Raw genomic sequence first — 56006 nt, forward strand, 5'->3', positions numbered from 1 at the left:
TTCGGGCGTGTCCTCAAACGCCGGACGGGCTGGATTCGGCCGCACCATCCAGCCCCTCCGGCGTTTGAGGAGCGGGGTCTGGGGCAGCGCCCCAGGTCGGGAAGGGGCGGGGTGGGGGAAAGGCCCGCCGCAGGCGCCTGCCACGCGCCACGCGCGGCCTACGCGGTGAAGCGCCCCGTGCGCCGGATCTCCGGGTAGTCCGTAGTCGCACCGTCCAGCTCCAGCGCCCGCACCAGCCGCAGATGATCCTGCGTGTTCACCACCCACCCAATGACCCGCAGCTCCGCCGCGTGCGCCCGTTCCACCGTCTCCAGGGTCAGCCTGCGGATGTTCAGCGCCAGGGTCGGCGCACCCACCGCCCTGGCGCGGTCCACCACGTCGTTGCCGTAACGGCTGGCGATCAGCACCGTCCGTACGCCGGGCACGAGCGACGCGATCTCGGCGATCGCCTCGTCGTGGAACGACGACACCTCCACACGGCCCGTCAGATCACGCCGGTGCATCACGGCGGCCAGCGCCCGCGCCGCCGCCGCGTCCTTGATCTCCGCCTGGAGCGGCGACTTCACCGCGTCCAGGACCTCCTCGAAGAGCGGGACGCGCTCGCCCTGCCCCGCGTCCAGTCCCCGCAGTTCCGCGAGGGTCAGGTCGGCGATCGCGCCCCGGCCGTCGGTCGTACGGTCCACCTCGGCGTCGTGCATGACCACGAGCGCGCCGTCCTTGCTCAGATGCAGGTCGAGCTCGATGGCGTCCATGCCGGCCTGCTCGGCACGGACGAAGGAACGGAGGGTGTTCTCCGGCTCGACACCCATGACCCCGCGGTGACCAATGGTGAGGAAACTCAAGGCAATCTCGCTTCCGTCGACGGCGGCTCCCGGGCAGCCTAACGGCCCGCTTCGCTGAGGGAACCCGTCTCGCGCAGGGAAGCGGAGTGCTCCGCTCGGGCTCCGGCGATCCCGAGGATCAGACCCGTGATCAGGGCGGCGACAAGGACTGCACGGGTACTCACGCGGTATGGCTCCCGGAGGATCGCAGAGAAGGGGATCGAGGCGGCTCCCCTCCGTCCTACCGCCGCGGGGCGGCTGCCCGCGACCTGCGTCACTCGTGCGTGGGCGCGCCCGGCGAGTGTTGACGCGGCGCCGCACTCAGCCCGTCCAGATCCGCCAGCATCGCCTCGGCCAGCTCCAGCTCCGCCAGATGCTGCCGCTCGCTCCAGCGCAGCGCCACCTGGGGGTGCCCCCACTCCGCGACTCCTTCGGTGCGGGCCAGGGCGTCCCGTACCTCCTTCAGTTCGCCGTTCGTACGGGCGATATGGTCCGCCACGCGCGCGCGGAGGCGTTCCGGGTCCGCCAGGTGCCCCAGCCACACGCGCAGCACCAGAGGGTGCTTGAGAACGGGCGGGCCCGCGTCCCGGGAGCCGTCCGCCCACGCGGCGAGCGCCGCTCGGCCCGTTCCCGTGATCGCGTATCGGCGCTTCGCGCGCGGCTCCTCGGGGCCCGAGCGCCGGGAGGCCGCGTAACCGAGGGCTTCGAGCCGGCGCAGCTCCGCGTAGATCTGGCTGATCGCGGGCGCCCAGTAGAAGAAGCGCAGTGACGCGTCGGCCCATTTCTTCAGCTCGTACCCGGTTCGCTCGCCCGGGAAGGAGAGCAGGCCGAGCACCGCCCATGCGGTCGGCGGCAGTTCGGACTCTTGCTTCTTTTCAGCCTGACGACTAGTCATATGGCTAATTGAAGTAAGCGCAGCCCCAAGGACGCAACCCCCTGGAGGCACCGTGAAGTTCTCCGTCATCTTCGAGGCACAGCTGGCCGACCCCACCGTCGAACGCGAGCATCAGGTCATCCGCGACAGCGTCGAACAGGCGGTGCTCGCCGAGCGGATGGGATTCGACCGGATCTGGGCCGTCGAGCACCACTCCCTGAAGTGGTACGCGCACATGTCCGCCCCGGAGATCTTCCTGACGTGGGTCGCCGCGAAGACCACGACCATCCGGATCGGTCACGGTGTCGTCTGCATGCCGTTCAACTTCAACCACCCGGCCCGCGTCGCCGAGCGCGCCGCGATGCTCGATCTGCTCTGCGGCGGGCGGCTCGACCTGGGGGCCGGGCGCGGCGGCACGGAGCAGGAGACCTCGCTGTGCGGCGTCGACAGGGACCGTACGACGCAGGAGGTGGAGGAAGCGCTGCGGATCATCGGCAAGGCCTGGCAGGAGGACGAGCTGGAGTACCACGGCGAGCTGATCGACATCGCTCCACACCCGATCCTGCCCCGCCCCCAGCAGACCCCGCACCCTCCGCTCTTCCTCGCCTGCAGCCGCACTGAGACCCTCGCCCAGGCCGCCGAACTCGGCGTCGGGGCACTGGTGATGGGCTTCGCCGGGCCGGAGTCCATCGCACAGATGCGGACGGCGTACGACGCCGCGCTCGCCGCCCGTACACCGGACCGCTTCGTCTCAACCGCCGTCAACGACCACTTCTCCGTGCTCTGCCCGACGATCGTGCTCGACGACCGCGAGCAGGCCCGGCGCGTCGGGACCCGTGGCCAGCGCTTCTTCGCGCAGTCCATCGGGCACTGGTACGGCGGCGCCGGCATCCCCGACGAGGCGGTCGTCGAGGGCGCCGACGAGGCGGCGGAGATGCGCAGGGCCGCCGAGCAGGTCGTCGCGCGGCTCCACGAGCACAGCATCCCGGTACGCCCCGCCGCCACGGCCACCTTCAACGCCGACCACGCCTACGGCACGGCCGACGACGCCATCGCCTACGTCGAACGCCTCCATGACGCCGGCGCCGACGAGATCATGTGCCTGATCCAGATGGGCACTGTGCCGCAGGACGCGTGTCTGGAAACGATCCGGCAGTGGGGCGAGAAGGTCATTCCGCACTTCAGGGGGAGCTCCCGATGACCGTCGAGCCCGACCGCCTCACCCCCGAGGCCAGGACCCTGGTCGACCTCATGGCGTCCGTCTTCCCGGATCTGGGCGGGTCCGTGACCGACGCCGTCGAAGCCCGGCGCATCATCGACGCGCTCCCGAGGCCGTCCGTGCAGCCGCCGGCGGTGGGCTCGGTGGAGGACCGTACTGTCCCCGGCCCCTCCGGGTCCCCCGGCATACCGGTGCGGGTCTACCGGCCGGACGCGGCGCCCGGCCCCCGCCCCACCGTCGTCTACTTCCACGGCGGCGGCTGGGTCATCGGCGGCCTGGACAGCCACGACAGCTCCGTACGCGAGCTCTGCCGCGCGTCGGGCGCCGTGCTGGTTTCCGTCGGCTACCGGCTCGCGCCGGAGGCGCCCTTCCCCGCCGCCGTCGAGGACGCGTACGCCGCCCTCCTGTGGGCCGCGGACCATGCCGGGGAGCTGGGCGGCGACCCGGCGGCCCTGGTCGTGGCGGGCGACAGCGCGGGCGGCACCCTCTCGGCTGTCGTCGCGATCGTCGCCAGGGAGCGGGGCGGCCCCGCCCCGGCCCTCCAGGCGCTCGTCTACCCGGCGACCGATGCCGCGCAGGACACCGGCTCCTACCGCGCGAACGCCACCGGCTACTTCATGGAGGCCGCCGCGCTGCGCTGGTTCTGGGAGCAGTATCTGGGCCCGGACGGCGACGGCGGCCACCGGTACGCCTCCCCGCTGCGGACCGGCGACCTGTCCGGGCTGCCGCCCGCGTACATCGTCACGGCGGGCTGCGACCCGCTGTGCGACGAGGGGCGGGCGTACGCGCAGCGGCTGCGGACGGCCGGAGTGCCGGTCGCCGAAGCGCACTATCCCGGGATGTTCCATGGTTTCTTCGCCTTCCCGGCGCTCCTCGCCGACGCCCGGGACGCGCTCGCCGGAGTGGCAGAAGCCATCGCCCGTACGGCAAAAGACAGGAAGAACGGCGGCGATCACGGGGGCCCGGCAGGATAATTTACTGAGGGTGGGCTTGAATGGGAGAGCTGAACACCTATACGGTGCCTTAACGCGAGTTTCTCCCGTGGAGGAAGTGACATGACGGAAATTCTTGTGCAGGACACAGTCTCCGACGGCATACCTGGTGCCCGGCGCGTGGTCGAGCACCCGGCCTGGCCCGAGCTCAAGAATGCCGTGGAGGCGGTCCGGCCCTGGCAGTCGGCGGACGGATCCATTGCTTTCGACGCCGAGGGCGCCCCTACCCGCGCCACCGCCGAGGCCGCGGTCGACCGAATGATCAACGCGGTCGAGGAGCTCGCACCCCTGCTGCCGCACGACGCGGCGTACCACCGCGCGCTCGTCGCCGACCTGCGCCAGTGGGTCGCCAGTGGCTTTGTCGTTCCCGACTTCCTGGACTCGCTGCTCGCCTTCCAGCCCGCCCAGCAGCGCGCCGACGGCCGGCAGCACCTGGTCGTCTTCCCGATGTACACCCAGAACGGCAACCCGGACCGCAATTTCGAAGCGGTCGTGCTGCGCATGGTGTGGCCCGAGTGGCTGTCGGAGCTGGAGCGCACCCGCTACGACAACCCGCTCTTCCTCGGCATCACCTTCGAGGACTTCACCGCCGGGTACGACACCCACTCCGCGGTGCTCTTCCCCGAGACGATCGCCGTGCGCCAAGCCCCCGAGCGCTTCAGCTGGGGCGGCATCTTCTGTGACCGCGAGGCTGCCCGCTTCCGCCGCGTCACCGAGGCCTCCGTCGACATCCTCGGCCTCGAGCTGCCGGACGACATCCGCGCGATGGTCTCCGACCAGAAGCGCTGCCAGGACGCGTTCGTCCTGTGGGACATGGTCCACGACCGCACCCACAGCCACGGCGACCTGCCGTTCGACCCCTTCATGATCAAGCAGCGTCAGCCGTTCTGGATGTACGGCCTGGAGGAGCTGCGCTGCGACCTCACCGCCTTCAAGGAGGCCGTGAAGCTGGAGTCCGAGGGCAACACGCACGGCCGTGACGTCCAGTACGCCGTGCTGTTCGACCGGATGTTCCGCTTCCCGGTCAGCGGCGACCGTGTCCGCAACTACGACGGTCTCGGCGGCCAGCTGCTCTTCGCGTACCTGCACAAGCACGACGTGGTGCGCTGGACCGACAACACGCTGAAGATCGACTGGGAGCGGGCCCCGCAGGTCACCAACCAGCTCTGCGCCGAGATCGAGGACCTCTACCGGGCCGGCATCGACCGCCCGAAGCTGGTCCACTGGTTCGCCGCGTACGACCTGGTGTCGACGTACCTCGCTCCGCACCCGGGCTCGCGCTGGGCCAAGGGCCCCGACGCCCTCGACCTGTCGCTGCCGCCGCGCAAACTCGTGGACGATGTGCTTCCGGACGAGTTTCCGTTGAGCATGTTCTATGAGGCCCTTGCCAAGAAGCTGAAGAACGTGATCGCCTCCACCAAGGGGATCACCGCGGCGAGCGCCGAGCGGGTGTCCGCGTGAGCCCTCGCGCCCAGGAGGAGACGACCATGACAAGCAGCATCGGCAACGGCAACGGCGGACCGCTGGAAGGCGCCGTGGTCGCGGTGGCCGGAGCGGGCGGACCCGCGGGCCGGGCCGCCCTGCTCAGGCTGGCCGAGGCGGGCGCCATCGTGGTCGGTTCGGACGCGAATCCCGCGCGCCTCGCCGAGGCCGTCGACGCCGCGAGGTACGCCCACGGGGGCGCCACCGTCACCGGTGACACCGTGGACCTTCTCGACCTCGCCGCGACCCGCGAGTGGGCCGACAAGACCGAGAAGGAATTCGGCCGGATCGACGGCATGGTTCACCTGGTCGGCGGCTGGCGCGGCAGCGCGACCTTCGCCGAGACCGACCTCGCGGACTGGGATCTGCTGGAGAAGCTGCTGATCCGCACGGTCCAGCACACCTCCCTCGCCTTCCAGGGCCCGCTCCAGCGCAGTGACCGCGGCCGCTACCTGCTGATCAGCGCGGCAGGTGCCTCGCAGCCCACCGCCGGCAACGCCGCGTACGCCGCCTCCAAGGCCGCCGCCGAGGCGTGGACCCTGGCTCTCGCGGACGCGTTCCGCAAGGCGGGGGGCGAGGAGGGCCCGCGTACGGCGGCTGCGATCCTGATCGTCAAGGCACTGGTGCACGACGCGATGCGCGCCGAGCGCCCGAACGCGAAGTTCGCGGGCTTCACGGACGTCAAGGAACTGGCCGAGGCCATCGCCGGAGTCTGGGACAAGCCCGCCAGGGAAGTGAATGGACAGCGTCTGTGGCTGACTCCCAAGCCGTGAATCCGGATCCGACGAACGCGGGCAAGACCGACGCACGCCGGCACCACGACCCGCGGGTCCGCGGTTTCGCGAGCGACAACTACGCGGGCGCCCACCCGGAGGTGCTCGCCGCCCTCGCCCTCGCCAACGGCGGCCACCAGGTCGCCTACGGCGAGGACGACTACACCGACCACCTGCAGCGGATCATTCACAGCCACTTCGGCCCGTTCGCCGAGGCGTTCCCCGTCTTCAACGGGACCGGTGCCAACGTGGTCGCCCTGCAGGCGCTCACCGACCGCTGGGGCGCGGTCATCGCCGCCGAGTCGGCGCACATCAACGTCGACGAGTGCGGCGCCCCGGAGCGCGTCGGCGGCCTGAAGCTGCTGACCGTACCGACGCCGGACGGCAAGCTCACCCCCGAGCTCATCGACCGGCAGGCGTACGGCTGGGAGGACGAGCACCGCGCCATGCCGCAGGTCGTTTCGATCACGCAGAACACCGAGCTGGGCACGGTCTACACGCCGGACGAGGTCCGGGCGATCTGCGACCACGCGCACCAGCACGGGATGAAGGTGCACCTCGACGGCGCCCGGATATCCAACGCCGCGGCCTCGCTCGACGTACCGCTGCGGACCTTCACGAACACCGTGGGCGTCGACATCCTGACGTTCGGCGGGACGAAGAACGGCATGCTCTTCGGTGAGGCCGTCGTCGTACTCAACCCGGACGCCGTGCGCGCCATGAAGCATCTGCGCAAGATGTCGATGCAGCTCGCTTCCAAGATGCGTTTCGTCTCGGTGCAGCTGGAGGCGATGCTCGCGCGCGACCTGTGGCTGCGCAACGCCCGCCACGCCAACGCCATGGCCCAGCGGCTCGCCGACGGCGTCCGCCAGGTGGACGGCGTCGAGATCCTCTACGCGGTGCAGGCCAACGCCGTCTTCGCGCGCCTGCCGCACGACGTGAGCGAGCGTCTGCAGAAGCGCTATCGCTTCTACTTCTGGAACGAAGCGGTCGGTGACGTGCGCTGGATGTGCTCCTTCGACACCACCGAGGACGACGTGGACGGCTTCGTGCAGGCACTCAAGGAAGAGATGGCCAGGTAGCCAGGTAGCTCGTCGAGCCGCCGCGCGACGCATAAATATGCGACCGACTGGAAAGTCATTGACTTCCGGTCGGTCGCATCTTTACGCTCTGCTGCCATGGAACTGATTCAGGAAAGCCCTGACCTGGCAGCCTATTTGGCCGCTGACGACGTCATCGACCATGAGCATCCGCTGGTCCGGGAGGCTGCGGGTCGACTGCGTGCGGAAGGGGCTGATGCATACACATACGCCAAAGCGGCCTACGAATTCGTACGCGACACCATCCCGCACTCCCACGACGTGGACGACATGCGCGTCACCTGGCGTGCCTCCGACGTGATCGCGCAGCGCACCGGAATCTGCCATGCCAAGGCCCACGCCCTTGCCGCGCTGCTACGGGCGGAGGGCATCCCGACGGCCCTGTGCTACCAGCGCCTCGCGGACGACGACGGCTCGAACGCCGTGATCCACGGACTCGTCGCGGTCAAGCTGCCCGGCAGCGACGGCTGGGCGCGCCAGGATCCGCGCGGCAACAAACCCGGCGTTGACGCGCGGTTCTCCCTGGAGCGTGAGCGGCTGGCCTTCGCCGTACGCCCGGAGGCCGGTGAGGTGGACTATCCGATGCTGTACGCCTCACCGCACCCGGTGGTCATGCGCGTTCTGCGAGCCGCTCCCGACCGCCCGTACCTCTGGCGGACACTCCCGGCCGCACTCTGAGAGCCGACGGCCGGCCGACGCCTAACCGGCCTCGCGCACCTGCGCCGGAGTCGGCGCCGTACCGCCGAGGTGCGCCGGGATCCACCAGGTGTCCTCGGCGTTCTTCGGACGTACGGGATACGCGCGCTGGGCGGCTTCGAGCAGCTCCTGCACGCGGCCGCGCAGCCTGCGCGTGATCGCACCCGCGTACTCGTCCGTGGGCGCGTCCATCGGCTCGCCGACTCGTATCGTCACGGGGATGTGATTGCGGCCGAAGTTGCGCGGCCTGCCCTTGGTCCAGACGCGCTGGGTGCCCCACAGCGCCATCGGAATCAGTGGAACGCCGGCTTCCTGAGCCATCCGCGCCGCACCCGACTTGAAGCTCTTGAGCGTGAACGACTCGGAGATCGTCGCCTCGGGGAAGACCCCGATGATCTCTCCGGAGCGCAGGGAGTCGAGGGCGTGCGCGTACGCCGTCTCACCGCGCTCGCGGTCCACGGGGATGTGCTTCATGCCGCGCATCAGCGGTCCGGAGATCTTGTGGCGGAAGACCGAGTCCTTCGCCATGAAGCGCACCAGGCGCTTCTGCGGCAGTGCGCCGAGTCCCGAGAAGATGAAGTCCAGGTAGCTGATGTGATTGCTCACCAGCACGGCGCCACCGGTGCGGGGGATGTTCTCAGAACCCTGCGTGTCGATCTTCAGGTCCAGCGCCTTGAACAGGGTGAGTGCGGCACCGATGACCGGTCGATAGACGAGTTCTGCCATGTCAGGGGTGACCCTTCTGTGCCCGGGGAGGGCTCTCCCGGCGGAGGTTACGCAGCCGTAGGTTTAGCGGCATTGGGCAGATCGTGCCCCATGAGCGGCCGAGTAGCCAGCCCTGAGGACCTTCATGCGCGAGATTCTCGTCACGTCCGGAAACATGAGGAATCGTCTCTCTGTGGTGAACGCTGAGACTGAAGCCGGGAAGAGGCAGAGATCAAGGGGAGGCCGAAGGTGGCAGGGCACGACGGCGGTACGCGGCTGAGTGCGGCCGAACTGGGCGCTGAGCCGGGGCGGCGGGCGACGCTCGTGCAGTTCTCCAGCGCCTTCTGTCAGCCCTGCCGCGCGACCCGCAGGACCCTCGTCGAAGTGGCTGACATGGTCGAAGGCGTCGCCCATGTGGAGATCGACGCGGAGGCGCGACTCGATCTCGTACGTGAACTCGGCATCCTCGCCACGCCCACCGTGCTCGTGCTCGACGCGGATGGCCGAATCGTGCGCCGGGCCTCCGGGCAGCCGCGCCGGGCCGATGTCATCGCCGCCCTCGGCCACGCCGTATGACAGCGCGTACGGGCGCCGTGACGCACGTCCCATCTCCCGGATTCGGCTTGACTGCACCGGCCACGAATCGCCAGTCTGACCGCGTGCCGTCAGAACTCCTTCTCTACGGGCGGGCCCATGTCGACCTGGCCCGCAACGCGAGCGCGCGCTGTCCCGGTGCCTGAGCACCCACGGGCACGTACGCATCCGCCGCAGAAGGACACCAAGGACACCTCCATGACGGCTTCACCCGACCTCGCCGCTCCGCTCCGGATTCCGGCGCAGCCCCTCGAAGGCTCGCCCGAGCTGTTGCGCTCGGTCTTCCGGCGGCACGCCGCCGGCGTCGCGGTGATCACCGCCCAGGGTTCTGGCCCCGTCGGTTTCACCGCCACCTCGCTCAACTCGGTCGCCGCCGACCCGCCGATGATCTCCTTCGGTGTGGGTACCGGTTCGTCCAGCTGGCCGGTGCTGGCGGAGGCCGAGCACATCGGCGTCCACATACTCGCCGAGGACCAGCAGGAGCTGGCGGCCACGTTCGCCCGCAGTGGCGCCGACCGTTTCGCGCCGCCCACCCGGTGGCGTACGGGACCCGAGGGAGTGCCCGTGCTCGACGGCGTACTGGCGTGGCTGGTGTGCCGTGTGGTGGCGCGCGTGCCCGCGGGGGATCATCGGATCGTGCTCGGCCAGGTCGTCGCGGGAGACCCCGCGGGCCACGGCCGGCCGCTGCTCTATCACCAGGGACGCTTCAACGCGCTGAGGGACTGAGAGTTCCCCGTGCCGGCCGAATACGCCGATTACGCAGGGTTGGCAAGGTCACAGTTCAAAGCGCTTGCTTACTGGGAATGCACTGGGTGTACTGACGAGTAATATTCCAGTCGGAGTGGGGGTCCGCCCCGACCGGGATCCGCCCTTTCAGGCGCCTATGCTGCCTGCAACGAGGCAGTCAAGAAATAGACGATGCAGTAGGAGAGCCGGCGTGAGCTTGAGGATCGTTGTCTGTGTGAAGTACGTGCCCGACGCCACCGGCGACCGGCACTTCGCCGATGACCTGACCGTCGACCGCGACGACGTCGACGGCCTGCTGTCGGAGCTCGACGAGTACGCCGTCGAGCAGGCGCTGCAGATCGCCGACGAGGCCGACGACGCGGAGATCACCGTGCTGACCGTCGGCCCCGAGGACGCCAAGGACGCCCTGCGCAAGGCGCTGTCCATGGGCGCCGACAAGGCCGTCCACGTCGAGGACGACGACCTGCACGGCAGTGACGTCATGGCCACCTCGCTGGTGCTCGCCAAGGCCATCGAGAAGACCGGTTACGACCTGGTCATCTGCGGCATGGCGTCGACCGACGGCACCATGGGTGTCCTCCCGGCGATCCTGGCCGAGCGCCTGGGCGTACCGCAGGTCACGCTGCTCTCCGAGATCTCCGTCGAGGACGGTGTCGTGAAGGGCCGTCGTGACGGCGACAGCGCGAGCGAGCAGCTCGAGGCTTCGCTGCCGGCCGTCGCGTCTGTGACGGACCAGTCGGGCGAGGCCCGCTACCCGTCCTTCAAGGGCATCATGGCTGCCAAGAAGAAGCCGGTGGAGTCCCTGGAGCTGGACGACCTGGAGATCGACGCCGACGAGGTCGGCCTCGAGGGTTCCTGGACCAAGGTCGAATCCGCCACCGAGCGCCCGGCGCGTACCGCGGGCACGATCGTCAAGGACGAGGGCGAGGGCGGCAAGCAGCTGGCCGAGTTCCTTGCGGGTCAGAAGTTCATCTAGGACTCGTACGTCCCCTCAACGCCCCCAGATTCTTCGCACTCGCCACTCGCAGGAGAGCATTCCCATGGCTGAAGTTCTCGTCTATGTCGACCACGTGGACGGCGCCGTTCGCAAGCCCACCCTTGAGCTGCTGACGCTCGCCCGCCGCATCGGCGAGCCCGTCGCCGTCGCGCTCGGCAACGGCGCCGAGGCCACCGCCGCGGTGCTCGCCGAGCACGGCGCCGTCAAGGTCCTCGCCGCCGACGCCGCCGAGTTCGCCGACTACCTCGTCGTACCGAAGGTGGACGCGCTCCAGGCCGCGTACGACGCAGTGTCCGCCGGGGGCTCCCCGGTCGCCGTACTCGTCCCGTCCTCCGCCGAGGGCAAGGAGATCGCGGCCCGCCTCGCGGTCCGCATCGGCTCCGGCATCATCACGGACGCCGTCGACATCGAGGCCGGCGACGAGGGTCCGGTGGCCACGCAGGCCGTGTTCGCCGCCTCGTACACCACCAAGTCCCGTGTCTCCAAGGGCACCCCGGTCATCACCGTGAAGCCGAACGCGGCGCCGGTCGAGGCCGCCCCGGCCGCCGGCACCGTCGAGACGCTCGCCGTCTCCTTCGGTGAGAAGTCGACCGGCACCAAGGTCGTCTCGCGCACCCCGCGCGAGTCCACCGGCCGCCCCGAGCTGACCGAGGCCGCGATCGTGGTCTCCGGCGGCCGCGGCGTCAACGGCGCCGAGAACTTCCACGTCATCGAGGAGCTCGCCGACTCGCTCGGCGCCGCTGTCGGCGCCTCGCGCGCCGCCGTGGACGCCGGCTGGTACCCGCACTCCAACCAGGTCGGCCAGACCGGCAAGTCGGTCTCCCCGCAGCTCTACATCGCCTCCGGCATCTCCGGCGCGATCCAGCACCGGGCCGGCATGCAGACCTCGAAGACGATCGTCGCCATCAACAAGGACGCCGAGGCCCCGATCTTCGACCTCGTCGACTACGGCGTGGTCGGCGACCTCTTCGCGGTCGTCCCGCAGCTGACCGAAGAGGTCAAGGCCCGCAAGGGCTGACCTGCGCGGCAGCGACAAGCCGTAAAGCTCCGGGGTCGTGTGGTGAGGGTTCACCGCGCGGCCCTGGCTGCTTTCCGGAGACCATTGACGCAGGTCACGACCGGCCGTTAACTTCGCTATGCGGATTATTGATTCCGTGAAGCGGAAAACTGGAGGGTTGGTAATGGGTCAGCAGGAGAAGGTGGCGACGAGCCTCGCGGGCGCGGTCAGCGAGGGCATCAGCGCCTCCCTCGTACCGGTCGACGAGGAGCTCACCCGCCGTTACCCGGGAGACCCAGGCACCCGCCAGCCCGTACACACGGTCTACGTACCCGGTGACGTCTTCGCCGCCGACACCGTGCGCTCGTGGGGCGACCAGGCCCTCGCCGCGCTCGACGAGCACGCCCCGGACGCCGCGTCCTTCGCCGCCGTACTCGGCCTCTCCGACGACCTCGCCGGGCCGGTGTACGACCGCGTACGGGCCAAGCTGGAGCGCGAGCCCATCGAGGACCTGCGCGTCGACTTCGAGGACGGGTACAGCGGCAAGGACGAGGATGCCGACGCCGCCCGCGCCGCCCGGCTGATCAGCGAGGCGTACGCCAACGGCACGGCGGCCCCGTACATGGGCATCCGCATGAAGTGCATGGAGGCGGCGGTACGCGACCGCGGCATCCGCACCCTCGACATCTTCCTCACCGGCCTGATGGAGGCCGGCGGCCTGCCCGACGGGCTCGTCCTCACCCTCCCCAAGGTCACCTACCCCGAGCAGGTCACCGCGATGGTGCGCCTCCTCGAGGAGTTCGAGAAGGCGCGCGGCCTGGACGCCGGCCGGATCGGCTTCGAGATCCAGATCGAGACCAGCCAGTCCATCCTCGCCGCCGACGGCACCGCCGCCGTGGCCCGGATGATCGACGCCGCCGAGGGCCGCGCCACCGGACTGCACTACGGCACGTTCGACTACAGCGCCTGCCTCGGCGTCAGCGCCGCCTACCAGGCCAGCGACCACCCGGCCGCCGACCACGCGAAGGCGATCATGCAGGTCGCGGCGGCGGGCACCGGCGTACGCGTCTCGGACGGCTCCACCAACGTCCTGCCGGTCGGCAGCACCGAGCACGTCCACGAGGCCTGGCGGCTGCACTACGGCCTCACCCGCCGCGCCCTGGCCCGCGCGTACTACCAGGGCTGGGACATGCACCCCGCCCACATCCCGACTCGTTACGCCGCCGTGTTCGCGTTCTACCGCGAGGGGTACGAGCAGGCCGCCGCGCGTCTCGCCGCGTACGTCAACCACGCGGGCGGCGACGTGATGGACGAGCCCGCCACCGCCAAGGCGCTCAGCGGCTACCTGCTGCGCGGCATCGACTGCGGCGCCCTCGACACCGCCGAGGTCGCCCGCCTCACCGGCCTGACCCGCGCGGACCTCGACGGCTTCTCGTCGCCCCGCCGGGGAGACCTCACGGCGACGGCCCAGTAGGGTCCGGCGCTGTCACCGCTGCCCCGTACTCTGTACCCGATCTCAGTCGGAACACAGGAACGGGGCAGCGGTGGCTACGGGGGAGAACGAGCGGTTGGCCGGCCGCTACCGGGTGGTCGAACAGCTCGGCAGGGGCGGCATGGGCGTCGTCTGGCGCGCCGTCGACGAGGTGCTCGGCCGCGAGGTCGCGGTCAAGGAACTGCGTACGTACAACGACTCGTCGGGGCCCGAACTGGACGGCCTGCGGATCCGGATGCAGCGCGAGGCGCGGGCCGCCGCGCGCGTACGGCACCCCGGAGTCATCGCCGTCCACGACGTCACCGAGCACAACGGCCGCCCGGTCATCGTCATGGAACTCGTCGACGGGCCCTCGCTGGACGACGTACTGAGCGAACGGGGACTTCTGGACCCGCGCGAAGCCGCGTCCATCGGCGCCAGGGTGCTCGAGGCGCTGGGCGCCGCGCACGCTGTCGGTGTGCTGCACCGCGACGTCAAGCCGGGCAATGTGCTGCTCGACCGCACCAGCGGGCGGGTGGTTCTGACCGACTTCGGGATCGCCGCGATGGACGACCCGGGCGACGGCTCCACGACCCACCTCACGCGCAGCGGCGAACTGGTCGGCTCCCTCGACTACTTGGCGCCCGAGCGCGCCCAGGGCCAGGAACCGGGGCCCGCGTCGGACGTCTGGGCGCTCGGCGCGACGCTGTACGCGGCGGTGGAGGGCGGTTCGCCGTTCCGCCGTACGTCAACGTGGTCCACGCTGACCGCGATCGTCCAGGATCCGCTGCCGGAGCCGCGCCGGGCGGGGCCGCTCGGGCCCGTACTCCAGCAGCTGATGAGCAAGGACCCGGCTCAGCGTCCCGACGCCCAGGAGGCGGCCCGGCTGCTCGCCGCGGTCGCTGCCGGGGAGGACACGGCGGCGCTCGGCGGCGTCTCGCAGCAGAACGGCCCTTATGGCGGTGCGCACCGCGAGCCCACTGTGCGCAACGTGCTGCGGCACCAGCCGGAGGGATTCGGCCCCGCCGTGAGCCCGCAGCCCGCGCGGTCGGCGCCCGCCGGCCCCGCTGCCGCGCCCGCGCCCGTGCCCGCTCGGGAGCCGAGGCCCGGGCGCGGCAGGACGGCTCTGGTGGCGGCGGGCGTGGCGGCGGTCCTGCTGGCGGGTGGCGGCGTGACGTACGTACTGACGGACCGTACGGAGCAGGCATCCGGCGGCTCGGCTAAGGGGGCGGAGGAAGAAGCCGGGTCGCCCAGCAGCCTCGACCGGATGCCTTCGGGCAGCGAGCCCGCCACGACGAAGAAGCCGGCCGCGTCCAAGTCCACTGAGCAGGCCTCCGGGAAGACCTCGCGACCGGACGCCAAGCCGCCCGTCGGCGGCGAGGACTCCGGCGGCAAGGACTCCGCAGGCTCGGGCGCCGGCGCTTCCGGTACGTCGGGTTCCACGGGCGGCGCGGACACGTCCGGCGGGGCCGGTGATTCCGGCGGCGCGGCGACGGGCGGCTCCGGCTCCGGCAGCGGCGGCTCGACGACCACGACCAGCGGCGGCGGGAGCGGTCCCGGCGAACCCGCTCCGGAGCCCGTCTGCCACAGCATCGGCGCTGGCAAGTACAACTGCACGGTCTGGAAGACGGCTGCGTCCTACACGGCGTCCGGCGCCGAGGTCGGCGTCCTGAACGCGGGCACCAACTACTTCTACTGTCAGCAGAACCTCGGCCGCAGGGAGACCTCCGGCGAGTGGACGAACGTCTGGTGGGCCAAGACCGACGACGACCGCGGCAACACCGACGTCTACGTCAGCGACGTCTACATCAAGGGCGGCAACAACGACGAGCCGGTACCCGGCCTGCCCGTCTGCTGACGCAACGGTGCTCGGCCCGGTGGCCCCGTTCGCGGCGGCGTTCGCCCTGCAACGCCGTGGCGGCTGTCGGCGACCCGCCGCAGCGGCGGCCACCGGCGCGGCACAGGCCTCAGGGGTGCAAGGTGCCGACGGTTCGCGGCGCGGTGGTGTCTTTCGCGGTGGGGTTCGCTCTTCTGCACGTACCTGGTGCGGCCGGGGGCCGCCTGCCGCAGCGGCGGCCGCCGGCGCCGCATGGCCCTCAGGGGGTCCACGGGGGGATCTCGCCCGATCCCCGCGCGATGAGGCGTGTCGGCAGTTCCACCCGCGCGGGAGCGTCGTTCACGCCGTCCAGGCGGCGGAAGAGGCGGTCGGCCGCGGCGCGGCCCAGCATCGCGGCGTCCTGCGCGACGACCGTGAGGCCCGGCTGGAGCAGGTCGGCGAGTTCGATGTCGTCGAACCCGACCAGGGCGACGGGACGCTCCCGCTCGGCCAGGACCCGTACCGCCGTCACCGTCACGCGGTTGTTGCCCGCGAAGATGGCGGTGACGGGGTCGGCGGTGTCCAGCATCGCGGTGACGGCGCCCCGTACGCGCTCGGGAGCCGTGCTGCCGAGTGAGACCCACGCGTCGTCGGCCGGCAGCCCGGCTTCCTCCATCGCGGCGTAGTAGCCGCGGAGCCGCTCGCCCGCGGTGTGAATGCGCGGCTGGTCGCCGATGAAGCCGATACGGCGATGGCCGTGCCCGATCAGATGGGCCACGCCCTCGCGCGCGCCGCCGAAGCTGTCGGAGAGCACCACATCCGCGTCGATCTTCCCCGCGGGGCGGTCCACGAAGACGGTGGCGACGCCCGCCGCGATCTCCGGCTCCAGATAGCGGTGGTCGTCCCCGGCCGGGATCACGATCAGACCGTCGACGCGCCGGGCGCAGAGCGCCAGTACCAACTCCTGTTCCCGGGCCGGGTCTTCGGCGCTCGACCCGTTGATGAGCAGGGCGCCGTGGGCGCGGGCCACTTCCTCGACCGCGCGGTTCAGCGGCCCGTAGAACGGGTCCGCGAGGTCTTCGAGGACGAGGCCGATGCTGGCGGTGCGGCCCTTGCGCAGCACCCGCGCGCTGTCGTTGCGGCGAAAGCCCAGCGCCTCGATCGCTTCCTGGACGCGCTGTTCGGTGTCGGGCGTGACGCCCGGTTCGCCGTTCACGACGCGCGAGACCGTCTTGAGGCCGACTCCGGCGCGGGCGGCGACGTCCTTCATGGTCGGCCGGTTGCCGTAGCGGAGCTCGGGGCGGCTTTCGGTCTCGGCCACAGTGCGATGTCCTGTCGTAGTCGGGTGAGGTCGGCGTTCGAACGGTGTGGCGTCGAGCATAGGGCCTGGACAACGTTGTCAACTGAATAGAGACTGGCTCTGACCTGCCACACGCCTGCCTCGCCTGGAGATCCAACCCCCCATGCACACCGACACCGACCTCGTCGCGGCTCTCGACATCGGCGGCACCAAGATCGCCGGCGCGCTGGTGGACGGCGACGGTCGGATTCTCCTGCGCGCGCAGCGCCCGACGCCCGCGCGTGAGGACGCCGAGAGTGTGATGGGCGCCGTTGGCGTGGTGTTCGCGCAGCTGACCGCATCGCCCTTGTGGGAGCGCGCCACTGCCGTCGGCATCGGCAGCGCGGGCCCGGTGGACGCCTCCGCCGGCACGGTCAGCCCGGTCAACGTCCCGGCCTGGCGTGACTTCCCACTGGTCGAGCGGGTACGCCGGGCAGCGGCCGGCCGACCGGTCACGCTCGTCGGCGACGGCGTGGCCATGACGGCCGCCGAGCACTGGCAGGGCGCGGCCCGCGGGTACGACAACGCGCTGTGCCTGGTGGTCTCCACGGGCGTCGGTGGCGGCCTGGTCCTGGGCGGGCGGCTGCACCCCGGCCCGACAGGCAACGCGGGCCACATCGGTCACATCAGCGTCGACCTGGACGGCGACCCGTGCCCGTGCGGCTCCCGAGGCTGTGTCGAGCGGATCGCCAGCGGCCCCAACATCGCACGCAGGGCGCTCGATCAGGGCTGGCGGCCGGGACCCGACGGTGACGCCACCGCCGCCGCCGTGGCGGCCGCCGCCCGCGCCGGAGACCCGGTCGCCGTCGCGTCGTACCGGCGGGCCGCCCAGGCCCTGGCCGCGGGCATCGCCGCGACCGCGACGCTCGTCGAGATCGAGATCGCGGTCATCGGCGGGGGAGTGGCGGGCGCGGGCGACGTGCTCTTCGCACCCCTGCGCCGCGCACTCGGCGAGTACGCCACGCTCTCCTTCGTACGGCGCCTCAAGGTCGCCCCGGCCCTGACCGGAACCGACGCGGGCCTGGTGGGCGCGGCAGCCGCGGCCTCGCTCGGGCTCGGCGGGAAGCCGGGCGAGGCGGCGACGTACGTCGGATAACACTTTGCCCGGTGCCTCCCGCCGTGCGAGCGTGGGCGCGTGAATGGGGATCAAGAGCGGGACACGGCCCTGGCGGAGGCGGTACGGCTGCGCGCGGACGGCCGGGCCGCCGAGGCCCGCGTCCAGTTGGTGGCGCTGGCCGAGCGGTACCCGCAGGACGCCGAGATCGCCTACCAGACCGCGTGGGCGCACGACGTGCTCGGCCTGGAGAGCGAGGCCGTGCCCTTCTACGAACGCGCCCTGAGCGTCCCCGGACTGCCCGCCGAGGACCGCCACGGCGTCTTCCTCGGCCTGGGCAGCACTTACCGCGTGCTGGGCCGCTACGAACCGGCTCTGCGAACCCTGCGCCGCGGCCTGGCGGAGTTCCCGCACGACCCGGCCCTGGAGTCCTTCCTGGCCATGGCCCTGTACAACACCGGCAAAGGCCGCGAAGCCGTACGGACGCTGCTGAGGGCCCTGGCGGCCACCAGCAACGACCCAAGGGTGCGCAGCTACCGCCGCGCGATCGAGTAATACGCCGACGACCTCGACAACCTCGACGCCACGGAGCAGCCGTAACCGCCTAGCCGCGCCCCTGCGAGCCCGCTTCCGCTGCCCGCTGTACCACGACCACCAGGAACGCGTCCGCCTCCAGGTCCATCACGACCTCCGCCGGGCACCCCTCCGCGCGCCGTGCCAGGGCGAATTCCTCAGCCGGCCAGCTGCCCCGTGGGCCTCCGGCCGGGAACTGTTCCAACACCATGCGACTCATGCCGCACCCCGCTCCCATGCCTGCTGAACTCTTGCTCCGGTTGCCCCAACGAGACTTCGCGCACGTGTGTCACGGTTCCCGCGTCCCACCAGGGCATCCACTCATACGGTTCGACGCCACCTGTGCCCCGCACCGTTGCCCCTGGCATGCAACAGCATCGGCACGGTTGTGTGCCCAAACGGTCGCGGGCACCATGCGGTGACCCCCGGTTTCCGTGGCAGTGTGTTGCGGGCAAGCCACTGGGGGCTACGGAAGAGGGGGAACCGTGATCGTCTGGATCAACGGTGCGTTCAGTGCGGGCAAGACCAGCGCCGCGCGCGAACTGATCGATCTGATCCCGAACAGCACCTTCTACGACCCCGAACTGATTGGCGGGGAACTGCGGAACCTGCTGCCGCAGAAGCGGCTCGCGGAGGTCACCGACTACCAGGACCTCCCCATCTGGCGCCGCCTGGTCGTGGACACCGCGGCCGCGCTGCTCGCGGAAGTGGGCGGCATGCTGGTGGTGCCCATGACGCTCCTGCGCCAGGAGTACCGCGACGAGATATTCGGCGGGCTCGCCGCGCGTCGCATCCCGGTGTGCCATGTGCTGCTGTCGGCCGACGAAACGATCCTTCGCGGGCGGATCGCCGCCCGCGAGGAGCTGGTGGACGACCCCGAAGGCAGCGAGCGCGTACGGCAATGGGCGTACGAGCACATCGAGCCCTATCGCGCCGCGCTGTCGTGGCTCTCCCACGACGCCCACGTCATCGACACCAGTGCGCTGACCCCGGCCCAGACCGCTGTACAGATCGCCGACGCGGTACGGACAGGGGCGGCCGGCAGCTGCGAGATCGTGCAGACGCCCGAGCCGACGGCCGAGACCGTGGCCGCGGGCGTGCTGCTCTTCGACGAGGAGGGCAGGGTGCTCCTCGTCGATCCCACCTACAAGCCGGGCTGGGAATTCCCCGGCGGTGTCGTGGAACCGGGGGAGGCGCCCGCGCGCGCCGGGATACGTGAGGTCGAGGAGGAGATAGGGCTGGAACTCGTCGACGTACCAAGGCTGCTGGTCGTCGACTGGGAGCCGCCGCGGCCACCCGCCTTCGGCGGTCTGCGCCTGATCTTCGACGGCGGCACGCTCGACAGCGCGGCGGCCGGACAGCTGGTGCTGCCCGGCTCCGAACTGCGCGGCTGGCGCTTCGTCACCGAGGAGGAGGCCGCCGGGCTGCTGCCCCCCAACCGCTACGAGCGGCTGCGCTGGGCGCTGCGGGCCCGCGAGAGGTCAACCGTGCTCAATCTGGAGGCCGGAGTCCCGGTCGGCTGATGCCCGGTCGGCTGCTGCCCGCAGGATGTACGCCGCGTCGTCCGTCAGCGGGTCGCCGTGGCCGAAGCAGGCGGTGGAGGGGGCGAGCGCCGCCAGGCGGCGCAGCGACTCCAGGGCCCGCTCCCGGTCGGTGTTGAACACGCCGAGCATGATCTGACCGACCCCGGCGACGCAGTCGCCCGTGAACAGCACACCGTGGTGCGGGAGATGGACGGCGATGCTGCCGTCCGTATGGCCGGGGGAGTGGACGACCCGCGCGCCGTCGCCGAAGCCCAGCAGGTCGCCGTCCTCGGCCTCCCGGTCCACCCGGGTGGCCGGGGCCGGCGGCACGGTCAGCCCGTGGGCGTACAGCGGACGCTCCCAGTCCAGCAGCACCGGCTCCGGCACCGGTTGCTCGCCGCGGATCACGGGGGCGTCGAGCCGGTGCGCCACGATCTCGGCGCCGTACCGCTCGGCGAGTTCCTGGGCGGCGCCGACGTGGTCGCGGTGGCAGTGGGTGAGGACGATCCGGCGGATGTTCTCCGGGCGCAGGCCCAGGCTCCGTATCGCCTCTTCGATGTCCGGGGCGGCGTCCTTGTTGCCCGCGTCGATCAGCGTCAGCTCATCGCCGTCGCGCCAGAGGTACGCCTGGCCGATGGGGAAGCGGAACATGTGCAGGCGGTCGGGGACTACGTCGAGCACGTCGAGATCCATGCGGCGAACGTACGGCGGACCGGCCGCCCGCCGCACGGACCTACGCTGTCGGCGATCTCCGCTCAGCGCGTAACCCTCGCTTCTAACCCTGCTTGGAGCGGGCGTAGTTGACCAGGAACAGTGCCTCCGCGACGGACAGCCGCTCCAGCTCCTCGGGCGAGACACTCTCGTTCACCGCGTGGATCTGCGCCTCGGGCTCGCTCAGCCCGATGAGCAGGATCTCGGCCTTCGGGTAGAGGGCGGCGAGCGTGTTGCACAGCGGGATCGAGCCGCCCATGCCGGACGTCTGCATCTCCTCGCCCGGGTACGCCACGCGCATGGCCTCCGCCATCGAGGTGTACGCCGGGCTGCTCACGTCCGCCTTGAACGGCTGGCCCTGGCCCACCTGTTCCACCGAAACCCGCGCGCCCCACGGAGTGTGCGCTTCGAGGTGCGTGGTCAGCAGCTTCGTCGCCTCGGTGGCGTCCTGGCCCGGCGGCACCCGCAGGCTGATCTGCGCCCGCGCACTCGCCTGGAGGGACGGCGTCGCGCCGACCACCGGCGGGCAGTCGATGCCGATGACGGTGACGGCGGGGCGGGCCCAGATGCGGTCGGCGACCGTGCCGTGGCCGATCAGGCCGACACCGTCGAGTACCCGCGCGTCCTTGCGGAACTCGGCCTCCGGGTACTCCAGGCCGTCCCACGAGGCGTCCGTGGTCAGCCCGTCCACGGTCGTCGAACCGTCTTCGGCGCGCAGCGAGGCCAGCAGCTGGATGAGCGCGGCCAGCGCGTCCGGGGCGGCGCCGCCGAACTGGCCCGAGTGCAGGTTGCCTTCGAGGGTGTCGACGCGTACGCGCAGCATGGTCATGCCGCGCAGCGTCGCGGTGACCGTCGGCAGGCCGACACGGAAGTTGCCGGTGTCGCCGATGACGATCGTGTCGGCGGCGAGGAGGTCCGGGTGCGCCTCGGCGTACGCCTCCAGGCCGCCGGTGCCCTGCTCCTCCGAGCCCTCCGCGATCACCTTCACCGAGACCGGGACACCGCCGTTGGCCTTCAGGGCGCGCAGCGCGAGCAGGTGCATGATGAAGCCGCCCTTGCAGTCGGCGGCGCCGCGCCCGTACCAGCGGCCGTTGTGCTCGGTCAGCTCGAACGGCGGGGAGACCCAGGCCGACTCGTCCAGCGGCGGCTGAACGTCGTAGTGCGCGTACAGCAGAACGGTCGGAGCACCCGCCGGGCCCGGGAGGAACCCGTACACGGACTGTGTGCCGTCGGGGGTGTCCAGCAGTGCGACGTCCTGGAAGCCCTCCGTGCGCAGCGTGTCGGCGCACCAGAGCGCTGCTGCCTCGCACTCGCTCTTCGGGAACTGCGCGGGATCCGCCACCGACTCGAAAGCCACCAGCTCGGCGAGCTCCGTCTTCGCGCGGGGCATCAGCGAGGCGATGGTCTCGGCGATCGGATTCGCGGTCATGGGCACGCTCCTCGTGAGTGCGACGTTGTTGTGCGTGTATGTGTTCGTACGGGGTGGCCGACAAGCACCGCCCGATCCTCCCACAGAGAGATCGGCGGCTCCTGCGCCGTAGGATGCGTCAGCAGTACGGATCACCGGGCCGATCAGGAGCAGAAGCACATCGTGAGCAGCGAGAACGCAGACGCCGGACGTGAGCACGAAGAGCCGGTGTGGGACGTGGTCGTGGTCGGTGCGGGTCCGGCCGGGTCGTCGGCGGCATACGCGGCCGCGGTCGCGGGACGGCGCGTACTCCTCCTGGAGAAGGCGGAGCTGCCCCGTTACAAGACCTGTGGCGGCGGGATCATCGGGCCTTCGCGCGACGCGCTGCCGCCCGGCTTCGAACTGCCGTTCAAGGATCGTGTGCACGCCGTGACGTTCTCGCTGGGCGGGAAGCTGACGCGGACGCGCCGTTCGAAGCAGATGCTCTTCGGGCTCATCAACCGGCCGGAATTCGACGCCGCCCTGGTCCAGGAGGCCGAGAAGGCGGGCGCCGTGGTCCGTACCGGAGCGACGGTGGCGCGGGTCGAGCAGCACGGCGCGGCCGTGCCGGACCGGCGCACGGTGGCCGTTGTCCTGGCGGGTGGAGAGACGGTGCTGGCGCGTGCGGTGGTCGGCGCGGACGGCAGCGCCAGCCGGATCGGGGCGCATGTCGGGGTGAAGCTCGACCAGGTGGATCTGGGGCTCGAGGCCGAGATTCCGGTGCCGGCCACGGTCGCTGAGGACTGGGCGGGACGGGTGCTCATCGACTGGGGGCCGATCCCGGGCAGTTACGGCTGGGTCTTCCCCAAGGGCGAGACGCTGACGGTCGGGGTGATCTCGGCGCGCGGCGACGGCGCCGCCACCAAGCGGTACCTGGAGGACTTCATCGCGCGGCTGGGGCTGGCCGGCTTCGAGCCGGCGGTTTCCTCGGGGCACCTGACGCGGTGCCGCAGTGACGACTCGCCGCTGTCGCGCGGCCGGGTACTGGTGTGCGGGGACGCGGCGGGACTGCTGGAGCCGTGGACCCGCGAGGGCATCTCCTTCGCGCTGCGCTCCGGGCGGCTCGCGGGGGAGTGGGCGGTGCGGATCGCGGAGGCGCAGGACGCCGTCGACGCTCGCCGCCAGGCGCTGAACTACGCCTTCGCGATCAAGGCGGGGCTCGGCGTGGAGATGGGTGTCGGACGGCGGATGCTCGCGCTGTTCGAGCGGCGGCCGGGGCTGCTGCATGCGGCCATAACCGGATTCCGGCCGGCCTGGACGATGTTCGCCGGGATCACGCGCGGCTCGACGACGCTGGCGGAGATGGTGCGTACGCGCCCGCTCGTCCAGCGGGCGCTGAGTGCGCTGGACCGGCCGTAGCCTCTTTCATGACGTGACGGTGATGCGGAAGACGGGGTGGTCGGGGGCGGCCGCCAGGAGTTCCTCGTCGGAGGACTTGGCGGTCACGCCCTTGAAGTACTGGTTGACCTCCCAGCCCCAGCGCTCCAGGTAGGTGCGGAGCACCAGCGGCTTCTCGGCGTCGGGGATCTCGACGGCGGTGAAACCGCGGACCTTCCGGCCGACCTTGAGCTCGCCCTGGCCGGCTGCGCGCATGTTGCGGACCCAGTGGGAGTGGCCGCGCGCGGAGACCAGGTACTGGGCGCCGTCGTGGGTGTGCGGGTTCACGGGGATGCGCTGGAGCTGACCGCTCTTGCGGCCGCGTACGGACAGCTCGGCGGAGCCGAGCAGGCTGAAACCGTGGCGGGCGAGCCAGCCCACGGCGTTGTTCAGCCGGATGGCCATCGGACTGCCCTTGAGGTAGTACGGCTGCGACTGCGACATGACGGCCTCCACCAGTTGAGAGAGCACTGCTCTCGCTTGAGAGCAGTGTGCACGGAATCAGTGTTCCAAAGCAAGAGCAGTGCTCTCGTTATTGGTCGGTGCTCTCCGGCGTGGCAAAATGCTCTTCCATGAGCACCATGCGCGGAGCCAGAGAACGAGCACGGATCGAAGTGACAGCGGCCATCAAGGAAGAGGCGCGCAGACAGCTTGCCGCCGAAGGCGCCGCGAAGCTCTCCCTGCGCGCCGTCGCCCGCGAGCTCGGCATGGTCTCCTCCGCGCTCTACCGCTACTTCCCCAGCCGCGACGAACTCCTCACCGCCCTGATCGTCGACGCGTACGACGCCGTGGGCGCCGCCGCCGAGACCGCCCTCGCCCGGCAGCCCGACCACGCCCCCCACCCCGCCCGCTGGACCGCCGTCTGCCGGGCCGTACGCACCTGGGCGCTCGCGCACCCCCACGAGTACGCCCTGATCTACGGCTCGCCCGTCCCCGGGTACACCGCGCCCATGACAACCGTCGGCCCCGCCTCCCGCGTCGGCCAGAGCCTCATCTCCGTCGTACGCACCGCCCACCAGGACAACGGCCTCGCCGTTCCGCCCCTCGCCGCCGCCCTGCGCGCCGAAGCCCGGCGGATCACCGCGGACGTGGCCCCGGACCTCCCCCCGCCGGTCGTCGCCGCCCTGGTCGGCGCCTGGTCGCAGCTGTTCGGCCTGATCTCCTTCGAGCTCTTCGGTCAGTTCAACCGGATCGTCGAGGACCGCGACACGTTCTTCGAGTACGCCGCCGAGAACCTTGCCCACAGCGTGGGCCTGATCGGCGGCAAGTCCGCGGGCGGGGTCCCCTTCGCCGCGCCCGGCAGCAGCGACGGACCCTGACTACGCTGGCCGCACGCCTCGGCCGTACCCCGACGACCCAGTTACCTACTGCGCAGGGAGTACGCGTGATCACGCCGCCCGGCTGACGCCCCGGCCGCCGTGCCCGGTCTAGCGTGGCCGCTATGAAACCGCAGCATGAACGGTGGTGCGGCGGTCCTTCCTGGCAACGGGGCGGGCCGCCGCCATGGCAGTCCTGGATGACCCGGCAGACGGGCGGGCGGCTGCCATGGGTCTCGACGCTGCTCGTGATCGCGTTCGTGCAGATGGGGTCCGGGTTCGCGGCCGGGGAACAGATCGACCGGGAACAGCTCGACGTCTTCGCCCGCCTCCTGCTGTTCGTGGGAGCGGCGCTTCTCCTGCTGCGTCACCGGTACCCCGTGTTCGTGGCCTTCGGTACGTCGGCGGCGGCGATGGTCTACCTGGGTGCGGGATATCCGTACGGACCGGTCTTCATCCCCGCCGCCATGGGCTGCTTCGCCGCCATCGTCGCCGGTCACCGGCGGGCGGCCTGGTGGGCCCTGGGGATGCTCTGGGTGGGCCACGTCCTTAGCTCGCACTGGCTCTACAGGTGGCTGCCACCGGGTGGGGACGAGCCCGCCCCCTGGGGGCAGGAACTGGTCGTAGCGGCCTGGGTGGTGGCCATCCTCGCCGCGTCCGAACTCGTGCGCGTACGCAGGGAGCAGTGGGCGCGCGAGCGCGTCGAGCGGCAGGCCGCCGAGAAGCGGCGCGCCGACGAAGAACGGCTGCGCATCGCCCGCGAGCTCCACGACGTACTCGCTCACAGCATCTCGGTCATCAACGTCCAGGCGGGCATGGGCCTCGCTCTCCTCGACGCCGATCCCGAACAGGCCCGCAGCGCCCTGACCACCATCAAGGCCGCCAGCAAAGAGGCCCTCGGTGAGGTGCGGCAGGTCCTCGACACGCTCCGCGCCCCGGGGGACGCACCGCGCTCCCCGGCGCCCGGACTCGACCGGCTTCCCGAACTGGTGGAACAGGCCTCGGGAGCCGGCCTCACCGTGGAGGTCGTGACCGAGGGAGTACGGTCCGACCTGCCGCCCGGCGCCGACCTCGCCGCCTTCCGCGTCGTCCAGGAGGCCCTGACCAACGTGGTCAGACACTCCGGCTCGCGCACGGCCCGCGTCAGGCTCGGTTATGCGCCTGACCGTCTCGACCTGCGCATCGACGACGACGGCCCGGCCACCGGCGGCGCCGCGGGCGGCAGCGGCAACGGCCTGGTGGGAATGCGGGAGCGCGCCGCCGCCCTCGGTGGCACGATCGAGGCCGGGCCGCGCCCGGACGGCGGCTTCCGCGTGGAGGCCACACTTCCGTTCCCCGCCGCACGAAACTCGCCCGACGCGCAGAAGGAGAAGTCGTGATCCGCGTACTGCTCGCCGACGACCAGTCGCTCGTACGGGCCGGTTTCCGCGCCCTGCTGGACGCGCAGCCCGACATCGAGGTCGCGGGGGAGGCGGCCGACGGCGAGGAAGCGGTACGCCGGGTGCGCGAAGTGCGCCCCGACGTCGTACTGATGGACATCCGCATGCCCCTGCTCGACGGTCTCGCCGCCACCCGCAGGATCACCGGTGACGCGGCGTTGGACGGCGTAAAGGTGATCATGTTGACCACCTTCGAGCTCGACGAGTACGTCTTCGAGGCGATCCGCAACGGAGCCTCGGGATTTCTCGTCAAGGACACCGAGCCCGAAGAGCTGTTGCGGGCGGTACGGGCCGTGGTGGACGGGGACGCGCTGCTGTCGCCCGGCGTCACCCGCAGGCTGATCGCGGAGTTCGCGGCCCGCTCCAAGGAGCCGGCCGGGGACGAGGCGCTGGGGGAGCTCACCGAGCGGGAGCGGGAGGTGATGGCCCTGGTGGGCATCGGCCTGTCCAACGAGGAGATCGCCCGCCGTCTGGTCGTCAGCCCGCTCACCGCGAAGACGCACGTCAGCCGCACCATGGTGAAGCTCGGCGCCCGCGACCGGGCCCAACTGGTCGTACTGGCCTACGAGTCGGGTCTGGTACGCCCCGGCTGGCTGGGCTGACGCTGTACGGACGCGTCCTTGACCGCCGAGAAGCGGCCGAAGATCAGGAGCAGGCCGCCGTACCCGGGATGTAGCCGCGCCACGCCGGGGCCCGGCCCCTCCAGCGCGCGGTGCTCGCGCGGATGCCTGCGGACCGGACCGGGTAGTGGCGGGCGGGATCAGATGCCTGACTTCTCCTGCCACAGGCGCACGAGCGCGTCGTCACCGGACACGGTGAGCGAGGAGAGCGGCAGCCGGTTCCAGAGGGCGAGGTAGAGCTGCTCGGCGGGGCGCTCACCTCGCAGTCGGCAGGCCCGTCGTCGTTCTGCTCCGTGCGCGGCGGTATGTCGGAGAGGCGCATCGTCCACACGTCGCCCGAGTCTGTCGCTCGTACGCGCAGAACGCGCGGCCCCTCGGTGCGCACCCGGCTGCGGTCACGGGCGTGGAACCCGCGCAGCAGCTCGTCGACGCCGTCCGCCGCGAACTCGGAACCCACCGGCGACACTCCGGCGCCCAGCGCCGAATCCGCGTCCACGCGGTGTACGGCCGTCTCATGCGCCTGACGCCGCGCCCAGAAGGCGAGCGGCGAGGGCGCGGGCAGGAAGGCGAAGCACTCCAGGTCCTTGGGGGCACTGTTCAGTGCCGCCACCAGCAGGCTGTGCCCCTCCCGGAACCAGTGGAGCAGCGCGTCGCCGTCCAGGTCGGGCTCGCTCCCGAGGGGCCGGCGCTCCGTATGGCCCTCGATGACATACGTCGTCGCCCACCGGTGGACCACGCCCGTGTGCCGCAGCAGATCCCGCACCTCCCAGCCGGGGCAGGTGGGCACGGGGGCGCCGGTGCCCGCCTGTTCGGCGGCTGCGGCCAGCAACTGGTCTTGCTGGTCGAGTGTTTCGATGAATTCGGCAGTCTCCACGCGGAGGATTGTGTCAGCCGGGCCTGTTCACGCGCCCCTGTATTTGGGCCCGAACGACAGGTCATCGAGGAAGTGTTTCCTCCATAAGCGCCGATCCGAAGTCATGAGAGCGTAGGTACGGCGCCGCCTTCCGCCCATTCGATCTCAACCCCCGGCAGGCCCCTGAGCCATCCGGCGGCCAGGTCGGCGAGTTGGGAGGCGTCCGGTGGGGTGTGGCCGAGGCCGATCGCGTAGCGGGCGGAGCCCGGTGTGGTCTCGAAGGGGCGGGGCCAGGCATGAGCGTCCGGAGAGCCGGCCTGTCCGAGAGTGGTGAGCAGTGCCCCGAGGCGGGCCCGGAAGCGTCCCAGGGCGACTTCGAGGTCCTCGAGGTCCTCGGGGTCCTCGGGGTCCTCGGAGGATTCGCCTCCTTTTGTTGTTCGTACGGTCACCACCGCCCAGGCCGCGTGACGCCGGTGGAGAGGCGGTGGCGAGAGGAGTTCGGTCCGGGCGTCACTGCCGGTCCGGGCCGCTGACTCCAGGCTCTCCCAAGCCTGGTAGAGCTCCTGGGCCAACAGGTCTCGTCCCCCGGGGCCGACCTGTTCGGTGCACAGCCGGACGGGCGCGGTTGGGGTCGTGATCGACACGGGTCGCCCAGGTCGCCCAGGTCGCGCGGGTGGGGTGGTGTGGGGAGCGAGACTCACCGGTTCGCGCCAGTCCCAGGCGGCCCACGTGGAGAAGAAGCGCCGGAGCAGGTCGGCGGCGGGAAGGTTCCCCGCTTCTCGGGCCGTTCGCGCCGCCAGTACGGTCCAGGCCAGGCCCGGCAGCCCGCCGAAGGGGGCCGAGTCCAGGCCGCGTGCCCGGGCCCAGGCCTTCACCTCCCTGGCCAGCCGGGCGAATGCGGCGAGGTTGCCGCGGGCCGCGGCGAGTACCGCTTCGGCGTCGCTGACGGCGCTCAGGGCGATCGCGGCCGCGTCACCGAGTTCGGTGCGGCGGGCCACCGCCTCGGCGGGGGCGAGGCTTCCGGCGGCGACGACCACCAGGTCGACTTCCAGGCTGTCGACGCGCAGCCGCAGGCCCTGTACCCCCGCGCCCGGCACTTGCCGTACCCCGGTGGCGCCGGGCAGCGCCGCGACGACCCGCGCCTGGATGTCCTCCATGTCGACGGTGCCCGGCAGAGCCGCCACCAGGTTCAGGTCCGCGCCGGCGAGGGCACAGCCCATGCGCCGCGATCCGGTGACGTACACGACTCCTTCGGCCAGTGCCTCACAGACGCGCCGCGCGACCAGCTCCGCTGTCCGCGGACCGGCGGCCTCTGCCGCCAGTTCCTCCGTGTGGGGTTCGGACAGCCACCGCACCTCGCCCGTGCCCAGGGCGATCGTCGCCCGTGGCCGCATTGGCTCACTGCCCCGGCGGGAGAGCAGGACAAGCTCGCCGACGTGCGCCGACGTGCTGCCCAGCCGGGCGGCACACTCGGTCGTGAGCCGGCGTGGCTCCCGGGTGCGTCCGAGGGACAGATGCGGAGTGAAGCGGCGCGCTCGGCCCCGGCAACGCGGGAACCGCTCCTCCAGCGCGCGCTGCAACTCCGTCCAGGGCGCCAGGGCGGACGCCGCCGGGTCGAGCCAGACGGTGGAGTAGTCCCGGTGCGTGAAGGCACGTACTCCCGCGAGGCGGGCGGTGAAAGGGGCGGTCTCGGCCGCTGCGGCCGAGAGCAGCGGGGCGGCCTGCTCGAAGTCGGACTCCGGCACGAAACCGAAGAGCAGGTTCACATGGGGTGGCCAGCGGCGGATCTGCGGGTCGTGTTCCTGGCGGATGTCCTGGATGGGCGGCCAGAGCTCCGGCGAGGGCATCCATGCCACCGCTGTGCGGGGCGTCGGCGTAACGTCGAATACTCCTGGGAGATCTGGGGCGGCGCGTACGGTCAAGTCCACCTCCACGCCGAAGTGGTCCGACACGAACTGGCCCTCCTCACTCGGCGACACGCCCCGCAGGACCGCCCGGGCCGGCCGCAGTGTTCCCCCCTCCCGCAGGAGCACCCGGTCCAGCCGGGCCGCCCGGCCGGACAGCGACGAGATCGCGGCCAGCGGGTTGACGCGCGGGTCGAAGGTGGGCGCCGCGTCACCGGGGCCGTGCACCTCGGTCCAGGCGTCGCTCAGACCCAGTACACCGGCCGGTCCGTCCCCCTGCTCGTTGAGGTCGCCCAGCAGGATCACATCGCCGCCGATCGCGGCCAGTCCCTCGGCGAGCCGGGCCAGTTCGGCCTCCCGCCGGACCGGTCCGTCGACGGAGTGGTCGCTGGACAGGTGAGTGGTCAGCAGCACCAGCGGCCCGGCGGCCGTCTCGACGGTGAGGGCCGCGACGGCCTTGTGCGGCCCGAGCTCGTGCCACGCCGCCTCGTGTACGGGCAGTCGGCTGAGCAGCAGCAGTCCGCTCTCGTACACGTCCTCGGTAACGGGGGCGGTGGACACGGTGTAGCCGTCGCGCACCCAGCGGGACCGCAGCAGCATGGCGAGCAGTTCGGTCTCGACCTCTTGCAGCGCGATGACGTCGGCATCGGCGTGTTCCAGGGCGGCCAGCAGCAGCGGCCTGCGCCGGGCGGTGTCGACGCGGTGGGCGTCGTACCGGTCCCACAGGGTGTTCCACGTCAGTACGCGCAGCCGCTCTGCCCGCGCTCCCGCCGATGCCCGGCCGCCGGCGCGGTCGCGGTCCGCGGGGCGCCAGGTGGCTGCTGACGGGTCCCATGTGCAGGGCGTTCCGGCCGTGAAGAACGGCCCCAGCAAACGACGCGGATACCGGGCCCGGCCGGCCTGTGCGGCGTTGATCCGGTCCACACCGGTTGCCCGGTCCCAGACCACCTCGCCGTCCGCTTCTACGAACACCACTCGGTGCCACGGGATGTCACCGCCCGGTACGAAGGAGGGCAGCGCCAGCCGCTCGGGTGCGGCCCCGCGTTGGCTGATCCCCAGCACGAACCGGGCCGGGTCGAACCGCGGGTCCCACAGGACCTGGTGGTAGATCTCCTCGCTCGTACGCATCACACCTCCGGACGTGGGTCCAAGGCCATGATCCCGCCATCGGCGGGGGCGATGCGCGCGGGCGGACGGCCGGGGCGTCAGGCGCCCTGCGGGTGGGCGTGGCGGGGCGAGGCGTCGCGGAGCAGCCGGACGAACCAGCCGAGCGCGAACGACTGGATGAGTACGGAGAGCGGCAGGGCGACGTACAGGAACCAGGCGGACTCGCTCACGGCCACTCCGGACAGGTCGCCGCCTATGAGGAAGGCGAAGATCGTCGGTGCGCTGAGGAGGAACAGCGACACCCCGGCGAAGGAGGCGTCCTCGTGGGTCACGAAGAGGGTGTCGACCGTGACGAACACCGCGGTCGCCGCGACCAGGCCGAGGTAGACCAGCGAGGCGGGATTGCGGAACGTCAGGCGGGCGATGGCGCGCAGCCGTCGAGTGGTCATGGTGGTCTCTCCGTCCGGTGTGGTTCCTCCAGGGTGCCCCCGCGCAGCCGGCCTCGCCTGAGTACGCCTACTCAGGTGGGCCCTCCCGACGACACGTTCCGCGCCGCGTACCCGAGCAGCGCGGCGACCGCGGCCAGCATCGCCACCGTCGTCAGCGCGACGGGCAGGGAGAACCAGTCGGCGAGGAACCCGATGACGGGCGGGCCGACGAGCATGCCGCCGTAACCGAGCGTGGACGCCGCCGCGACACCGCTCGGCCCGGCGAGCGCGCCTGCTCTGGCGACCGCCACGGGGAAGATGTTCGCGAGGCCGAGGCCGGTCACGGCGAAGCCGAGGAGCACGACCCAGGTCGCCGGTGCGAGCGCGCCGAGCAGCATGCCCGCGGCCGCGACGGACCCGCCCGCGACGAGAGTGCGGGTCTGGCCGAGCCGTTCGAGCAGCGCGGTGCCGCTGAGCCTGCCCACCGCCATGGCCAGCGCGAAGAGGGAGTACCCGGCCGCCGCGATACCCGGGTGGGCGTGGAGGTCCTCTTGGAGATGGAGGGTGCCCCACTCGGCGAGTGCCCCTTCGCCGTACGCCGTGCACAGCGCGATCACCCCGAAGAGCGCGACGGCCTTACGGGCCGTTCCCGAGAGCGGCCGCGGACCGTTCCCCGGTGCCTTCTCGGGGCGTTCTCGGGAACGCTCCGCGGCGGGCGCAGGGTGGCGCAGCAGCGCGGGACCGGCCACGGCGGTGACGACAAGCCCGATGCCCGTCAGGGCCAGCAGGTGGGTGGTGGCGGGAAGTTGCGCCGCCACCAGGCCGCCGAGGCCGGCCCCCGCCATGCCGCCAAGGCTGAAGGCGGCGTGGAAGCTGGGCATCACCGGGCGCCGCATGGCCCCGACCAGGTCGACCGCGGCGCTGTTCATCGCGACGTTGATCCCGCCGTACGAAGCGCCGAACACCAGCAGTACGAGGCCGAGCGCGAGCGTCGAGTGCGTCTGCGCGGGCAGCGCGATGCTCAGCGACAGCAGCACCCCGCAGCCCACCGTCACCGGGTGGCTGCCGAAGCGCCGGCACAGGCGCCCGGTGAGCATCATCGTGATCACCGCGCCCCCGGACACCCCCAGCAGGGCGAGGCCCAGGTCGCTCGCGGAGGCTCCGGTCTGCTCCTTGATGGCGGGGATGCGGACCACCCAGCCGGCGAAGAGGAAGCCGTCGAGGGCGAAGAACACGGTCAGGGCGGTACGGAGGCGGGACAGGGAGGTTGCGGCGCTGTTTGCGCCCGGGCCCCCCGGAACGGCCGTCCGTAGTTTGTTTAGGTGCGGCACAAACTCAGCATAGGGGCCGCCCCAGGATCCGTACAAGACGACAGGTGAGCGCCACGGACAACCGGAGCCGGACCCGGACGATCTTCACAGGCATGGGAGACTCGCCCCCATGAACGGGAAGGCGACCACTATCAAAACGAGGCTGGAGAGGGGCCGGAGCGCGCTCGGCCCCGCCCTGGAACTGGTGCACACAGGACGGGCCCCGACCCGCGCCGTCCTCACCGCCGAGCTCGGCGTCACCAGGGCCACCGCCGGAGCGGTCGCCGCCGAACTGGAGGCCCTGGGGCTGATCCAGGTCGACTCCCGGCCCGGCGCGGCGGCCGGATCACAGGGCCGCCCCTCACACCGGCTGGCCGTCAACGACTCGGGCCCCGTCGTCCTCGCCGCGCAGATCCACGCCGACGGCTACCGGGCGGCGCTCGTGGGCCTCGGCGGCCGGATCGTCGCGACCGCGCCCGGCCGCAAGACGGTGGCCCCCGACCCGGCGCAGGTCATCGGGTCGGTGGTCGAGGCCGGAGCCGTACTGCTGCGCGAGAGCGGCCGCCGTTGCGTGGGCGCCGGCCTCGCCGTGCCGTCCGCCGTGGCGGAGCCGGAGGGCACCGCCCTCAACCCGCTGCACCTCGCCTGGCCCGCCGGCTCCCCGGTCCGCGACATCTTCGCCGAGCAGGTACGCGCCGCAGGCCTCGCGGGCCCCGCCTTCGCGGGCAACGATGTCAACCTCGCCGCCCTCGCCGAGCACCGCCACGGCGCCGGCCGCGGCGCCCAGCACCTGCTCTGCGTCGCCACGGGCCACCGCGGCGTCGGCGGGGCGCTGGTCATCGACGGCCGCCTGCACACCGGCAGTTCGGGCCTCGCCCTCGAAGTGGGCCACCTCACGGTCAACCCCGACGGCCGCCCCTGCTACTGCGGCGGCCGCGGCTGCCTCGACGTCGAGACCGACCCGCTGGCCTTCCTCAACGCGGCCGGCCGAACCCCCGGCCCCGAGGTCTCGCTGCTCCAGCAGTCCCGCGAGCTGCTGCGCGGACAGTACGACGACCCGGCGATCCGCGGCGCGGGCGAAGAGCTGATCGACCGCCTGGGCCTCGGCCTCGCCGGACTCGTGAACATCCTCAACCCCGACCGCATCATCCTCGGCGGCCTCCACCGAGAACTGCTCGACGCCGACCCGGAGCGGCTGCGCGCCGTAGTGGCCGACCGCAGCCTGTGGGGGCGAAGCGGCGGCGTACCGATCCTGCCGTGCACGCTGGACCACAACAGCCTGGTCGGGGCGGCGGAGTTGGCATGGCAGCCGGTGCTCGACGACCCGCTCGCCGCGCTCGCGGGCTCCAAGGCAACCTCATGACCGAGCTCTACCCGCCCATCGAGCCGTACGACCAGGGCATGCTCGACGTCGGCCACGGGAACCTCGTCCACTGGGAGGTCTGCGGCAACCCCGCCGGCAAGCCCGCACTCGTCGTCCACGGCGGCCCGGGCTCCGGCTGCGGCCCTGGCGCACGCCGCTGTTTCGACCCGGAGCGCTACCGGACGGTCCTCTTCGAACCAGCGCGGATGCGGCCAAAGCACCCCGCACGCGAGCGACCCCGCCACCGACCTCACCCACAACACCACCCACCAGCTGATCCGCGACATGGAACAGCTGAGGGAGCACCTCGGGATCGACCGCTGGCTGCTCTTCGGCGGTTCCTGGGGATCCACGCTGATCCTCGCGTACGCCGAGAGCCACCCGGACCGCGTCTCGGAAATCGTCATCTCCGGTGTCACCACGACCCGCCGCTCCGAAATCGACTGGCTGTACCGGGGCATCGCACGGTTCTTTCCCGAGGCATGGCAGAAGTTCCGGTCGGGCGTTCCCGAGAACGACCGCGGCGGCGACATCGTCGCCGCGTACGCCCGCCTCGTGTCGGACCCTGACCCGGCCGTACGCGAGAAGGCAACGGCCGACTGGTGCACCTGGGAGGACGCCGTGCTCTCCCTCGAACCGAGCGGCAGCACCAACCCCTACAGCGACCGCCCCTCCGCCGCCCGCATCGCACTGGTGCGTATCGCCTCCCACTACTTCGCGCACGGCGCCTGGCTGGACGAGGGCCAACTGCTGCGCGACGCCGGACGCCTGGCCGGCATCCCGGGCGTACTGCTCCACGGCCGCCACGACCTGAGCAGCCCGCACGGCACCGCCTGGGAACTCGCGCAGGTCTGGCCGGACGCGGACCTCACCGTCGTCGACGACGCGGGGCACAAGGGCAGTGAGACGATGCGTGCACTCGTGCTCGGCGCACTCGACCGTTTCGCGAGCCGGCGGGTCAGCCGCTGAACCAGTCCGTCCCGAACGCGCGCGCCGCGTTCCGGTGAGAATGCGCTCCACGAGAGCTTCCTCCAGGGTCACTTCAAGGCGCGGACGCAACCGCCGAGCAGGTACGGCAGGCCAGGCGCCCCGGCCGCCGCCAGCTGCTCCGGGAGCTGCCAGTGCGTGGCGTGGTGCGCACGCGAGGGCGTCACACACCCAACGCGTTCGCGGGAAGGTCTCTGAGAACGGTGCATACGGAGCTCACCACTGTCTGCCCAGGTGGCGGGGTGGTGGGGCGAGGAGGGCGAGCAGGGCCGGACGCCGGCTTCGAAGGGAGCTGTCGAGCCGGAGGCGCGGGCCAGTACGTATCCGCCCTGCACGGTCGCGACGATCGTCGCCGCGCCGTCGGCGGGCTCGACACGGGCGCCGAACTCGCCCGCCGCGACGCCCTCTTCGACGATTCCGGCGAGCCGTCCGAACAGCCAGTCGAGGGCGTCGTCGGCGATGACGTCCGGGTCCATCGTCAGCCGCCCGACCGGGCAGCCGCGTAGTACGTCGCGCTCGCGCAGCAGGTACGCCGAGATTCGCTCGTACGCCGACCGTCGCCGCCCAGCACCGCCTCCGCCACGGTCCGCATCTCCTCGACCGTACGGCGGATCGCGGCCGGCGCGAGGTCGGGCTTGCCCCAGCCGGAAGCAGCCACCAAGGCCCTGCCTACTCCCCGCGTGGTACGCACACTGCCGCCGGCTGTACGACGACCAGACCCCCCTCCCGGAGCGACGCTCGTAGCACCGCACAACGAGACCACCGCACCGAGGAGCTGACCGAGATGAACACCCTGGCGCACGAAGGACCCGGCCCGTGGATTCTCTTCTTCCCTCTGATCTGGGCGGCCGTCGTCGTCGGCGTCGTCACCGTGCTGCGTCGCACTGGTGTGTGGCGCGGCGGACGGACCGGACGACGCGGCCCCTGGCAGGAGCGCGTGTCGCACAGCGAAAGCTCGCCGATCGCGATGCTCGGCCGCCGCTTCGCCTCCGGTGAGATCGACGAGGAGGAGTACTGGCGCAGGCTGTCCGTACTGGACGAGCAGTTCGGCCGCACCGCGTCCAAGGGCGGTGCCGCATGACCGGCACCGCCACCACCGCGGCGTTCGCCGCCGAGACCGCCGCCCGCGTCGTCGACGCCGTGAAGGTCTACGGCAGGGGTCGGCGACACCACCGTGCTGCGTACCCCCGACCCGGTGAAGGTGACGGTCGTCGGACTGGCCACCTTCGGCGGCGGGGACGGCATGGGCCAGGTCACCTACACCGGGATGACGCGGGCCGACGCCGAGAAGTACCTCACGCCCGAGCCGGGGGAGGCGTCGAGCATCCAGGTACGGGCGGGCCCCGGCACCAGCCAGCGGGAACTCGTGGACGCGCTGACGTCCGTACTCCCCGAAGGCACCGAAGCGATCACCGGTCAGGAGTTCACCGAGGAGAACCAGGACGCGATCTCCGGACGCCCTGCTGCGCGCACTCGGCGCGTTCCGCCGCCAGGTCGTCGGATCGACCCTCGCCGAAGCGAGCGTCGTCGCCGTGGTCGCGTCCGCGGCCGGACTGCTCGGCGGCATCGCCAACACCCTGACGCTCGCCGTCCACGAACGGACCAGGGGAGGTCGGCGTGCTGCGCGTCATGGTCCGCTGGGAGTCGGTGCTGGTCGCCGCCTTCGCAACGGCGGGCGGGCTCGCCCTCGGTGCCTTCCTCGGCTGGGTGCTCGTGAAGGCATCCGAAGGCGTGGGCGGCACCGCCTTCGCGTTCGCGCTGCCGCCGGTACAGCTGGCCGTGGTCGTACTGGTCGGACTCGCCGCAGGTGCGCCTGGACGTACTGCGCGCCATCGCTACGGAGTAGCGCCGTAGCGACAGCGCCCCTGCCGGCGGAAGCCGCCGTACCGGTCACCCCACTACGGCGGACCGGACGGCGGCCGGCGCGTGCGTGGCCGGGACGACTTCGTGACCGGTCCCGGCGTGCGTGAACGGTCCGTCAGTCGTGGCCCCGTACACGGGGCACGGCGGCAAAGCCGCGGCGGGAGCCGGCGTGGGCAGCGTGAACCACACGACCTTCCCGGCGTCGCCCTGCGGGCGTACACCCCAGCTTTCGCTGACCGCCTCGATGAGAGCGAGACCGCGCCCGCTCGTCTCGGACGCGCCGGCCTCACGGACCGTGGGCAGACGCGGATCGTGGTCGTGGACGGACACCGTCAGGCGGTCGAGCAGCAGCTCGATCTCCACGGTGCACATCTTGTCCGGCTCTGCGTGCCGGTGGACGTTGGTCAGCAATTCGGTGACGCCGAGCGCCGCCGGGTCTATCAAGGGATCCATATGCCAGTAGCGCAATTGCGCCGAGATGATTCTGCGGACCTGACCGATCCGCGACGGCAGGGCCTGGAGCTCCACCGTGCAGTGCCTGCTTGGCTCGCTGATCACGGCTGCGACTCCCCGAATAGGTCCGGAAGAAGACGAAGAACGGATCCAGCAGTGGCTGTCTGCTGTTTGGTCCGGCGGGGCTGGTTCGCAGCGTCACCGCCGTTGCACCCTGAGTGATGTGAGACAAGGGTCACCCAGGCCGTACGGCTCCGCAACTCGCATCTCATCAGTCCCGCGAGTCCTGTACGTCCCGAAGGCCGTACGCGTCCTGTGCGGCGCGGACCGCCTCCAGGAACCGCCCGGCCAGTTCCTCACCGTCCTTGGCGGCCCCGCGCTGCCCCATGGTGAGCCTGTACCGGGTGCCGTTGACCGTCGCCACCGTGCTGTCGTCCCCGGCGAACCACGGCTTCCCCGCGGTCACCGAACCCAGCGGCGCACTGTCGATCTCCCGCCCGTTGCTCGTCAGCAGGACCAGCCTGCCGTCCTGGACCAGCACCTGGCCGGCCTTGGTCAGTGAGCGGGGCCAACGCCCTATCCGTACGCCCGTAGCGCTGAACTCGGGCTCCGCCATTCCACTTCGCCCCCTTCGCGCTCGTGTCCACTTCGCGCGGGTGTCCACGTGGGCAGTCTGCACAAGGCCGGGCCCGCGCACCAGAGCCCCTCGACGATCGGGTGACGAGGCGCCGACCGTGCCCGCATCCGTACCAACTGGCCCCACAAGCGATCCCTATGGATGCCCAAAGTCAACGTTTGTGCAGGTGAGAGGCTTAGAGTGGCATCTGGGGACCGGACTTTCCGGGCAGCACCAGCTGCCCCGGGGGCGCTACGACGAGGAGTGGCCCGCATGAGCACCACTGACCAGCCACGTACCGGCAGCAACGCCATGGCGACGATCGACGTGGACCGCAGCGATCCGGAATACCGGGCGTGGCTGAAGGAAGCCGTCCGCAAGGTCCAGGCGGACGCCAACCGCTCCGCGGACACGCACCTGCTGCGCTTCCCGCTCCCCGAGGAGTGGGAGATCGACCTGTACCTCAAGGACGAGTCCACCCACCCGACCGGCAGCCTCAAACACCGGCTCGCGCGCTCGCTCTTCCTCTACGGCCTGTGCAACGGCTGGATCAGACCCGGAAAGCCCGTCATTGAGGCGTCCAGCGGCTCGACCGCCGTCTCGGAGGCGTACTTCGCGAAGCTGATCGGCGTGCCCTTCATCGCGGTGATGCCGCGCACCACCAGCCCCGAGAAGATCCGGCTGATCCAATTCCACGGCGGGCAGTGCCACTTCGTCGACGACTCGCGGAAGATGTACGAGGAGTCGGCCGCCCTCGCGGCCAGGACCGGCGGTCACTACATGGACCAGTTCACCTATGCGGAACGCGCCACCGACTGGCGCGGCAACAACAACATCGCCGAATCCGTCTACCAGCAGCTGCGGCTGGAGCGGTACCCGGAACCGGCCTGGATCGTCGCCACCGCCGGGACGGGCGGCACCTCCGCGACCATCGCGCGCTACGTCCATTACATGCAGCACGACACGCGCATCTGCGTACCCGACCCGGAGAACTCCTGTTTCTTTGACGGCTGGACCCGGGGCGACGCGGGCGCCACGAGCGACTGTGGTTCGCGCATCGAGGGCATCGGCAGGCCCCGCATGGAGCCGAGCTTCGTGCCCGGCGCCGTCGACCGGATGATGAAGGTGCCGGACGCGGCGAGCGTGGCGGCCGTGCGGGCGCTGGACGGAGCCATTGGCCGCAAGGCGGGCGGCTCCACCGGAACAGGCCTGTGGAGCGCTCTGAAGATCATCGCGGGGATGATCGCCGACGGGCAGAAGGGCAGCGTCGTCACGCTGCTCTGCGACCCGGGCGACCGCTATCTCGACAAGTACTACTCGGACGCCTGGCTCGCCGAACAGGGCCTGGACATCGCCCCGTACAGCGCTGAGATCGACCAGTTCCTGGCGACCGGCGAATGGCCCTGCTGAGTGCCGACGCCTGAGGCTTATGCGGCCGTGGACGCCAGCCGCCGGTCGAGGCTGCGCACGGCGTCGCGGAAGGCCCGCCCCAGGCCCGGCCGCGCCAGGCGCAGCGCCAGCCTGAGCGGCGCCGGCCCCGCCGCCGCGAACGTCCACCGCACCCGCGTGCCAGAACCCGCCGGTGCGAGCCGCCACTCTTCCAGAAGGGCCCGCATGCCCGGCGCGTTTGTTACGTCGACCCGGTACGCGTACCGCTCGCCGGGCTCCGCCGCCAGGATCGTCTCCTGGAAGCGGGTGCCGCCCTTCAGGCGTACCTCGCGCCCGGCGCCGCCCGCCGTGGGCCGGCACATCGTCACCGCACCGAACCAGGCGGGCCAGCCGCTCAGGTCCTCGGCGAGTGCCCGGTAGACGGCTTCGGGCGGCGCGGAGACCTCGGCCGCGAAGACCAGGCGCGTCGGAGCGGTCTCGACGAAGTCGAGTTCCACGGGGCGGAGTCGGCGTGCCATGGGACCTGTACCCCCAGCGGTTCGGTGATGGATCAGGCCCGCACACGGTAGCTGGCGTACCGTCAGATGTCTGCGGAGCCGGTGCCCTGGGCCTGGCCCTCGTCCTGGGCGGCCTCGTCCCGGGACTCGCCCGCGACCACCAGTCCCGGCAGATGCTCGGCCATCTCCTCACGGGCCTCGGCGGACAGCCCGCGGTCCGTCACCAGGGTGTCGACCTCTTCGAGCGTCGCGAAGGAACTCAGGCCCACCGTGCCCCACTTCGTGTGATCCGCGACCACGACCACCCGCCGCGCGGACCGCACCAGCCGCCGGTTCGTCTCCGCCTCCGCCAGGTTCGGCGTCGAGAGCCCCGCCTCGACCGAGATCCCGTGCACACCGAGGAACAGCACGTCGAAGTGGAGCGAGCGGATCGCCTGGTCGGCGACCGGACCGACCAGTGAATCGGACGGTGTCCGTACGCCTCCGGTGAGCACCACTGTGGCCGTTCCCGGGCGCGGTCCCTTTCCACCGCCCGCGCGCTGCGCACTGTGGAACACATCGGCCACCCGCACCGAGTTGGTCACCACCGTCAGATCCGGCACCTCCAGCAGATGCTGGGCCAGCGCGTACGTCGTCGTACCGCCGGACAGCGCGATCGCACTGCCGGGCACCGCCATCGCCGCGGCCGCCCGCGCGATGTCCTCCTTGGCGCTCAGCTCCAGGGCCGACTTCGCCTCGAAGCCCGGCTCGTGCGTACTCGCCTCGACCACCGGCACAGCGCCGCCGTGCACTTTTTCCACGACACCCTGCCGCGCCAGCGCGTCCAGGTCCCTGCGGACCGTCATGTCGGAGACATTGAGCTTCCTGGTCAGCTCTTGGACCCGGACACCACCGCGCCGCCTGACCTCATCGAGGATCAAGGCACGACGCTGCTCCGCGAGCAGGTTCTGACTCTCGGTCACGGGCGGTCCGGTCCCTTCGTTCCGTGGTACAGGCTGTGACGCTGTGACGCTGTGATGCTGTGATACATGGGGATTGCTCATCCTCGCACGGGTGCCCGACAGCCGTCCCCCGGGGAGATTCCGTGAGATTCCATCAGGAGGTTCGGCAAGAGCCGTGCCACGGCTGCCCAAGATCCGGGATCCTTGAGCGGCCGCGCCGTGCGCGGACGACGATCCTGCTGATCCTCCCACCACGAGAGCGAGCCACAGAAGTGCCCCCTGTCACACCGCCCGGCGGCGACGACGACGACGGCGGAGCCGCGCTCGAACTTCTGGTCCACGGTGTCGGCGGCACCACCCCCCAGGAGATGCTCGGCGATCCGCGTACGGTCCGGGTCACCGGCGACGAGACCGCCGCCGTGTACCGACGTACCGAAGACGCCGAAGCGGAGCTCCGCCCGGACCGGCCGGGCGACGACTCCCGCGACCGGCCGGTCCCCGAGGCGTACGTCTGGTGCAACCTGACCTCCGGCAACGGCGCCCGCGCCCTGTGGCTGCTCCTGCTGCCCTTCATGGTCGCCAACCTCGCCCACTGGATGCAGCCCACCACCCGCGGCCTCACCCGGACCGTGCGCGTGTACGGCGTGCTGGTGCGGCTCCTCGCACTCAGCCTCACCGTGCTGCTGATCGCCGCCGCCTGCGAGGTCGCGCTCGATCTCGCCGCCTGGCAGTGCGCGGGCTCGTCCCGCTGCTCCGGCGACAAGTCGTGGCTCGGGTTCCTGTCCACCGACCGCGGCGGCTGGTGGTCCCAGCCGGGCCGGCGCCTCGCCGTGGCCGCCCTCGTGCCCGCCGCGCTGACCGGCCTGCTCTGGTACCTGTCCAACCGCACCTGGAGCGCGTACGAGTCCCAGCGCCCCCTGCCCGCCGGCGCCGAGCCGGACCCCGACGAGCCGACCGCCCGCCCCGCCCTCGGGATGCCCGGCTTCTGGTACGGCCGCCGCCTCGTCGCCCGGCTGCGGGCCGCCCACACCGCCGCCGGCTTCCTCACCGTCGCCGCCGCGCTCGCCGGAGCGGGCGCCCGCTACGACCGCCGCGCCTCGGGCCCGTTCCTCGAAGCGACCGGCTGGCTGCTCGAACTCGCTCTGCTCGCCGGGGCCGCCGTGGTGGTCTGGGTGGTGTGCCGCAGGGGGCGCTGCGAAAGCCGCCTCGACGTGAAGCTCGACCGTGCGGTCGTCACCGTGCTGCCCGGCTCCGCGCTCGCCCTGCTGGCCCTGACGGTGCTGTACGCCGCCTGGTCCCGCCCCGAGTGGATCTCCACGGGCCGGCTCCCCGGCGACCGTACCTTCGGGATCATCGCCCTCACCCAGGGCGGCCTGATCGTCGCGCTCGCCGCCGTGGCGCTGGCCATGTACCGGCGGGCTCCCGACGCCCGTACGGCGATGCGCGGGCTCGGCGGTCCCGCCACCGCCATGCTCGCCTGCGCGCTCGGCGGCGTCATGACCGGCGGCGTCGCCCAGCGCGTCGCCGACTGGCTCGACGGAGCGGGCACCCCGGGGGAGCCGGGCGGCAGCATCGACGGGCCCCCGGTGCTGCTGACCTGGCAGGCGTCCGCCATCCCGCCCCTGCTGGTGGTCCTGCTGGCGGTGGGCGCGTTCTTCGCCGTACGCACCTGGCGTGGCCGGCGGGCGATGGCCGACGACATCGAGGCGGAGTACCCGGACGCCGAGCCCGACACCGTACGCACCCGCCGCATCGCCCGTATCCGCGCCATGGCCGCGCTCACCGACCGGGCACCGGCGATCCTCGGCGTCACCTCGGGCGCCACCCTGCTGCTGGGCGCCGGCGCGCTCCTCGGTGCCTGGGCGACGGGGAAGGTGCCGGGCCGGGCCGCGGCCGGCACCCCCGACTTCGTCGCGTCGGCGGCGCAGGCCGCGCAGGCACTCGGCTCGTGGCTGATCGGCGTCGGCTTCATACTCTTCGTCACCTGGGGCCGCCGCGCCTACCGCGACCCGGCCGCCCGCCGCACCATCGGCATCCTCTGGGACGTCGGCACCTTCTGGCCGCGCGCCGCGCATCCCTTCGCGCCGCCCTGCTACGCCGAACGCGCCGTTCCCGACCTGACGTGGCGGATGGCCAGCTGGACCGACCGTACGGGCGGACGGCTCGTCATCTCCGGCCACTCGCAGGGCAGTGTGCTGTCGGCGGCCGCCGTCTGGCAGCTGCCGCCGCGCACCAGACGCCGGGTCGCTCTGCTCACGTACGGATCACCCCTTGAGCGGCTGTACGGGCGCTGGTTCCCGGCGTTCTTCGGTACGTCCTGTCTCGAAGCCCTGAGCAACGAGCTGCACTGCTGGCGGAACCTGTGGCGCCGTACCGACCCCATCGGCGGGCCGGTGCGTGTGAAGGGCGGCCAGGGGCCCGATGTGGACCGCGCGGCGCTCAAGGACCCGCTCGCTTACGGACGTACCAGGGAACAGCCGTTGCCCGCTCCCGTGCTCGGTCATTCCGAGTATCAGGCTGATCCCGCGTTCGACCTGGAAAGGACCGCACTGCTCGACCGGCTGCCGCCGTGCGCGGTGCCCCGGCAGCGCCCCGACGCCCAGCTCGGTCAGGGAAGTTCTGGCAGGTCCTCGGGGTAGAGGAGAGTCAGGTCGTCCGTGTTCATCTCGGTGAGCTGGGCGACCCGGCCGGCGTGGCGCTCCACCATCGACTCGAAGGTCTGCCGCGCGGTACGGCCGTTGCCGAACGCGGGTCCCTTCGGCAGCACCGTGAAGTACTTCACCAGCGCTTCGGACGTTCCCGCAGCCAGCCGGTACTCGTGCTCCTCGGCCTGCTGCTCGACGATCCGCAGCAGCTCCTCCGGCTCGTAGTCGGAGAAAGTGATCGTGCGCGAGAAGCGCGAGGCCACGCCCGGGTTGACGTTCAGGAAGCGCTTCATCTCCGCCGTGTACCCGGCGACGATGACGACCACCGCCTCCCGGTGGTCCTCCATCAGCTTCACCAGCGTGTCGATGGCCTCCCGGCCGAAGTCGCGCCCCGAGTCCTCGGGGGACAGTGCGTACGCCTCGTCGATGAACAGCACACCGCCGCGCGCCCGGTCGAACGCCTCCTGGGTACGGATGGCGGTCGAGCCGATGTGCTCGCCGACCAGATCCACCCGGGACACCTCGACGAGATGACCGCGCTCCAGCACCGCCAGCGAGGCCAGGATCTCGCCGTACAGCCGCGCGACCGTGGTCTTGCCCGTGCCGGGGGATCCGGTGAAGACCAGATGACGTCGGGCCGAGGCGGCCTTCAGGCCGGCCTCCTGGCGGCGACGGCCGATCTCGATCATGTCGGTGAGAGCGCGCACCTCACGCTTGACGCTCTCCAGGCCCACCAGGGCGTCCAGTTCACCGAGCACGGCCTTCGGCGTACGGACCGGCTCCGCGTCCGGCACAGGGGCCGTCACGGGCTCTGTGGCGCGCTGTCCGGGGACCGCGCCGAGCAGCCCGGTGGTCTGCGTCGCGGTCAGCACGGCGGGGGCTTCCGGGACCGACGCGCGTACGCCGCTCTCGTCGCTCGTGCAGTCCTCGACGACCGGGCCGTCCTCGGCGAACTCGTAACCCCCGCGCGCGCAGCGCTCCGTACGGCAACGGGTCAGCGTCGTACGGCAGCCGTCGATCACATGGAAGCCGTAACCACTGCTGCCCGTCACCCGGCAGCCGTGGAACGTGCCGCGGCCCTCCGCCGAAACGTAGAAGCCCGCCTCGGCGGGCGACGTGACCGTACAGCGCTCTATGCGCGGGTCTGCGCCCTTGGTGACGATGACACCGGTCTGCGCCCCGTCGATGGTGCAGCCGGAGAGCGTTCCGCCGCTGCCGTGGTCACGGAACCACGCACCGGTCGACGCCTCGCGGATCCGGCAGTCGTCGAGCTGCGCGGTCGCGCCGTCGCTCACCGACACCGCCGTGTTGCGCACCTGGGACAGGTCACTGTCTATGACATCGACGCGCGAGCCCCGGTCGAGCACGAAGAGCGCGTCGGGAACGTCGTGCACCCGGCAGCCCTCCAGAACGGCCGTCGCGCCGTCGCTGATCCAGACGGCCGGATAGTCGCCCGTACTGTCGTGGATCTCGCACTGGTTGGCGTCCACGCGCGTACCGGGGTCCCACACGGACAGCCCGTTACGGCCGAAACGGCGCACCGAGGAACGCGTGAGCGTGAGCACCGCGCGCGAGCGCAGGTCGATCGCGTTCTCCGGGATGTCGTGGATGTCGCAGTCGGAGAGCGTCAGTACGGCGTCGGTGTCGAGGGTGACACCGTCGGCCGAAGTGCGGTGCACCGTGCAGTCGGTGAGATGGGCCGAGGCGCGGGCGGCGACCTGCACGCCGGAGCCCTTGACCTCGTACACCTCGCATCCGATGGCCTCCAGGCCGCTGCCCTCGCCGTTCACGGACAGGCCCGCCCCCGACGTGTGGTGGATACGGCAGCGCTCCAGACGCGGGTGCGCGCCGCCCCGCACCGACACACCGGACTGGCCGGCCGCGACCACCTCGCACTCCTCGAACAGCCCGCCCGCACCCTCCAGTACGCCGATGCCGACGCCAGCCGGGTTGTCGACGGTGCAGCGGCGCACGGTGGGCCGGGCACCGCCGCGCACCTCGATGCCGACGGCGGAACGCGTCACGATGCGCAGATCGACGAGCTCCGGGGTCCCGTCCTCGACGAGCAGGGCGGGGGAGGCCGTGTCCTGCCCCTCGATGTAGAGGTCCTGGACCACGGCGGAGGCACGCACGGTGAGCGCCACACCGTCCACGGGGGCGATCCGGACCGACCCGACCGTCCCCTCGGGCCCGCGCAGGGTCACGGCCCGTTCGACGACGAGATTCTCCCGGTACGTACCGGGGGCGACGGTGAGCACGTCACCGTCCCCGGCGGCCTCCAGGGCTGCGGCGAGGGACGCGTATTCACCTGTGCGGCGCCGCCACCGCGATGTGCCGGTGTGCGTCACCTGGACCGTGCCCTGTGCCATGGCGTTGCTGTGCCCCCACCTTGTACTGACGTGCTGACGATCTGGCCGCTCCACCGTAGCGCGCGCGGGGGAGCGGAGTTGACCGGTCAGCCGCGCCGGGGAGACTGTCTCAGCTGCCCGCGCCCGTACGTCCCCAGTCGGGACCGGCCTTGGCCCAGGCCTGGTCGAGACGGGCGTACCGACGCAGCATGAGCCGCCATACGACCAGGCGCCTGGCGCCCTCGAAGAGCGCGACCGTCGCCGCGGCCGCGCCGAGGCCGGCGATGGCCGCGTGGGTGGACGCCGTGGTGTTGTCCATGGGGCGGCCGACGACCTGGCCCTGTTCGTTCGTCCAGACCTGGAAGCGGTCGCCCGGGCGCCCGGTCCGCCGGGTGGTCGTCACCGTCCCGGTGTGCCGAGTGCCGTCGTAAGCCGTCCACTTGGCCACGACCTGGGTGCGCGTCGCCCGCTCCGACGCCATCTCGGGGTCGGGAATCACGGCCCGCTCCGGCGCGGCCCGGACGACGACCGCTGTCGTCGGGTGGCGCTGCTCGTGCTGGACGCGCACCGACTCTTGCAGTGCCGCCCGGGTGAGCGTGCCGCAGAGCCACCCCACGGCCGGGGCGGCGAGAGCGATCAGCAGTACGGCGGCGAAGGTCACCCACGCCTCGACGAGATCGGTGGTACGGCACAAGGGGCTGTGCCGCCGGCGCCACACTGCGACTGCCGTCCGCACCCTCCCGCACCCCCTTCCGCGTCCGTTTCGTGAACGCGTCCGATGCCTCGGCGAGTTCCCACGGTCACGGCGTCCTATTCGAGGATTTTCACCGGATCACCTACACGGATGGTTCCGGTGCCTTCCGGCACGAGATTCTGTCCGAAGAGCAGCTGGTCGCCCGAGCGCCGGTGCCTGGCGAGCGTACGCAACGGCTCCTTGCCGCGCTGCGCCGTCCGCTGGTTCGTGGTGGTGACGACACAACGGCCGCAGGGCTTGGCGACCCGGAAGGTGACGCCGCCTATCGCGATCCGCTTCCAGTCGTCCTCCGCCCAGGGAGCGGTGCCGTCCAGGACCGCGTTCGGCCGGAAGCGGTTCATCGGGAGCGGACTCTCGTCGGCGTGGTCGCCCTGCGCGATGAGCGAGTTGAGGGCGTCGAGCGAGGAGAGCGTGGTGACCAGCAGGGGATAGCCGTCGGCGAAGCTCACGGTCTCGCCGGGCTCGGCGTAATCGGGATCGATGGGACGGCGGCGGGCCGGGTCGTCGAGATGGACCAGACGCACCTCGGTGCCCAGATATTCGCTGAACCAGGCGTGCGCCCCCGCGTCCGCCTCGACCGCCTCCACCTTGTCCTTCCAGAGCTGAACATCCGTGGTTCCCGCGGACTCGGGCACGGCGACGCTCAGCGACTCGCGTCCGGGCGCGGACAGCCGTATCCCGCCGCCCGGCAGAGGGTCGGCACGCGTCAGCGCCAGGCTCGGCTGCGGGCGCTGGGTGACCACCTTGCCGACCGGGTCGACCAGCATCCATCTGCGGTCCCCGGCCGGCCCCCACGGCTCGATCTTCACTTCACCCGGCGCGCACCCTGCCGCCGACTTGACCGGATAGACGTGGACCGCATGGAGAAGTGGATTCGGCATGCGGCCAATCCTGCCAGCCGGGTCGGACAGCCGTGCTGCCGGTCAGTACCCCCGGCCCTGGTACTGGTGGTTGTACGGATCGTCGTACGGCGTGGCGGCGGGCACCGGACGGGGAGCCGCGGGGCGCATGGCCTCGTACCCGGTGGCGGCCGCCTGGCGGGGCTGCTGCTGTTGGTACTGCTGCGGACCCGGGTAGCCGCGCGGGCCCGCGGCCTGCTGCGGGATGTACGGCGCCGGAGCGTGCTGGAGCGGCGCCGGCTGGGGCGCGGCCTGCTGCGGGTAACCGTACGAAGGGGCGGGGGCGTAGTAGGAAGGCGCCGGAGGAAGCGCGGGAAGCGCCGCCGGGAGAGCCGGCAGATAGCTGTTTCCGGTGTCGTACGCGGCGGGCACCCGGATAGGAGCGATCTGGGGCGTGCCCCGTTCTGCGACGAGGGAGTCGTAGATCGGAGTGTCCGGGAAGGACGGGGCGGAGTAGTAACCGCCGCCGTAGGTGGCGCGGGGGGAGGTCATGGCACCTAAGTTAAGCGGAAGATGTTCTGGTTGGGGAGCCCGATAAGAGGGTTGTTTTACGAGTTGCGAGTGACGGCGGATCCCTAATCCGAGCGAACTTGGGAAAAACGGTCGCCGTGCGGGGTTGGGATCATGTAAGAGGCTCGCTGGCCATGGGTTACCCGAGGTCGCCGGGTGATCTTGAGCCCGGCGGATCCGTCGTGGCGGGCCTGTGGAAGGCGGGGGAATAGGTTGGCCGTACAGAAATCTCCAGAGACCCGCACTCGCGATGGGGGCGATCATGTCCATGCTTAAAGGAACCAATGTGCCGGTGCCGGCGCAGGCCGTGCGCGTCGAATTGGGATGGCGTTCAGGTCCCGGTGTACCGGACGTCGACGCTTCCGCCCTACTGCTGGTGTCGGGAAAGGTCCGTTCGGACGCGGACTTCGTCTTTTACAACCAGCCCGCGCACGCGTCGGGCGCGGTACGGCACGACGGGAAGACGCCCTCCGAAGACGGGGTGACGGACACGCTTTCCGTCGACCTCGCACAGGTGGAGGCCGCCGTGGAGACAGTGGTCCTGGCGGCCTCGGTGGACGGCGGCAACTTCGGGCGGGTGCCGGGTCTTTACGTACGGGTGCTGGACGCCGCTGACGGCACCGAGATCGCGCGCTTCGACAGCCAGGACGCGAGCGTCGAAACGGCCTTCGTCCTCGGTGAGCTCTACCGCCGACAGGGTGCGTGGAAGTTCCGCGCCGTGGGCCAGGGCTACGACAGCGGGCTCGAGGGGCTCGCCAGGGACTTCGGCATCAGCGTCGACGAGCCCCAGCAGCAGACGTCAGCCCCGGCAGCCGCGCCACCGGTGGCGGCTCCGGCCCCCGCACCCGCCGCTCCTGCGGCTCCCGTACGCCTCACGAAGATCACGCTCACGAAGGAAGCCCCGGCCGTCTCGCTCACCAAGCAGGGCGGCACCTCGGGCATGATGCGCGTGAACCTCAACTGGGAGATGCGCAAACAGTTCAAGGGCTGGGGTGCCAAGCTCGGCAGGGCCGTCGCCATGCACGGTGACCTCGACCTCGACCTGTGCGCCCTCTACGAACTCACCGACGGCCGCAAGGGCGTCGTCCAGGCGCTCGGCAACGCCTTCGGTTCGCTGCAGCAGCCGCCGTACATCCATCTCGACGGTGACGACCGCACCGGATCCGTGAGCACCGGCGAGAACCTGACCATCAACCTCGACCACAAGGACAAGCTCCGCCGCGTCGTCATCTTCGTGGCTGTCTACGAAGGGGCCCGTTCCTTCGCCGACCTGCACGCCACGGTCACGCTCACGCCTCAGAACGGTGCCCCCATCGACTTCTCGCTCGACGAGTGCACCGTGCCCTCCACCGTCGCCGCGCTCGCCCTCATCACCAACGAGGGCGGCGATCTGACCGTGCGGCGCGAAGCGCGCTATCTCGTACCGGAGCGCGGTGTCAGCCCGCAGCGGACCATCGACCACGCCTACGGGTGGGGCATGAACTGGTCCCCCGGCAGGAAGTGACCGTCCGGTGGCCGGCTCAGCGTTCCGGCGCGGCTTCAGGGCGGGCGTACGTACGCCCCTTCCAGGCCGCGCCGCGCCCCCGGTAATGCTGCACGGCGGAATCGACGGTCATCAGTAGATAGAGGACAGCCGTGAACGGCAGCAGCAACGCGAGCCACAGCGGCTGCCGGTAGTAGCGCAGTACGGGAAGGTACGTAGCGGTCATTACCGCCCAAGCCAGGCCGCCCGACCACGCCGCCACACCGTCAACCGACAGCACACCGGCGCAGAGAGTGAGCGGGGGCGCGAGATACACCAGCGCGAGCCCCGCGACCGTTCCCGCGAGCAGCAACGGACTGTGCATCAGTTGTGCGTACGCGCTGCGCGAGACCATCCGCCACAGATCGCCGAGCCGCGGATACGGGCGCACGCTGTCCACTCGCTCGGCGAGCCCCAGCCAGATCCTGCCCCCACTGCGCTGCACCGCTCCGGCCAGTGACACGTCGTCGATCACCGCCTGCCGGATCGAATCGGGCACGCGCGCGCGTGCCGCTGCCTCAGTCCGCAGCAGCACACAGCCACCCGCGGCCGCCGCGGTCCGTGCCCCCGCCTTGTTGACCCACCGGAACGGATAGAGCTGCGCGAAGAAGTACACGAACGCGGGAACGACGAGTCGCTCCCATGCGGTGACGACGCGCAACCGCGCCATCTGGGAGACGAGGTCGAGTCCGTTGGTACGGGCCGCGGCCACCAGTTCGCGCAGACTGCCGGGAGCGTGCGCGATGTCGGCGTCGGTGAGGAGCAGGAACTCGGGTTCGCGTCGCTCGTGTGCATGCCCGCGCGCGCGGGCTTGCGCGATGCCGTGCCGCAGGGCCCAGAGTTTCCCGGTCCAGCCCGGCTCCGGTTCGCCGGGGGACACCACGGTCAGCGGGAGCCCGCCGTGCAGGCCGGCCAGCTCCCGCGCCAGTGCGCCCGTACCGTCCTCGCTGCCGTCGTCGACCAGAATGATCTCCGCGCGGCCCGGATAGTCCTGTGCGAGGAGCGACGGCAGGCTCAGGGGAAGCACCTCCGCCTCGTCGCGCGCCGGGACGACCACGGCGACATCCGGCCATACGTCCGGCTCCTCGCGGCGCGGCAAGCGCTGGTCCGTACGCCAGAAGAACCCCTGGCCCAGCAGCAGCCACACCCACGCGGCCAGCGATCCCACGGCAATCCACGCAATGGCGCTCATCCGTCGCAGTCTGCCCCACCCCGGGGGCCGCGCGAGGGCGGTCGACTATGGTGACCGGGTGAAGATCGCGCTCATGGACTCCGGAATCGGCCTGCTGCCGACGGCCGCCGCCGTACGCCGGCTGCGGCCCGACGCCGATCTGGTCCTCTCCTCCGACCCCGACAGCATGCCCTGGGGACCGCGTACGCCTGCCGATATCGCCGAGCACGCGCTCGCCGTGGCACGGGCCGCCGCCGCGCACCGGCCCGACGCGCTGATCGTGGCCTGCAACACCGCTTCCGTGCACGCCCTGCCCGCGCTCCGCGCGGCGCTCGAGCCGGGCATCCCGGTCATCGGTACCGTGCCCGCGATCAAGCCGGCCGCCGCCGGCGGCGGGTCCGTCGCCATCTGGGCCACGCCCGCCACCACGGGCAGCCCGTACCAGCGCGACCTCATCCGTGACTTCGCCGACGGCGCCGCCGTCACCGAAGTGCCCTGCCCCGGTCTCGCCGACGCCCTGCAGTGGGCCGACGAGGAGGGCATCGACCGGGCCATCGCCGCGGCCGCCGCCCTTACTCCGCGCGATGTAAGGGCCGTCGTCCTGGGCTGCACCCATTACGAACTGGTCGCCGAGCGCATCCGCGCCGCCGTTCAGCCGCACGGACTGCCGCCTGTGGTACTCCACGGTTCCGCCGACGCCGTGGCCGCCCAGGCACTGCGCCGCATCGGCGCTGCGCCCGCCCCCGCGGCCACACCCGGCGGCTGCCTCACCGTGCTGCTCGGCGGTCAGGACTCCGCGCTGCCCGGCGCCGCGCTCGCGTACGCCGAGGGCCGCCTGCTCGACACGGTCGACGCCGCGAGCTGACACGGCGGGGCTGGCAGAGGCCCGACTCGGCGCTGCCGCGAACGCGGAACGTGAGTACGCTGCTACGCATGAGGGACCACCCCCACGGGGGGCGTACCACGGAGCCCCTTCCCGTGATCTGGACCGGACGCGCGACCAACCGCGCACAGTGGCTGCTCGCGGCCGTCGGCGGCGGCTGCCTCGCACTCGGTATCAAACTGGCCGTCGACTCGACCTGGACTTCCGGCCTCGCCCCGCTGGTGATGTCGGTCGTGGGATGCCTGGCCGCAGGCCTGCTCATCCTCTTCGGGACGCTGGCTTTCGTACACGTGGCGGTCAAGGTCGACAGCGACGCCTTCGAGGTGCGCTGCGGTCACATGGGCCTGCCGCGCCGCCGCATCCTGCTCGCGCACGTGGTGCGCGCGGAGTTCGCACCAAGAGTCACGCCACGACAGTGGGGCGGCTGGGGCTACCGCTGGCGCCCGGAGAAAGGGATGGCCGTGATCGTCCGCAGAGGCGAGGGAGTCGTCCTGCGCCTCGGTGACGGGCGGATCTTCACGGTGACCGTCGACGACGCGGAGACGGCGGTACGGATCATCCGCGCCCGCCTGCACGCGGCGGCGACCGGCAGGTCCGCCGAAAGCTGATCCACGCGGCTGCCCCAGCCCCCGTGTCCTCAATCGCCGGACGGGCTCAATTTTTCGCCGGGACTTCGCCCCTGCCGGGCGAAACCCAGCCCGTTTTGAGGACCGGGGTCCGCGGCGGAGCCCCGCACGCGGCGGAGCAGCAAAGTGTCCCAGCGGGAAGGGGCGAGGTGGGGAAAGGGCGTTGGCCCCCGAGCTAGTGGCTGCGCGCCCGTGCCCCTGCCCCGGAAGCGACCGCACCGCCACCCCCGTCGTCCGGCAGCCGTCGCGCGGTGGCCAGTCCCGCCAGTATCCCCGAGCCCGCCGTCACCGCCGTAAAACTGAGCGCGGTGCCGATGGCCGCCAGCGCGGCGATGGCGGTGAGGGCCGCCGCGGCGGTCAGGACGACCGGGGTGGCGACGGGCGAGCGCCACAGCCCGTACAGAATCCAGCCGAAGGCGGCGCCCAGCAGAACAACCCCCGCAACGCCCTGCTCGGCTGCCTGCTGCAACGGGGCCGAGTGGGGTTTGCCGTCGGAGTCGAGCGTCTGTTTGGCGGTGGGGCTGAGCCTGCCGAACCGGTCGGGGCCGGTGCCCCGCGTCGGGTACTCCTTGGCGAGCTCGACCGCGTCCCGCCACAGCAGCACGCGGTTCACCGTCAGCTGCCCCTCCAGCGAGACCGTAAGACCGTGCGGCAGCGCGTCCTCGGCCACCGCCCACGAACCCCCCACCACGAGCCCCGTCACCAGGGCAAGACCGGCCAAGCCCACCGCCCTGCGGCGCACCCGTGCCGCCGCCAGCGAACACAGCAGCACACCGAGCGCCGCGGCGAATCCGGCGACGGAACCGAGCACCAGCGCGCTCACGGCGACACCGAGCGCCAGCAGCCGGAGCGCGAGCTGCAGCAGATACGGCCGCGCCGCCCACGCCGCACAGCAGGCCGCGCCAGAGGCCAGCGCCAGCAGCCCGGCGGTCGCGCCCGTACTCCCGGAACTCTGGCCGACGGCGGCCGCGCCCGGTAAGCCCCCCGGTAAGCCCCCGTCCGGCCGCAGGGCGACGGCGAGGGCGAGCGCGGCCAGGGCGGCGGCCGAGGCGGCGGCGACCGGCAGCAGCGAGCCGCAGATACGGCCGCACGCATAGCCGCCGGCGACGGCGAGTACGGCCAGCAGGACGCCCTCGGGCCTGGCCTCCCGTCCGGCAGAGGCGACCAGCGTCCAGACGGCGCACCCGCCGAGGATCACGACGCCGGCGGCGTCCGTGAGGGTGTCCCGTTCGCGCGCGCCGGACCGTATCGTCGGTATGGCCATCCCGTCGACCCCCCGACCTGAGACGGGCCCCGCCCACCACGGCCGCAAGGGCCGGGTGCCAGGGACTGGCGCACACGGTAATGGCAGGGGCAATGATTTGTGTACAGATTGCGCAGGAACGTTGCTTCGGCTCCCGGTCCGCGCTCTCGGGAACCGCGCCGGCCGAGACCCCCGCCGGCCGAGACCGCGCTGTCCGGGCCTTGTCCGGCCACCGTAGACTCCGCCGGGTGAGCGCCACCCAAACTGCCACAGAGCAGCCCGCAGAACAGCTGGCCCCGCACCCCGATGCCACCCCTCGCGGGAGAAGAATGCTGACCCGGCTCGTGGCCCCCGTGGCCGCCGCTCTCTCCGGTCTGCTCCTGTACGCGAGCTTCCCGCCCCGACCGCTGTGGTGGCTGGTACTGCCAGGCTTCGCCCTGCTCGCACGGTGCTTGTACGGGCGTCGGGCGCGGGCCGCGTTCGGACTCGGTTTCCTCGCCGGGCTCGGCTTCCTGCTGCCGCTGCTCAGCTGGACGGGTGAGGAGGTGGGCGCGTTGCCATGGGTGGCACTCGCCACCGCGGAGGCGCTGTTCGTCGCGGTGACCTGTGTCGGTATCGCCCTGGTGACCCGGCTGCCGCTCTGGCCGGTGTGGGGCGCCGCCGTGTGGGTCCTCGGCGAGGCGGTCCGCGCGCGTGTACCGTTCGGCGGCTTCCCGTGGGGCAAGATCGCTTTCGGCCAGGCGGACAGCGTCTTCCTGCCGCTGGCCGCGGTCGGCGGCACGCCCGTCCTCGGGTTCGCGGTCGTGCTGTGCGGCTTCGGGCTCTACGAAGCGGTACGGCAGTTCCTCACCTACCGCTCGACTCGTGACTCGACCCGTGAAGTGCCGCGCAGGGGCGCGGCCATCGCGGCTCTGACCGTCGTCGTGCCGGTCACGGCGGCCCTGGCGGCCCTCCCGCTCGTTGACAACTCCGCGCAGGACGGCACCGCGACAGCCGCCGCGATCCAGGGCAACGTGCCGCAGCTCGGTCTCGACTTCAACGCCCAGCGCCGGGCGGTACTGGACAACCACGCACGGCGTACGGAACAGCTCGCCGAGGACGTCAAGGCCGGCAAGGAGCCGCAGCCGGACTTCGTCCTGTGGCCGGAGAACTCCTCTGACCTCGACCCCTACCGCAACGACGACGCCCGCGAGGTGATCGACCGTGCCGTTCGCGCGATCGGCGCCCCGACGGTCATCGGATCGGTTCTCACGCCGGACACGGGAAAGCTGCGCAACACCCTGATCGAGTGGGACCCGGAACGGGGCCCCGTCGCGACGTACGACAAGCGGCATGTCCAGCCGTTCGGCGAGTACATCCCGATGCGTTCCTTCGTACGTCTCTTCAGTTCCGATGTCGACCGCGTACGCAGGGACTTCGGGCCGGGCGACAAGGTGGGCGTCTTCGACCTCGCCGGCACCAAAGTGGGGCTCGCGACCTGCTACGAGGCGGCCTTCGACTGGGCGGTGCGCGACACGGTCACCGGCGGGGCCCAGCTCATCTCCGTACCCAGCAACAACGCCACCTTCGGGCGCAGCGAGATGACCTACCAGCAGCTCGCGATGTCCAGGGTGCGGGCCGTCGAACACAGCCGGGCCGTCGTCGTTCCCGTGACCAGCGGGGTCAGTGCCGTCATCCAGCCGGACGGCAAGGTCGTACAGCAGACACAGTTGTTCACGCCGGACGCGCTGGTCGCCGAGGTGCCGCTGCGTTCCTCCCTGACTCCCGCGACGCGCCTGGGCACGCTCCCGGAGGGCGCCCTGGTGGCGATCGCCGTGGCCGGTCTCGGGTGGGCCGTGTTCCGCGGAGTGCGTGTCCGCCGGAGTGCGTCCGCGTGAGTTTCGCCCCGGAGACGGCCCGTTAGGGTCGGACCATGGCAACTCCCGAATTCATCCGCGAGCTAAGGGCGACCGCGGGTCACCAACTGCTCTTCCTGCCCGGCGTCAGCGCCATCGTCTTCGACGAGGCGGGCAGAGTGCTGCTCGGACGCCGCGCCGACACCGGGAAGTGGTCGATCATCGGCGGCATCCCGGAGCCGGGGGAGCAGCCGGCGGAAACGGCCGTGCGTGAGGTGTACGAGGAGACCGCCGTGGAGTGCGTGGCGGAACGTGTCGTTCTCGTACAGGGACTCAAGCCGGTCGAGTACCCGAACGGCGACCGGTGCCAGTACATGGACATCACCTTCCGGTGCCGGGCCGTCGGCGGTGAGGCGCGTGTCAACGACGACGAGTCGCTGGACGTGGCCTGGTTCCCGGTGGACGCCCTCCCCGACCTCCACGAGTTCGCGGTCCTGAGGATCAAGCAGGCCCTCACCGACGCACCCACATGGTTCGAGCCCACCACACAGCTCTGAAGTATGGGCGGTGACCACATCGGTGCCGAGGGGGGCGCTGCCTAGGGTCGTGGGCATGACCGCGCCCACCACACACCCCGCGCACGTTTCCGGACCCGGCCTCAGCGGCCGTACCGCGCTCGTCACCGGCGCGGCGGGCGGCATCGGCCGTGCCTGCGTGCTGCGGCTCGCGGCCGCCGGAGCCAAGGTCAGAGCCGTCGACCGGGACGCGGAAGGGCTCGATGCCCTCACCGGGCAGGCGCAGGGCCTGGCGGGCTCGGTGGAGCCGCGGACCCTCGACCTCACCGACCTCGACGCGGCGGAGCAGGTGGCGGCGGGCACGGACATCCTGGTGAACAACGCCGGGCTGCAACTGGTCCGCCCCATCGAGCAATTCCCGCCGGACGTCTTCCACACCGTCCTGACCGTGATGCTCGAAGCCCCGTTCCGGCTGATCCGGGGAGCGCTCCCGCACATGTACGGGCAGGGCTGGGGACGTATCGTCAACATCTCGTCCGTGCACGGGTTGCGTGCCTCCGCCTACAAGTCGGCGTACGTCGCCGCCAAGCACGGGCTCGAAGGGCTCTCCAAAACAGCCGCCCTTGAAGGCGCCGAGCACGGCGTCACGTCGAACTGCGTC

52 protein-coding genes and 4 pseudogenes (1 of these 56 running past the window's edge) are annotated in these 56006 nt (G+C 71.5%); 32 read left to right on the top strand and 24 right to left on the bottom strand.

Annotation, left to right across the window (positions count from 1 at the left end; translation table 11 throughout):
- Positions 1 to 158: 158 nt before the first annotated feature.
- The 3 genes from ABZX79_RS03815 to ABZX79_RS03825 form a co-directional block, all read right to left on the bottom strand.
- Positions 159 to 842 carry a glycerophosphodiester phosphodiesterase family protein gene (locus ABZX79_RS03815; protein ID WP_355251088.1) on the bottom strand — a complete coding sequence of 228 codons (684 nt, stop codon included), beginning with the start codon at positions 840 to 842 and terminating at the stop codon, positions 159 to 161.
- Between the two features lie 38 nt (positions 843 to 880).
- The gene (locus ABZX79_RS03820; RefSeq protein ID WP_355251091.1) at positions 881 to 1006 is read right to left on the bottom strand and encodes a hypothetical protein; all 126 of its coding nucleotides are present in this window, start codon (positions 1004 to 1006) and stop codon (positions 881 to 883) included.
- Between the two features lie 89 nt (positions 1007 to 1095).
- Positions 1096 to 1716 carry a PadR family transcriptional regulator gene (locus ABZX79_RS03825; protein WP_355251094.1) on the bottom strand — a complete coding sequence of 207 codons (621 nt, stop codon included), beginning with the start codon at positions 1714 to 1716 and terminating at the stop codon, positions 1096 to 1098.
- A gap of 52 nt (positions 1717 to 1768) precedes the next feature.
- On the opposite strand from ABZX79_RS03825, the gene ABZX79_RS03830 reads away from it, so the two are divergent.
- The 6 genes from ABZX79_RS03830 (at position 1769) to ABZX79_RS03855 (ending at position 7939) form a co-directional block, all read left to right on the top strand.
- The gene (locus ABZX79_RS03830) at positions 1769 to 2896 is read left to right on the top strand and encodes an LLM class flavin-dependent oxidoreductase (RefSeq protein ID WP_355251097.1); all 1128 of its coding nucleotides are present in this window, start codon (positions 1769 to 1771) and stop codon (positions 2894 to 2896) included.
- Positions 2893 to 3888 carry an alpha/beta hydrolase gene (locus tag ABZX79_RS03835; RefSeq protein ID WP_355251100.1) on the top strand — a complete coding sequence of 332 codons (996 nt, stop codon included), beginning with the start codon at positions 2893 to 2895 and terminating at the stop codon, positions 3886 to 3888. Before ABZX79_RS03830 ends, ABZX79_RS03835 begins: the two co-directional genes overlap by 4 nt.
- 81 nt (positions 3889 to 3969) lie before the next feature.
- Positions 3970 to 5367 carry a DUF6421 family protein gene (locus ABZX79_RS03840; protein WP_355251102.1) on the top strand — a complete coding sequence of 466 codons (1398 nt, stop codon included), beginning with the start codon at positions 3970 to 3972 and terminating at the stop codon, positions 5365 to 5367.
- 26 nt (positions 5368 to 5393) lie between these two features.
- Positions 5394 to 6161: an SDR family NAD(P)-dependent oxidoreductase gene (locus ABZX79_RS03845; RefSeq protein WP_355251105.1), complete on the top strand. Its 768-nt coding sequence runs from the start codon at positions 5394 to 5396 to the stop codon at positions 6159 to 6161.
- On the top strand, positions 6140 to 7243 hold the full coding sequence (locus ABZX79_RS03850) for a low specificity L-threonine aldolase (protein WP_355251108.1): 1104 nt from the start codon (positions 6140 to 6142) through the stop codon (positions 7241 to 7243). The genes ABZX79_RS03845 and ABZX79_RS03850 overlap by 22 nt, the downstream gene beginning before the upstream one ends.
- A 96-nt stretch (positions 7244 to 7339) precedes the next feature.
- A complete protein-coding gene (locus tag ABZX79_RS03855; RefSeq protein WP_355251111.1) occupies positions 7340 to 7939 on the top strand; it encodes a transglutaminase domain-containing protein in 600 nt (199 codons plus the stop codon).
- 21 nt (positions 7940 to 7960) lie between these two features.
- On the opposite strand, the gene ABZX79_RS03860 is transcribed toward ABZX79_RS03855, so the two are convergent.
- Positions 7961 to 8683 carry a lysophospholipid acyltransferase family protein gene (locus ABZX79_RS03860; RefSeq protein ID WP_215128732.1) on the bottom strand — a complete coding sequence of 241 codons (723 nt, stop codon included), beginning with the start codon at positions 8681 to 8683 and terminating at the stop codon, positions 7961 to 7963.
- A gap of 228 nt (positions 8684 to 8911) precedes the next feature.
- Between ABZX79_RS03860 and ABZX79_RS03865 the strand changes: the two genes are divergently transcribed.
- The 6 genes from ABZX79_RS03865 to ABZX79_RS03890 all read left to right on the top strand — a co-directional run bounded on the left by ABZX79_RS03865 (position 8912) and on the right by ABZX79_RS03890 (position 15326).
- The gene (locus ABZX79_RS03865; protein WP_355251115.1) at positions 8912 to 9238 is read left to right on the top strand and encodes a thioredoxin family protein; all 327 of its coding nucleotides are present in this window, start codon (positions 8912 to 8914) and stop codon (positions 9236 to 9238) included.
- A gap of 216 nt (positions 9239 to 9454) precedes the next feature.
- Positions 9455 to 9982 (top strand): flavin reductase family protein, encoded by a 528-nt coding sequence (locus ABZX79_RS03870; protein WP_355251118.1) that lies wholly within the window; start codon positions 9455 to 9457, stop codon positions 9980 to 9982.
- 211 nt (positions 9983 to 10193) lie between these two features.
- Positions 10194 to 10979, top strand: coding sequence for an electron transfer flavoprotein subunit beta/FixA family protein (locus ABZX79_RS03875; RefSeq protein ID WP_355251121.1), 786 nt, complete (start codon positions 10194 to 10196; stop codon positions 10977 to 10979).
- A gap of 64 nt (positions 10980 to 11043) precedes the next feature.
- The gene (locus ABZX79_RS03880) at positions 11044 to 12018 is read left to right on the top strand and encodes an electron transfer flavoprotein subunit alpha/FixB family protein (RefSeq protein WP_355251124.1); all 975 of its coding nucleotides are present in this window, start codon (positions 11044 to 11046) and stop codon (positions 12016 to 12018) included.
- A 163-nt stretch (positions 12019 to 12181) separates the two neighbouring features.
- On the top strand, positions 12182 to 13471 hold the full coding sequence (locus ABZX79_RS03885; RefSeq protein WP_355251127.1) for an aldolase/citrate lyase family protein: 1290 nt from the start codon (positions 12182 to 12184) through the stop codon (positions 13469 to 13471).
- A gap of 70 nt (positions 13472 to 13541) precedes the next feature.
- A complete protein-coding gene (locus ABZX79_RS03890; protein ID WP_355251130.1) occupies positions 13542 to 15326 on the top strand; it encodes a serine/threonine-protein kinase in 1785 nt (594 codons plus the stop codon).
- Between the two features lie 238 nt (positions 15327 to 15564).
- Here ABZX79_RS03890 and ABZX79_RS03895 read toward each other — a convergent pair whose 3' ends face one another.
- Positions 15565 to 16605: a LacI family DNA-binding transcriptional regulator gene (locus ABZX79_RS03895; protein ID WP_355251133.1), complete on the bottom strand. Its 1041-nt coding sequence runs from the start codon at positions 16603 to 16605 to the stop codon at positions 15565 to 15567.
- Positions 16606 to 16747: 142 nt separating this feature from the next.
- On the opposite strand from ABZX79_RS03895, the gene ABZX79_RS03900 reads away from it, so the two are divergent.
- Positions 16748 to 17719 (top strand): ROK family protein, encoded by a 972-nt coding sequence (locus ABZX79_RS03900; protein ID WP_355251136.1) that lies wholly within the window; start codon positions 16748 to 16750, stop codon positions 17717 to 17719.
- Between the two features lie 39 nt (positions 17720 to 17758).
- Positions 17759 to 18232 (top strand): tetratricopeptide repeat protein, encoded by a 474-nt coding sequence (locus ABZX79_RS03905; RefSeq protein WP_355251139.1) that lies wholly within the window; start codon positions 17759 to 17761, stop codon positions 18230 to 18232.
- A 49-nt stretch (positions 18233 to 18281) separates the two neighbouring features.
- On the opposite strand, the gene ABZX79_RS03910 is transcribed toward ABZX79_RS03905, so the two are convergent.
- A complete protein-coding gene (locus ABZX79_RS03910; RefSeq protein ID WP_214967020.1) occupies positions 18282 to 18470 on the bottom strand; it encodes a hypothetical protein in 189 nt (62 codons plus the stop codon).
- 265 nt (positions 18471 to 18735) lie between these two features.
- Between ABZX79_RS03910 and ABZX79_RS03915 the strand changes: the two genes are divergently transcribed.
- The gene (locus ABZX79_RS03915) at positions 18736 to 19773 is read left to right on the top strand and encodes an NUDIX domain-containing protein (protein WP_355251142.1); all 1038 of its coding nucleotides are present in this window, start codon (positions 18736 to 18738) and stop codon (positions 19771 to 19773) included.
- Here ABZX79_RS03915 and ABZX79_RS03920 read toward each other — a convergent pair.
- The gene (locus ABZX79_RS03920) at positions 19732 to 20466 is read right to left on the bottom strand and encodes an MBL fold metallo-hydrolase (RefSeq protein WP_355251145.1); all 735 of its coding nucleotides are present in this window, start codon (positions 20464 to 20466) and stop codon (positions 19732 to 19734) included. The genes ABZX79_RS03915 and ABZX79_RS03920 overlap by 42 nt on opposite strands.
- 82 nt (positions 20467 to 20548) lie before the next feature.
- Positions 20549 to 21913, bottom strand: a complete 1365-nt coding sequence (locus ABZX79_RS03925) for a dipeptidase (RefSeq protein WP_355251148.1) — start codon at positions 21911 to 21913, stop codon at positions 20549 to 20551.
- A 162-nt stretch (positions 21914 to 22075) separates the two neighbouring features.
- On the opposite strand from ABZX79_RS03925, the gene ABZX79_RS03930 reads away from it, so the two are divergent.
- Positions 22076 to 23290: a geranylgeranyl reductase family protein gene (locus ABZX79_RS03930; RefSeq protein WP_355251151.1), complete on the top strand. Its 1215-nt coding sequence runs from the start codon at positions 22076 to 22078 to the stop codon at positions 23288 to 23290.
- 6 nt (positions 23291 to 23296) lie between these two features.
- Here ABZX79_RS03930 and ABZX79_RS03935 read toward each other — a convergent pair whose 3' ends face one another.
- On the bottom strand, positions 23297 to 23752 hold the full coding sequence (locus ABZX79_RS03935) for a nitroreductase family deazaflavin-dependent oxidoreductase (RefSeq protein WP_355251154.1): 456 nt from the start codon (positions 23750 to 23752) through the stop codon (positions 23297 to 23299).
- A 128-nt stretch (positions 23753 to 23880) separates the two neighbouring features.
- Here ABZX79_RS03935 and ABZX79_RS03940 point away from each other — a divergent pair, with 128 nt between their 5' ends.
- From ABZX79_RS03940 to ABZX79_RS03950, 3 genes are all read left to right on the top strand, one after another.
- The gene (locus tag ABZX79_RS03940; protein WP_355251157.1) at positions 23881 to 24627 is read left to right on the top strand and encodes a TetR/AcrR family transcriptional regulator; all 747 of its coding nucleotides are present in this window, start codon (positions 23881 to 23883) and stop codon (positions 24625 to 24627) included.
- Between the two features lie 197 nt (positions 24628 to 24824).
- Positions 24825 to 26003, top strand: a complete 1179-nt coding sequence (locus tag ABZX79_RS03945; RefSeq protein ID WP_355251159.1) for a histidine kinase — start codon at positions 24825 to 24827, stop codon at positions 26001 to 26003.
- A complete protein-coding gene (locus tag ABZX79_RS03950; RefSeq protein WP_355251162.1) occupies positions 26000 to 26665 on the top strand; it encodes a response regulator transcription factor in 666 nt (221 codons plus the stop codon). The genes ABZX79_RS03945 and ABZX79_RS03950 overlap by 4 nt, the downstream gene beginning before the upstream one ends.
- 158 nt (positions 26666 to 26823) lie before the next feature.
- Here the strand turns inward: ABZX79_RS03950 and ABZX79_RS03955 are convergent.
- The 4 genes and pseudogenes from ABZX79_RS03955 to ABZX79_RS03970 all read right to left on the bottom strand — a co-directional run bounded on the left by ABZX79_RS03955 (position 26824) and on the right by ABZX79_RS03970 (position 32306).
- A pseudogene (locus ABZX79_RS03955) lies at positions 26824 to 27557 on the bottom strand (maleylpyruvate isomerase family mycothiol-dependent enzyme).
- Between the two features lie 101 nt (positions 27558 to 27658).
- Positions 27659 to 30568: a poly(A) polymerase gene (locus ABZX79_RS03960; protein ID WP_355251165.1), complete on the bottom strand. Its 2910-nt coding sequence runs from the start codon at positions 30566 to 30568 to the stop codon at positions 27659 to 27661.
- 77 nt (positions 30569 to 30645) lie between these two features.
- Positions 30646 to 30996 (bottom strand): hypothetical protein, encoded by a 351-nt coding sequence (locus ABZX79_RS03965; protein ID WP_355251168.1) that lies wholly within the window; start codon positions 30994 to 30996, stop codon positions 30646 to 30648.
- 71 nt (positions 30997 to 31067) lie between these two features.
- Positions 31068 to 32306: an MFS transporter gene (locus ABZX79_RS03970; RefSeq protein ID WP_355251171.1), complete on the bottom strand. Its 1239-nt coding sequence runs from the start codon at positions 32304 to 32306 to the stop codon at positions 31068 to 31070.
- Between the two features lie 109 nt (positions 32307 to 32415).
- Here ABZX79_RS03970 and ABZX79_RS03975 point away from each other — a divergent pair, with 109 nt between their 5' ends.
- Positions 32416 to 33648 carry an ROK family protein gene (locus tag ABZX79_RS03975; protein WP_355251174.1) on the top strand — a complete coding sequence of 411 codons (1233 nt, stop codon included), beginning with the start codon at positions 32416 to 32418 and terminating at the stop codon, positions 33646 to 33648.
- Positions 33645 to 34617, top strand: a pseudogene (gene pip, locus ABZX79_RS03980) (prolyl aminopeptidase). Before ABZX79_RS03975 ends, pip begins: the two are co-directional and overlap by 4 nt.
- A gap of 267 nt (positions 34618 to 34884) precedes the next feature.
- Here the strand turns inward: pip and ABZX79_RS03985 are convergent.
- Positions 34885 to 35398, bottom strand: a pseudogene (locus tag ABZX79_RS03985) (hypothetical protein); the annotation flags it as partial.
- A 21-nt stretch (positions 35399 to 35419) separates the two neighbouring features.
- Between ABZX79_RS03985 and ABZX79_RS03990 the strand changes: the two are divergent.
- The 3 genes and pseudogenes from ABZX79_RS03990 to ABZX79_RS04000 all read left to right on the top strand — a co-directional run bounded on the left by ABZX79_RS03990 (position 35420) and on the right by ABZX79_RS04000 (position 36489).
- On the top strand, positions 35420 to 35716 hold the full coding sequence (locus tag ABZX79_RS03990) for an SHOCT domain-containing protein (protein WP_355251177.1): 297 nt from the start codon (positions 35420 to 35422) through the stop codon (positions 35714 to 35716).
- A gap of 78 nt (positions 35717 to 35794) precedes the next feature.
- Positions 35795 to 36203, top strand: a pseudogene (locus ABZX79_RS03995) (ABC transporter substrate-binding protein); the annotation flags it as partial.
- 49 nt (positions 36204 to 36252) lie between these two features.
- Positions 36253 to 36489, top strand: a complete 237-nt coding sequence (locus ABZX79_RS04000) for a hypothetical protein (protein WP_355251180.1) — start codon at positions 36253 to 36255, stop codon at positions 36487 to 36489.
- 36 nt (positions 36490 to 36525) lie between these two features.
- On the opposite strand, the gene ABZX79_RS04005 is transcribed toward ABZX79_RS04000, so the two are convergent.
- On the bottom strand, positions 36526 to 37056 hold the full coding sequence (locus ABZX79_RS04005; RefSeq protein WP_355251183.1) for an ATP-binding protein: 531 nt from the start codon (positions 37054 to 37056) through the stop codon (positions 36526 to 36528).
- 166 nt (positions 37057 to 37222) lie between these two features.
- Entirely contained in the window at positions 37223 to 37567 is a 345-nt protein-coding gene (locus ABZX79_RS04010; protein WP_355251186.1) for a hypothetical protein, read from the bottom strand.
- 273 nt (positions 37568 to 37840) lie between these two features.
- On the opposite strand from ABZX79_RS04010, the gene ABZX79_RS04015 reads away from it, so the two are divergent.
- Positions 37841 to 38977 (top strand): PLP-dependent cysteine synthase family protein, encoded by a 1137-nt coding sequence (locus ABZX79_RS04015; protein ID WP_355251189.1) that lies wholly within the window; start codon positions 37841 to 37843, stop codon positions 38975 to 38977.
- Between the two features lie 17 nt (positions 38978 to 38994).
- Here the strand turns inward: ABZX79_RS04015 and ABZX79_RS04020 are convergent, their stop codons facing one another.
- Positions 38995 to 39474, bottom strand: coding sequence for an SRPBCC family protein (locus ABZX79_RS04020; protein WP_355251192.1), 480 nt, complete (start codon positions 39472 to 39474; stop codon positions 38995 to 38997).
- Between the two features lie 62 nt (positions 39475 to 39536).
- On the bottom strand, positions 39537 to 40415 hold the full coding sequence (locus tag ABZX79_RS04025; protein ID WP_355251195.1) for a DeoR/GlpR family DNA-binding transcription regulator: 879 nt from the start codon (positions 40413 to 40415) through the stop codon (positions 39537 to 39539).
- Positions 40416 to 40666: 251 nt separating this feature from the next.
- Here ABZX79_RS04025 and ABZX79_RS04030 point away from each other — a divergent pair, with 251 nt between their 5' ends.
- The gene (locus ABZX79_RS04030; RefSeq protein ID WP_355251198.1) at positions 40667 to 43033 is read left to right on the top strand and encodes a hypothetical protein; all 2367 of its coding nucleotides are present in this window, start codon (positions 40667 to 40669) and stop codon (positions 43031 to 43033) included.
- Here ABZX79_RS04030 and ABZX79_RS04035 read toward each other — a convergent pair.
- From ABZX79_RS04035 to ABZX79_RS04050, 4 genes are all read right to left on the bottom strand, one after another.
- Positions 43003 to 45408, bottom strand: a complete 2406-nt coding sequence (locus ABZX79_RS04035) for a right-handed parallel beta-helix repeat-containing protein (RefSeq protein ID WP_355251202.1) — start codon at positions 45406 to 45408, stop codon at positions 43003 to 43005. The two genes, ABZX79_RS04030 and ABZX79_RS04035, sit on opposite strands and share 31 nt — an antisense overlap.
- A 109-nt stretch (positions 45409 to 45517) precedes the next feature.
- A complete protein-coding gene (locus ABZX79_RS04040) occupies positions 45518 to 46123 on the bottom strand; it encodes a hypothetical protein (protein WP_355251205.1) in 606 nt (201 codons plus the stop codon).
- Positions 46124 to 46197: 74 nt separating this feature from the next.
- On the bottom strand, positions 46198 to 47022 hold the full coding sequence (locus ABZX79_RS04045; RefSeq protein WP_355251208.1) for an MOSC N-terminal beta barrel domain-containing protein: 825 nt from the start codon (positions 47020 to 47022) through the stop codon (positions 46198 to 46200).
- A gap of 42 nt (positions 47023 to 47064) precedes the next feature.
- A complete protein-coding gene (locus ABZX79_RS04050; RefSeq protein ID WP_355251211.1) occupies positions 47065 to 47532 on the bottom strand; it encodes a DUF6643 family protein in 468 nt (155 codons plus the stop codon).
- A 280-nt stretch (positions 47533 to 47812) separates the two neighbouring features.
- Between ABZX79_RS04050 and ABZX79_RS04055 the strand changes: the two genes are divergently transcribed.
- Positions 47813 to 49054: a TerD family protein gene (locus tag ABZX79_RS04055; protein WP_355251214.1), complete on the top strand. Its 1242-nt coding sequence runs from the start codon at positions 47813 to 47815 to the stop codon at positions 49052 to 49054.
- A gap of 16 nt (positions 49055 to 49070) precedes the next feature.
- Here ABZX79_RS04055 and ABZX79_RS04060 read toward each other — a convergent pair whose 3' ends face one another.
- Entirely contained in the window at positions 49071 to 50264 is a 1194-nt protein-coding gene (locus ABZX79_RS04060; protein ID WP_355251217.1) for a glycosyltransferase, read from the bottom strand.
- Between the two features lie 58 nt (positions 50265 to 50322).
- On the opposite strand from ABZX79_RS04060, the gene ABZX79_RS04065 reads away from it, so the two are divergent.
- On the top strand, positions 50323 to 51108 hold the full coding sequence (locus ABZX79_RS04065; RefSeq protein WP_355251220.1) for an aspartate/glutamate racemase family protein: 786 nt from the start codon (positions 50323 to 50325) through the stop codon (positions 51106 to 51108).
- A gap of 68 nt (positions 51109 to 51176) precedes the next feature.
- On the top strand, positions 51177 to 51734 hold the full coding sequence (locus tag ABZX79_RS04070; protein WP_355251223.1) for a hypothetical protein: 558 nt from the start codon (positions 51177 to 51179) through the stop codon (positions 51732 to 51734).
- Positions 51735 to 51927: 193 nt separating this feature from the next.
- On the opposite strand, the gene ABZX79_RS04075 is transcribed toward ABZX79_RS04070, so the two are convergent.
- Positions 51928 to 53016, bottom strand: a complete 1089-nt coding sequence (locus tag ABZX79_RS04075; RefSeq protein ID WP_355251226.1) for an O-antigen ligase family protein — start codon at positions 53014 to 53016, stop codon at positions 51928 to 51930.
- A gap of 308 nt (positions 53017 to 53324) precedes the next feature.
- On the opposite strand from ABZX79_RS04075, the gene lnt reads away from it, so the two are divergent.
- The 3 genes in view from lnt to ABZX79_RS04090 are tightly spaced (at most 55 nt apart) and all read left to right on the top strand, a layout consistent with a single transcriptional unit that may run on beyond the window.
- Positions 53325 to 54872 (top strand): apolipoprotein N-acyltransferase, encoded by a 1548-nt coding sequence (lnt, locus tag ABZX79_RS04080; protein ID WP_355251229.1) that lies wholly within the window; start codon positions 53325 to 53327, stop codon positions 54870 to 54872.
- Between the two features lie 35 nt (positions 54873 to 54907).
- A complete protein-coding gene (locus tag ABZX79_RS04085) occupies positions 54908 to 55387 on the top strand; it encodes an NUDIX domain-containing protein (protein ID WP_355251232.1) in 480 nt (159 codons plus the stop codon).
- 55 nt (positions 55388 to 55442) lie between these two features.
- Positions 55443 to 56006, top strand: partial view of a 3-hydroxybutyrate dehydrogenase gene (locus tag ABZX79_RS04090; RefSeq protein WP_355251235.1) — the 5' portion only. It continues 234 nt past the right edge of the window; only the first 564 of its 798 coding nucleotides appear in the window; its start codon is at positions 55443 to 55445; the stop codon falls past the right edge of the window.

Source organism: Streptomyces sp. NPDC002994 (assembly GCF_040611155.1).
Taxonomy (GTDB): domain Bacteria; phylum Actinomycetota; class Actinomycetes; order Streptomycetales; family Streptomycetaceae; genus Streptomyces.

Excerpts from the sequence above, each read along its gene's own strand:
- ABZX79_RS03825 (WP_355251094.1), bottom strand. The coding sequence starts at position 1,716 with ATGACTAGTCGTCAGGCTGAAAAGAAGCAAGAGTCCGAACTGCCGCCG.
- ABZX79_RS03835 (WP_355251100.1), top strand. The coding sequence starts at position 2,893 with ATGACCGTCGAGCCCGACCGCCTCACCCCCGAGGCCAGGACCCTGGTC.
- ABZX79_RS03840 (WP_355251102.1), top strand. The coding sequence starts at position 3,970 with ATGACGGAAATTCTTGTGCAGGACACAGTCTCCGACGGCATACCTGGT.
- ABZX79_RS03845 (WP_355251105.1), top strand. The coding sequence starts at position 5,394 with ATGACAAGCAGCATCGGCAACGGCAACGGCGGACCGCTGGAAGGCGCC.
- ABZX79_RS03855 (WP_355251111.1), top strand. The coding sequence starts at position 7,340 with ATGGAACTGATTCAGGAAAGCCCTGACCTGGCAGCCTATTTGGCCGCT.
- ABZX79_RS03860 (WP_215128732.1), bottom strand. The coding sequence starts at position 8,683 with ATGGCAGAACTCGTCTATCGACCGGTCATCGGTGCCGCACTCACCCTG.
- ABZX79_RS03870 (WP_355251118.1), top strand. The coding sequence starts at position 9,455 with ATGACGGCTTCACCCGACCTCGCCGCTCCGCTCCGGATTCCGGCGCAG.
- ABZX79_RS03880 (WP_355251124.1), top strand. The coding sequence starts at position 11,044 with ATGGCTGAAGTTCTCGTCTATGTCGACCACGTGGACGGCGCCGTTCGC.
- ABZX79_RS03885 (WP_355251127.1), top strand. The coding sequence starts at position 12,182 with ATGGGTCAGCAGGAGAAGGTGGCGACGAGCCTCGCGGGCGCGGTCAGC.
- ABZX79_RS03900 (WP_355251136.1), top strand. The coding sequence starts at position 16,748 with ATGCACACCGACACCGACCTCGTCGCGGCTCTCGACATCGGCGGCACC.
- ABZX79_RS03910 (WP_214967020.1), bottom strand. The coding sequence starts at position 18,470 with ATGAGTCGCATGGTGTTGGAACAGTTCCCGGCCGGAGGCCCACGGGGC.
- ABZX79_RS03920 (WP_355251145.1), bottom strand. The coding sequence starts at position 20,466 with ATGGATCTCGACGTGCTCGACGTAGTCCCCGACCGCCTGCACATGTTC.
- ABZX79_RS03925 (WP_355251148.1), bottom strand. The coding sequence starts at position 21,913 with ATGACCGCGAATCCGATCGCCGAGACCATCGCCTCGCTGATGCCCCGC.
- ABZX79_RS03935 (WP_355251154.1), bottom strand. The coding sequence starts at position 23,752 with ATGTCGCAGTCGCAGCCGTACTACCTCAAGGGCAGTCCGATGGCCATC.
- ABZX79_RS03940 (WP_355251157.1), top strand. The coding sequence starts at position 23,881 with ATGAGCACCATGCGCGGAGCCAGAGAACGAGCACGGATCGAAGTGACA.
- ABZX79_RS03945 (WP_355251159.1), top strand. The coding sequence starts at position 24,825 with ATGACCCGGCAGACGGGCGGGCGGCTGCCATGGGTCTCGACGCTGCTC.
- ABZX79_RS03960 (WP_355251165.1), bottom strand. The coding sequence starts at position 30,568 with ATGCGTACGAGCGAGGAGATCTACCACCAGGTCCTGTGGGACCCGCGG.
- ABZX79_RS03965 (WP_355251168.1), bottom strand. The coding sequence starts at position 30,996 with ATGACCACTCGACGGCTGCGCGCCATCGCCCGCCTGACGTTCCGCAAT.
- ABZX79_RS03975 (WP_355251174.1), top strand. The coding sequence starts at position 32,416 with ATGAACGGGAAGGCGACCACTATCAAAACGAGGCTGGAGAGGGGCCGG.
- ABZX79_RS03990 (WP_355251177.1), top strand. The coding sequence starts at position 35,420 with ATGAACACCCTGGCGCACGAAGGACCCGGCCCGTGGATTCTCTTCTTC.
- ABZX79_RS04010 (WP_355251186.1), bottom strand. The coding sequence starts at position 37,567 with ATGGCGGAGCCCGAGTTCAGCGCTACGGGCGTACGGATAGGGCGTTGG.
- ABZX79_RS04015 (WP_355251189.1), top strand. The coding sequence starts at position 37,841 with ATGAGCACCACTGACCAGCCACGTACCGGCAGCAACGCCATGGCGACG.
- ABZX79_RS04020 (WP_355251192.1), bottom strand. The coding sequence starts at position 39,474 with ATGGCACGCCGACTCCGCCCCGTGGAACTCGACTTCGTCGAGACCGCT.
- ABZX79_RS04035 (WP_355251202.1), bottom strand. The coding sequence starts at position 45,408 with ATGGCACAGGGCACGGTCCAGGTGACGCACACCGGCACATCGCGGTGG.
- ABZX79_RS04045 (WP_355251208.1), bottom strand. The coding sequence starts at position 47,022 with ATGCCGAATCCACTTCTCCATGCGGTCCACGTCTATCCGGTCAAGTCG.
- ABZX79_RS04050 (WP_355251211.1), bottom strand. The coding sequence starts at position 47,532 with ATGACCTCCCCCCGCGCCACCTACGGCGGCGGTTACTACTCCGCCCCG.
- ABZX79_RS04055 (WP_355251214.1), top strand. The coding sequence starts at position 47,813 with ATGTCCATGCTTAAAGGAACCAATGTGCCGGTGCCGGCGCAGGCCGTG.
- ABZX79_RS04060 (WP_355251217.1), bottom strand. The coding sequence starts at position 50,264 with ATGAGCGCCATTGCGTGGATTGCCGTGGGATCGCTGGCCGCGTGGGTG.
- ABZX79_RS04070 (WP_355251223.1), top strand. The coding sequence starts at position 51,177 with ATGAGGGACCACCCCCACGGGGGGCGTACCACGGAGCCCCTTCCCGTG.
- ABZX79_RS04075 (WP_355251226.1), bottom strand. The coding sequence starts at position 53,016 with ATGGCCATACCGACGATACGGTCCGGCGCGCGCGAACGGGACACCCTC.
- lnt (WP_355251229.1), top strand. The coding sequence starts at position 53,325 with ATGCTGACCCGGCTCGTGGCCCCCGTGGCCGCCGCTCTCTCCGGTCTG.
- ABZX79_RS04085 (WP_355251232.1), top strand. The coding sequence starts at position 54,908 with ATGGCAACTCCCGAATTCATCCGCGAGCTAAGGGCGACCGCGGGTCAC.